At 69.4% G+C, this 52491-nt stretch carries 57 protein-coding genes (1 of these 57 running past the window's edge); 25 read left to right on the forward strand and 32 right to left on the reverse strand.

Translation table 11 applies throughout. The annotated features are described in order from the left end of the window. The 5 genes from VF106_RS36865 to mbp1 form a co-directional block, all read left to right on the forward strand. Positions 1–1119, forward strand: partial view of a GGDEF domain-containing protein gene (locus VF106_RS36865; protein ID WP_330844587.1) — the 3' portion only. It extends 75 nt beyond the left edge of the window; the window shows 1119 of its 1194 coding nt (coding positions 76–1194); its start codon lies off the left edge, out of view; it ends in the stop codon at positions 1117–1119. Between the two features lie 118 nt (positions 1120–1237). Then, positions 1238–3358: a phospholipase A2 gene (locus tag VF106_RS36870; protein ID WP_330844588.1), complete on the forward strand. Its 2121-nt coding sequence runs from the start codon at positions 1238–1240 to the stop codon at positions 3356–3358. A gap of 162 nt (positions 3359–3520) precedes the next feature. Next, complete coding sequence (locus VF106_RS36875; RefSeq protein ID WP_330844589.1) at positions 3521–5362, forward strand: LCP family protein; 1842 nt, start codon at positions 3521–3523, stop codon at positions 5360–5362. 137 nt (positions 5363–5499) lie between these two features. Further along, on the forward strand, positions 5500–5988 hold the full coding sequence (locus VF106_RS36880; RefSeq protein ID WP_330844590.1) for a helix-turn-helix domain-containing protein: 489 nt from the start codon (positions 5500–5502) through the stop codon (positions 5986–5988). A gap of 110 nt (positions 5989–6098) precedes the next feature. Further along, on the forward strand, positions 6099–6338 hold the full coding sequence (gene mbp1 / locus VF106_RS36885; RefSeq protein ID WP_330844591.1) for a microaggregate-binding protein 1: 240 nt from the start codon (positions 6099–6101) through the stop codon (positions 6336–6338). A gap of 50 nt (positions 6339–6388) precedes the next feature. On the opposite strand, the gene VF106_RS36890 is transcribed toward mbp1, so the two are convergent. Next, complete coding sequence (locus VF106_RS36890; protein ID WP_330844592.1) at positions 6389–7591, reverse strand: cysteine desulfurase-like protein; 1203 nt, start codon at positions 7589–7591, stop codon at positions 6389–6391. Between the two features lie 46 nt (positions 7592–7637). On the opposite strand from VF106_RS36890, the gene VF106_RS36895 reads away from it, so the two are divergent. Together VF106_RS36895 and VF106_RS36900 are read left to right on the forward strand one after the other, a co-directional pair. Then, positions 7638–8636, forward strand: a complete 999-nt coding sequence (locus VF106_RS36895; protein ID WP_330844593.1) for an Ldh family oxidoreductase — start codon at positions 7638–7640, stop codon at positions 8634–8636. Continuing rightward, a complete protein-coding gene (locus VF106_RS36900) occupies positions 8633–9388 on the forward strand; it encodes an SDR family NAD(P)-dependent oxidoreductase (protein ID WP_330844594.1) in 756 nt (251 codons plus the stop codon). The genes VF106_RS36895 and VF106_RS36900 overlap by 4 nt, the downstream gene beginning before the upstream one ends. Here the strand turns inward: VF106_RS36900 and VF106_RS36905 are convergent. The 4 genes from VF106_RS36905 to VF106_RS36920 all read right to left on the reverse strand — a co-directional run bounded on the left by VF106_RS36905 (position 9385) and on the right by VF106_RS36920 (position 12454). Then, the gene (locus tag VF106_RS36905) at positions 9385–10284 is read right to left on the reverse strand and encodes a sigma-70 family RNA polymerase sigma factor (RefSeq protein ID WP_330844595.1); all 900 of its coding nucleotides are present in this window, start codon (positions 10282–10284) and stop codon (positions 9385–9387) included. The genes VF106_RS36900 and VF106_RS36905 overlap by 4 nt on opposite strands. A gap of 6 nt (positions 10285–10290) precedes the next feature. Next, positions 10291–10863, reverse strand: a complete 573-nt coding sequence (locus VF106_RS36910; protein ID WP_330844596.1) for a dihydrofolate reductase family protein — start codon at positions 10861–10863, stop codon at positions 10291–10293. Positions 10864–10876: 13 nt separating this feature from the next. Beyond that, positions 10877–11230 (reverse strand): hypothetical protein, encoded by a 354-nt coding sequence (locus VF106_RS36915; RefSeq protein ID WP_330844597.1) that lies wholly within the window; start codon positions 11228–11230, stop codon positions 10877–10879. Positions 11231–11443: 213 nt separating this feature from the next. Next, positions 11444–12454: an ROK family protein gene (locus tag VF106_RS36920; protein WP_330844598.1), complete on the reverse strand. Its 1011-nt coding sequence runs from the start codon at positions 12452–12454 to the stop codon at positions 11444–11446. 261 nt (positions 12455–12715) lie between these two features. Between VF106_RS36920 and ggh the strand changes: the two genes are divergently transcribed. Both ggh and VF106_RS36930 read left to right on the forward strand, forming a co-directional pair. Next, the gene (gene ggh, locus VF106_RS36925; protein ID WP_330844599.1) at positions 12716–14050 is read left to right on the forward strand and encodes a glucosylglycerate hydrolase; all 1335 of its coding nucleotides are present in this window, start codon (positions 12716–12718) and stop codon (positions 14048–14050) included. Then, on the forward strand, positions 14047–14955 hold the full coding sequence (locus VF106_RS36930; RefSeq protein ID WP_330844600.1) for a CehA/McbA family metallohydrolase: 909 nt from the start codon (positions 14047–14049) through the stop codon (positions 14953–14955). The genes ggh and VF106_RS36930 overlap by 4 nt, the downstream gene beginning before the upstream one ends. Positions 14956–15617: 662 nt before the next feature. Here the strand turns inward: VF106_RS36930 and VF106_RS36935 are convergent. The 7 genes from VF106_RS36935 to VF106_RS36965 form a co-directional block, all read right to left on the reverse strand. Beyond that, positions 15618–16373 (reverse strand): bestrophin-like domain, encoded by a 756-nt coding sequence (locus VF106_RS36935; RefSeq protein WP_330844601.1) that lies wholly within the window; start codon positions 16371–16373, stop codon positions 15618–15620. A 29-nt stretch (positions 16374–16402) separates the two neighbouring features. Further along, positions 16403–18217: a 1-deoxy-D-xylulose-5-phosphate synthase gene (locus VF106_RS36940; protein WP_330844602.1), complete on the reverse strand. Its 1815-nt coding sequence runs from the start codon at positions 18215–18217 to the stop codon at positions 16403–16405. Further along, a complete protein-coding gene (gene ispH / locus VF106_RS36945) occupies positions 18214–19149 on the reverse strand; it encodes a 4-hydroxy-3-methylbut-2-enyl diphosphate reductase (RefSeq protein ID WP_330844604.1) in 936 nt (311 codons plus the stop codon). Before ispH ends, VF106_RS36940 begins: the two co-directional genes overlap by 4 nt. Positions 19150–19173: 24 nt before the next feature. Beyond that, positions 19174–20202, reverse strand: a complete 1029-nt coding sequence (locus VF106_RS36950; RefSeq protein ID WP_414639149.1) for a family 2 encapsulin nanocompartment cargo protein polyprenyl transferase — start codon at positions 20200–20202, stop codon at positions 19174–19176. Position 20203: 1 nt separating this feature from the next. After that, positions 20204–21598 carry a family 2B encapsulin nanocompartment shell protein gene (locus tag VF106_RS36955; RefSeq protein WP_330844606.1) on the reverse strand — a complete coding sequence of 465 codons (1395 nt, stop codon included), beginning with the start codon at positions 21596–21598 and terminating at the stop codon, positions 20204–20206. A 3-nt stretch (positions 21599–21601) separates the two neighbouring features. Next, positions 21602–23023: a family 2B encapsulin nanocompartment shell protein gene (locus VF106_RS36960; protein ID WP_330844607.1), complete on the reverse strand. Its 1422-nt coding sequence runs from the start codon at positions 23021–23023 to the stop codon at positions 21602–21604. Between the two features lie 430 nt (positions 23024–23453). Beyond that, entirely contained in the window at positions 23454–24443 is a 990-nt protein-coding gene (locus tag VF106_RS36965) for an aldo/keto reductase (protein ID WP_330844608.1), read from the reverse strand. Positions 24444–24515: 72 nt separating this feature from the next. Here VF106_RS36965 and VF106_RS36970 point away from each other — a divergent pair, with 72 nt between their 5' ends. After that, a complete protein-coding gene (locus tag VF106_RS36970) occupies positions 24516–25388 on the forward strand; it encodes a LysR family transcriptional regulator (RefSeq protein WP_330844609.1) in 873 nt (290 codons plus the stop codon). On the opposite strand, the gene VF106_RS36975 is transcribed toward VF106_RS36970, so the two are convergent. Further along, positions 25375–25791: a MarR family winged helix-turn-helix transcriptional regulator gene (locus VF106_RS36975; protein WP_330844610.1), complete on the reverse strand. Its 417-nt coding sequence runs from the start codon at positions 25789–25791 to the stop codon at positions 25375–25377. The genes VF106_RS36970 and VF106_RS36975 overlap by 14 nt on opposite strands. A 52-nt stretch (positions 25792–25843) precedes the next feature. On the opposite strand from VF106_RS36975, the gene VF106_RS36980 reads away from it, so the two are divergent. After that, positions 25844–26290, forward strand: coding sequence for a Hok/Gef family protein (locus VF106_RS36980; protein WP_330844611.1), 447 nt, complete (start codon positions 25844–25846; stop codon positions 26288–26290). 166 nt (positions 26291–26456) lie between these two features. Next, entirely contained in the window at positions 26457–26870 is a 414-nt protein-coding gene (locus VF106_RS36985) for a GNAT family N-acetyltransferase (protein ID WP_330844612.1), read from the forward strand. Here the strand turns inward: VF106_RS36985 and VF106_RS36990 are convergent. Continuing rightward, positions 26867–27406 (reverse strand): helix-turn-helix domain-containing protein, encoded by a 540-nt coding sequence (locus VF106_RS36990; protein ID WP_330844613.1) that lies wholly within the window; start codon positions 27404–27406, stop codon positions 26867–26869. The two genes, VF106_RS36985 and VF106_RS36990, sit on opposite strands and share 4 nt — an antisense overlap. 61 nt (positions 27407–27467) lie before the next feature. On the opposite strand from VF106_RS36990, the gene VF106_RS36995 reads away from it, so the two are divergent. Genes VF106_RS36995 through VF106_RS37005 form a run of 3 tightly spaced genes read left to right on the forward strand, consistent with a single transcriptional unit; the run spans position 27468 to position 31484 of the window. Continuing rightward, complete coding sequence (locus tag VF106_RS36995) at positions 27468–28337, forward strand: NAD-dependent epimerase/dehydratase family protein (RefSeq protein ID WP_330844614.1); 870 nt, start codon at positions 27468–27470, stop codon at positions 28335–28337. After that, positions 28334–31051: a glycoside hydrolase family 2 TIM barrel-domain containing protein gene (locus VF106_RS37000; protein ID WP_330844615.1), complete on the forward strand. Its 2718-nt coding sequence runs from the start codon at positions 28334–28336 to the stop codon at positions 31049–31051. The genes VF106_RS36995 and VF106_RS37000 overlap by 4 nt, the downstream gene beginning before the upstream one ends. 28 nt (positions 31052–31079) lie before the next feature. After that, positions 31080–31484, forward strand: coding sequence for a VOC family protein (locus VF106_RS37005; protein WP_330844616.1), 405 nt, complete (start codon positions 31080–31082; stop codon positions 31482–31484). 114 nt (positions 31485–31598) lie between these two features. On the opposite strand, the gene VF106_RS37010 is transcribed toward VF106_RS37005, so the two are convergent. Both VF106_RS37010 and VF106_RS37015 read right to left on the reverse strand, forming a co-directional pair. Next, on the reverse strand, positions 31599–32825 hold the full coding sequence (locus tag VF106_RS37010) for a ricin-type beta-trefoil lectin domain protein (protein ID WP_330844617.1): 1227 nt from the start codon (positions 32823–32825) through the stop codon (positions 31599–31601). A gap of 113 nt (positions 32826–32938) precedes the next feature. Then, the gene (locus VF106_RS37015) at positions 32939–33619 is read right to left on the reverse strand and encodes an SDR family oxidoreductase (RefSeq protein WP_330844618.1); all 681 of its coding nucleotides are present in this window, start codon (positions 33617–33619) and stop codon (positions 32939–32941) included. An 83-nt stretch (positions 33620–33702) separates the two neighbouring features. Between VF106_RS37015 and VF106_RS37020 the strand changes: the two genes are divergently transcribed. From VF106_RS37020 to VF106_RS37030, 3 genes are read left to right on the forward strand one after another with little or no spacing between them, the layout of a single operon-like run. Continuing rightward, positions 33703–33933 carry a hypothetical protein gene (locus tag VF106_RS37020; RefSeq protein WP_330844619.1) on the forward strand — a complete coding sequence of 77 codons (231 nt, stop codon included), beginning with the start codon at positions 33703–33705 and terminating at the stop codon, positions 33931–33933. Then, positions 33930–34775, forward strand: coding sequence for an AAA family ATPase (locus VF106_RS37025; RefSeq protein ID WP_330844620.1), 846 nt, complete (start codon positions 33930–33932; stop codon positions 34773–34775). Before VF106_RS37020 ends, VF106_RS37025 begins: the two co-directional genes overlap by 4 nt. Continuing rightward, positions 34768–35850: a vWA domain-containing protein gene (locus VF106_RS37030; protein ID WP_330844621.1), complete on the forward strand. Its 1083-nt coding sequence runs from the start codon at positions 34768–34770 to the stop codon at positions 35848–35850. Before VF106_RS37025 ends, VF106_RS37030 begins: the two co-directional genes overlap by 8 nt. Here VF106_RS37030 and VF106_RS37035 read toward each other — a convergent pair. The 13 genes from VF106_RS37035 to VF106_RS37095 all read right to left on the reverse strand — a co-directional run bounded on the left by VF106_RS37035 (position 35840) and on the right by VF106_RS37095 (position 43733). Then, positions 35840–36421: a GNAT family N-acetyltransferase gene (locus VF106_RS37035; RefSeq protein ID WP_330844622.1), complete on the reverse strand. Its 582-nt coding sequence runs from the start codon at positions 36419–36421 to the stop codon at positions 35840–35842. The genes VF106_RS37030 and VF106_RS37035 overlap by 11 nt on opposite strands. A 42-nt stretch (positions 36422–36463) precedes the next feature. Then, positions 36464–36799: a hypothetical protein gene (locus tag VF106_RS37040; protein ID WP_330844623.1), complete on the reverse strand. Its 336-nt coding sequence runs from the start codon at positions 36797–36799 to the stop codon at positions 36464–36466. Continuing rightward, the gene (locus VF106_RS37045) at positions 36796–37143 is read right to left on the reverse strand and encodes a hypothetical protein (RefSeq protein ID WP_330844625.1); all 348 of its coding nucleotides are present in this window, start codon (positions 37141–37143) and stop codon (positions 36796–36798) included. The genes VF106_RS37040 and VF106_RS37045 overlap by 4 nt, the downstream gene beginning before the upstream one ends. Next, positions 37140–37409 carry a hypothetical protein gene (locus VF106_RS37050; RefSeq protein ID WP_330844626.1) on the reverse strand — a complete coding sequence of 90 codons (270 nt, stop codon included), beginning with the start codon at positions 37407–37409 and terminating at the stop codon, positions 37140–37142. The genes VF106_RS37045 and VF106_RS37050 overlap by 4 nt, the downstream gene beginning before the upstream one ends. 1 nt (position 37410) lies before the next feature. Continuing rightward, positions 37411–37650: a hypothetical protein gene (locus tag VF106_RS37055; RefSeq protein ID WP_330844627.1), complete on the reverse strand. Its 240-nt coding sequence runs from the start codon at positions 37648–37650 to the stop codon at positions 37411–37413. Next, positions 37647–37877 carry a hypothetical protein gene (locus VF106_RS37060; protein ID WP_330844628.1) on the reverse strand — a complete coding sequence of 77 codons (231 nt, stop codon included), beginning with the start codon at positions 37875–37877 and terminating at the stop codon, positions 37647–37649. Before VF106_RS37060 ends, VF106_RS37055 begins: the two co-directional genes overlap by 4 nt. After that, positions 37877–38134, reverse strand: a complete 258-nt coding sequence (locus VF106_RS37065) for a hypothetical protein (protein ID WP_330844629.1) — start codon at positions 38132–38134, stop codon at positions 37877–37879. The genes VF106_RS37060 and VF106_RS37065 overlap by 1 nt, the downstream gene beginning before the upstream one ends. Before the next feature lies 1 nt (position 38135). Next, a complete protein-coding gene (locus VF106_RS37070) occupies positions 38136–38726 on the reverse strand; it encodes an SRPBCC family protein (protein WP_330844630.1) in 591 nt (196 codons plus the stop codon). Positions 38727–38729: 3 nt separating this feature from the next. Beyond that, the gene (locus tag VF106_RS37075; protein WP_330844631.1) at positions 38730–41111 is read right to left on the reverse strand and encodes an aerobic carbon-monoxide dehydrogenase large subunit; all 2382 of its coding nucleotides are present in this window, start codon (positions 41109–41111) and stop codon (positions 38730–38732) included. A gap of 1 nt (position 41112) precedes the next feature. Then, the gene (locus tag VF106_RS37080; RefSeq protein ID WP_330844632.1) at positions 41113–41595 is read right to left on the reverse strand and encodes a (2Fe-2S)-binding protein; all 483 of its coding nucleotides are present in this window, start codon (positions 41593–41595) and stop codon (positions 41113–41115) included. A 10-nt stretch (positions 41596–41605) separates the two neighbouring features. After that, positions 41606–42469, reverse strand: a complete 864-nt coding sequence (locus VF106_RS37085; protein ID WP_330844633.1) for an FAD binding domain-containing protein — start codon at positions 42467–42469, stop codon at positions 41606–41608. Continuing rightward, the gene (locus VF106_RS37090; RefSeq protein ID WP_330844634.1) at positions 42469–42681 is read right to left on the reverse strand and encodes a hypothetical protein; all 213 of its coding nucleotides are present in this window, start codon (positions 42679–42681) and stop codon (positions 42469–42471) included. The genes VF106_RS37085 and VF106_RS37090 overlap by 1 nt, the downstream gene beginning before the upstream one ends. Positions 42682–42788: 107 nt before the next feature. Further along, positions 42789–43733, reverse strand: a complete 945-nt coding sequence (locus VF106_RS37095; protein WP_330844635.1) for a LysR family transcriptional regulator — start codon at positions 43731–43733, stop codon at positions 42789–42791. Positions 43734–43830: 97 nt separating this feature from the next. Between VF106_RS37095 and VF106_RS37100 the strand changes: the two genes are divergently transcribed. From VF106_RS37100 to VF106_RS37115, 4 genes are read left to right on the forward strand one after another with little or no spacing between them, the layout of a single operon-like run. Further along, complete coding sequence (locus VF106_RS37100; RefSeq protein ID WP_330844636.1) at positions 43831–44688, forward strand: FAD binding domain-containing protein; 858 nt, start codon at positions 43831–43833, stop codon at positions 44686–44688. Next, entirely contained in the window at positions 44688–45152 is a 465-nt protein-coding gene (locus VF106_RS37105) for a (2Fe-2S)-binding protein (protein ID WP_330844637.1), read from the forward strand. The genes VF106_RS37100 and VF106_RS37105 overlap by 1 nt, the downstream gene beginning before the upstream one ends. Continuing rightward, positions 45149–47500, forward strand: a complete 2352-nt coding sequence (locus VF106_RS37110) for an aerobic carbon-monoxide dehydrogenase large subunit (protein ID WP_330844638.1) — start codon at positions 45149–45151, stop codon at positions 47498–47500. The genes VF106_RS37105 and VF106_RS37110 overlap by 4 nt, the downstream gene beginning before the upstream one ends. A gap of 10 nt (positions 47501–47510) precedes the next feature. Further along, positions 47511–48263, forward strand: coding sequence for an XdhC family protein (locus VF106_RS37115; RefSeq protein WP_330844639.1), 753 nt, complete (start codon positions 47511–47513; stop codon positions 48261–48263). Here the strand turns inward: VF106_RS37115 and VF106_RS37120 are convergent. From VF106_RS37120 to VF106_RS37130, 3 genes are all read right to left on the reverse strand, one after another. Next, positions 48260–48745, reverse strand: coding sequence for a YflT domain-containing protein (locus tag VF106_RS37120; RefSeq protein ID WP_330844640.1), 486 nt, complete (start codon positions 48743–48745; stop codon positions 48260–48262). The two genes, VF106_RS37115 and VF106_RS37120, sit on opposite strands and share 4 nt — an antisense overlap. Before the next feature lie 87 nt (positions 48746–48832). Beyond that, positions 48833–49045 (reverse strand): ferredoxin, encoded by a 213-nt coding sequence (locus tag VF106_RS37125; RefSeq protein WP_330844641.1) that lies wholly within the window; start codon positions 49043–49045, stop codon positions 48833–48835. A gap of 4 nt (positions 49046–49049) precedes the next feature. Beyond that, entirely contained in the window at positions 49050–50222 is a 1173-nt protein-coding gene (locus VF106_RS37130; RefSeq protein ID WP_330844642.1) for a cytochrome P450, read from the reverse strand. A 99-nt stretch (positions 50223–50321) separates the two neighbouring features. Here VF106_RS37130 and VF106_RS37135 point away from each other — a divergent pair, with 99 nt between their 5' ends. Genes VF106_RS37135 through VF106_RS37145 form a run of 3 tightly spaced genes read left to right on the forward strand, consistent with a single transcriptional unit; the run spans position 50322 to position 52368 of the window. Then, entirely contained in the window at positions 50322–50888 is a 567-nt protein-coding gene (locus VF106_RS37135) for a TetR/AcrR family transcriptional regulator (protein ID WP_330844643.1), read from the forward strand. 47 nt (positions 50889–50935) lie between these two features. Further along, positions 50936–52048 (forward strand): helix-turn-helix domain-containing protein, encoded by a 1113-nt coding sequence (locus tag VF106_RS37140; protein WP_330844644.1) that lies wholly within the window; start codon positions 50936–50938, stop codon positions 52046–52048. Positions 52049–52050: 2 nt separating this feature from the next. Continuing rightward, a complete protein-coding gene (locus VF106_RS37145) occupies positions 52051–52368 on the forward strand; it encodes a PIN domain-containing protein (RefSeq protein ID WP_330844645.1) in 318 nt (105 codons plus the stop codon). The last annotated feature ends 123 nt before the right edge of the window (positions 52369–52491 follow it).

Raw genomic sequence — 52491 nt, forward strand, 5'->3', positions numbered from 1 at the left:
GACTGGTTCCGCTTCGCCACGCTCGCCGTCTGCGCGACAGTCCACTTGCAGCTGTCACGTCGGCAGGAAGAACGGCGCCGCAGCAGAAAACGCACTGTGCAGATCGACCTCGTGGGCATCTGGTCGTTCGCCGGCGTCGTCGTGCTGCCGATCCACCTGGCGATGCTCGCGATCGTCCTATCGAGAACGCAGCGCTGGTTCGTCGCCCGCCGGCCCCTGTACCGGTACATCTTCTCGACGTCGAGCGTGCTGCTGGCCGCCGTCGCCACGCACGAGACGGTGACGGCCTTCGGGCCCCGGGTGTGGTCGCAGCTGGACGTGACCGGGTCGATCACCGCGTTCGGCATCCTGATGCTCGCGGGCCTCGTGTACTTCGCGTCGCAGGCCGTGGTCATCGGCGCGGGCGCGATCCTGCTGTCGACGACGCGGCCGACGCTGCGCGGGGTGCTGGGCACCAAGGAGGACAACGAGCTGGAGGTGCTCACCATCGCCCTCGGGACGGTGGGGGCCATCCTCCTGGTCAACGTCCCGGCGACCCTCGTGATCATGGTGGCGGTCGGCGTCATCGCCAACAACATCGCCGAGGTGCGCCAGCTGCAGGTCGACGTCCGCACCGACTCGAAGACGGGCCTGCTCAACATGCGTGGCTGGCGGGAGGTCGCGGAGCGCGAGATGAACCGCGCCAACCGCGACGACCTGCCGTGCGCGCTGCTGATGGTGGACCTCGACCACTTCAAGAACATCAACGACACGTGGGGTCACCCGGCCGGTGACGACGTGTTGGAGTACGTGGCCCACGCGCTACGCAGCGCCACCAGGCCGAGCGACGTGATCGGCCGCTTCGGCGGCGAGGAGTTCGTCCTGCTCCTCCCGGACGCCGACACGGAGGAGGCCTCCGCGGCGGGCGAGCGCATCCGTCAGAAGATCTCCGAGCTCCACGTCCCGACGACCGACAAACGCGGTGGCCCGGTCGCGATCTCCGAACGCACGACCTCGATCGGGGTGGCGGTGTACCCGGTGCACGCCAGCGCCCTCGACTCGCTGCTGCAGAAGGCCGACGCGGCGGTCTACGAGGCCAAGGAAGGCGGCCGCAACCAGGTCCGCATGGCCACCATCTGACCGACCCCGGTCACCCGTGGGGATGACGCCGCGCCCCTGAGTCACCCTGAGGTACGACACGAAACATCAGGGTTAAGCCGGATGGCCGAAGTGATCTCAGCGAGTAGCCTTCGACCCCATGGGGAAACCAGGACGGTTGCCCCGGTTCAGCGCTCTGGTGGGGATCGTGCTGGCGGCGGCGGGGTTCGCGGTGGTCGCCTCCCGGCCCGGTCCGCCGCAGTACCGACCGCCGACGGGGGACGTCGCCAAGGCGGAACGGGCGATCGAGGACCAGCTCGACCCCACGTCGGGGCGGGATCCGATCGCGGAGCTGCCGGCGGACTTCTCGAAGGTGAGTGGGCGCGAACCGGTGCACATGAAAGCCCCGGACGGCACGACCCGCGCCGTCCATCCCGACGGGGGTTGCTCGTCGCCGTGGGGGGCGACGCAGTGGGACTACAGCGTGGGCTGCAAGGCACACGATCTCGGCTACGACCTGCTGCGCTACGCCGAGGCCAAGGGGCAGCCGCTGTCCCCGGAACTGCGGGAGCGGCTCGACGACCGGCTGTCCGAGGACATGTACGCCCAGTGCCACTACAACCCGAAGGACTCGCCGGGGGCGTGCGAGCTCGTCGCCGGCATCTACACCGTGGGACTCGTGGTCAACTCGTGGCACCAGCGGTGGGGGCCGCCACGCAACGAACCCGTCGGGGTGTGGTCGGTCGCCATGGTCGTGATCATGTTGCTGATCGTGGCGCGGGCGCCCGGCCTCGTTCGGCGGCGGCCGGCGCGGGTCCGGCTGGTGGAACGGAAACCGGTGCTCGACGAGACCGAGCAGGCACAGGCGCACAGCATGAGCTACCTGCGGGTGCTCAGCCTCACCGGCATCGTGCTCGGTGAGTCACTCCTAGCCTTCACCATGCGCGACGACAGGGAGCCGGTCTGGGCCTGGCCATTCACCTGGCTGTTGCAGCTGGTCCCGCTCTTCTTCCTGGCCGGCGGCCACTCGAACCTGCTGGCGTGGCGGGCCATGCGAGGCCACTACGTCACGTTTCTCGCCACCCGGGTCGGCTGGCTGATCCGGCCCGTCCTCGCCTTCGTGATCGCCTGGCTGGTCATCCCGCTGTCGCTCGAGCTGCTCAGGGCGCCGGACAGCGCGGTGGCCGCCTTCAGCAGGCTCGTCGTGCAACCGCTGTGGCTGCTCGGCCTGTACCTGCTGGTCGTGGCCGTCACCCCGCTCATGGACCGGCTGCACCGGACGTTACCGAGGGGCACTCTCGTGGTGCTGGCGGCCGCGGTCGCCTGGCTCAGCTTCCTCGGCGGTTCCGTCGCCGCGCATGCCGGCGGGGTGCTCGTCGCGCTGCTGTTCGCCCAGCTCGCCTTCCACTACGCCGACGGCAGGCTCTGGCGGATCCCGAAGGCGGTGCTGGTCGGCACGGCCGTGGCCGCGTTCGTCGGGCTGGTCGCGCTCACGACCGTGGGCGTGCAGCCGAAGCTGCAGCTCGCCGAGCCGACCGGGTACGCGGCGTTCGCGCCGTCGCTCGCCGGCGTGCTGCTCATCGGCATCATGCAGACGGCGCTCGTGGCGCTGCCCCGTGAACGCGGCCTGCACGCGCTCGTGACCAGCGCGCCGGCCCGTGTGCTCGCCGTGGCCAGGGCCGCGCCCATGACCGCCTACCTGGTCTACGTGTGCGCGATGCTCGCGCTCGAAGGTGTCATCGGCGTGGCCCACTCCGCCACCGGGGTCGGCTGGCTCACCGAGCCACGCACGATCTTCGCCGTCGGGCTGATCGCGATGCCGACACTGCTCGGGTTCCTCTGGTTCGAACGCCGTCCGCCAGAACCCATGCCGGACGAGCTGTCCGAGTCGGAGCCGCACCGGCACTGGGCGCACACGCTGGCCGCGGTCCTCGGCGTCGTGTTCGGCGGCCTCGGGGTGATCGGCTTCGCGGTCGCCGGGCTGTCCGGGTGGAGCGAGTCGGCGCACGTGCTGGGGCTGCCCGTCGACCCGATGGCGAACCTCATCCACCTGCTGGTCGGCTGGTACCTCGTGCACTGCGTGCACCTGCACACCAGCTCGCGGCCGGGCCCGTGGATCGTGACGGCCGTCGCGTGCGTGCCGCCGATGCTGACGACCGTCAGCCCCGTGGGCACGGTGGTACACAGCGTGACGATGACTGTGGCGTTGGTCATTGCCGGGGCGTGCATGCCGGCGTTCGCCCGGGCCGCAACCCCACCACCAGTACCTGCTGGCCGTTGACATCGGGTGAAATTTCCGCGCCGCTTCGATCACGGTCAGCGACGTATGCCACCCTACGCTCAACCGAGTGGTGCTCAAGCACGTCTATGTGCTGAGTAGGAGTTTCGGGAGGAGCGGGAGGGAGCCGGGGTGAACTACCGGGCACCGAGGTCAGAAGGGCCTGTGCCAGGACGTGGTCGGCAGCAGCCGTCACGTTCCGGCGGCCGCACGCCACCTCCGGCGAACGCCGGGCGGGTGGTCGGCGGCCGGCAGAGCACCCCAGCCGACCGCAGAGGGACCCGTTCGGACCACTACCAGGACCGGCGCCGGGAAGACCGTCAGGACCGTGACCGAACCGACCGTGACCGCCGGGACCGTCCCGTCCGCTCGGCCGCTCCGGACCGTTCCGCTCGCTCGGCCTCCTCGGACCGTTCCGCTCGCTCCGACCGCGCCGCTCGGCCCGCCGGCCGGCCGCAACGCACGTCCGACGCCCGCTGGCAGCCGCTTCCCGACGACCCGAAGCCGCGGTCGAGCCGTCGGCCGAGCAGGCCCGGCCTGCTCGGCGGCAAGGTCATCGCCGGCCTCCTGTCGCTGCTGGTGCTCGTCGGCACCGGTTACTACTCGAACCGCCTCGACAACTTCAACGACAGCCTGACCACCGCGGACGTCATCGACGCGCCGCCGGTCGAGAAGCCGGCAGACGGCGCGATCGACATCCTCATGGTCGGCATGGACAGCCGCACGGACGCGCAGGGCAACCCGCTGTCCAAGGAGCAACTCGCCATGCTGAGCGCCGGTGTCGCCGACGGCGAGCAGAACACCGACACGTTGATCATGATCCGGATCCCGAACGACGGTGCGCCGGCGGTCGGGGTCTCCATGCCGCGTGACTCGTACGTCGAGATCCCCGGCTACGGCCAACACAAGATCAACTCCGCGTACGCCCGAGCCAAGATCGACGCCAGGGCCCAGCTCGAGGAGGAGGGTGTCTCCAACCCGGCCGAGCTGCAGGTCAAGTCCAACGCCGTGGGCGCGAAGAAGCTCATCGACACCGTCCAGGACCTGACCGGCGCGACCATCGACCACTACGCCGAGGTCAACCTGCTCGGCTTCTACGACATCACGAACGCCATCGGCGGCATCGACGTGTGCCTCAACGCACCGGTGAGGGACAAGTACTCCGGCGCGAACTTCCCGGCCGGTCCGCAGACGCTCGCAGGCACGCAGGCGCTCGCGTTCGTGCGGCAGCGGCACGGGCTCACGAACGGCGACCTGGACCGGATCAAACGGCAGCAGGTGTTCATGTCCGGGATGGCGAAGAAGATCATGTCGGGGAACATGCTGGCGCCGGGCTCGGAGACCCTGGACAAGCTGCAGGCCGCGATCCAGAAGTCCGTCGTGCTGGACAAGGGCTGGAACGTCCTGCAGTTCGCCACCCAGATGACGACCATCACCGGCGGCAACGTCGACTTCCAGACGATCCCGACCGGCTCGATCGACCTGAAGACCGAGAGTGACGGATCCGCGGTCGAGGTCGACCCGGACGACGTCAAGGCCTTCGTCGCCGGCCTGCTCGGCACCAAGACCGGTACCTCGGAGTCGGGCGCCCCGGACGCCGCGGCCGACAACAGCAAGATCACGGTCAACGTGTACAACGCCACGGACCGCAAGGGGCTCGCCACCGGCGTCGCCAAGGTGTTGACCGGTGAGGGCTTCGTCGAGGGCGCGGTCGACAACGCCGACGCGCGTTCGTCCACTGTGGTCCGGCACGCCACCGGCGAGCAGGACTTCGGCACCAGGGTCGGGAGCGCGCTGGGTGGAAACGTGCAGGTCGAAGAGGATGCGAACCTGCCGGCCGGCTCGGTGTCAGTCCTGCTCGGCGAGGACTACGACGGTCCTGGTGGGTCCGCTTCGGACAGTGCGGACGGGAACCGGCTGACCGGCGAGCCCATGCTGAACCTGACCGGTCCCCAGGCGGCTCGAGCCCAGCCGCTGCAGCCGGGCCAGCCCGGTTGCGTCAACTGACCGTGCCCCCGTTCACTCGAACGAGGTAATTGCTTGCGCAAATTCCGAAAATCCGCGTAATCCAACGGCACTTCCTCGCTTCCTCATATGTCGGCGTCCTGGTCGGGGGACCGGGCGTCACGAGGAGAGGGGCGATCGTGCGGCTGGACATAGCGACCTACCAGCGGGTTCTCGGCGACGAGTTGCGCAGGCTGCGCAAGCAGCGTGGGTGGACCCGTCGCGACCTCAACCACCGGTTGCAGAGCGACATCTCCCTCCAGACGCTGGCCACGTACGAGCTCGGCACGAGACAGTGCTCCGTCGTGCGGCTCGTGGAGATCTGCCTGGCCCTCGACGAGGTGCCGCACGAGGTGCTGGCCCGCGTGCACCAGCGGGTCTTCCTCGACGCTCCGGTTGGCCGGATCCGGATCGACCTGCGCAAGGTGGCCCGCGACAGCCAGCCGGAGCTGCTGCCGCTGCGCCGCTGGGCGAAAGGCAAGCTGGCGGAGTTCAACGGCCATCAGGCGGCGGAGGTGAGCCTGGACATCTCGGCACTGGAGCGGATGGCCGAGCTGTGCGGGCTGGAGACGGTCGAGCTGATCGGGCGCCTGCGGACGATCAGCGGCATGGCCGGGGTCGGCGAGTGACGAGCCACGCGCGACCCGACCGAGGGGTGGGTCGCGCGTGGCTGTGTTTCCCGACCAACCCGGTGGGTAATCGAACCGGGTACGGATGTCGCGTCGGGAGGAGGCGAACGATGCCGGACAGAAGTGGCCCGTCCGAGGGCGTCAAGGGCGTCGTCGAAGAGGTCAAGGGCCGGTTCAAGGAAGCGGTCGGCGCGGTTGTGGGGGATGACTCCAAGGTCCGCGAGGGTCAGGCGCAGCAGGACAAGGCCGCGGCGCAACGTGAAGTGGCCGACAAGGAAGCCGCTGCCGAGCGCGCCAGGGCCGAGGCGGACGTGCATGAGGTGCGCGAGAGGTCCCACCAGGACCGCTGAGCACACCATGCCCGCGGCGTCGGTGACAGAGGTCCCGGCGTCGCGGAGTCTCACCCCGTGAGGCCGGCGACCCCTTCCAGCAGACGGTCCACATCGGACTTGTCCGTGTAGGGAGCGATGCCGGCGCGGACCGCGCCCGTGTTCTCGATGCCGAGGACGCGGGCGCATTCGTGTGCGTAGAAGGTGCCGGCCGGCGCGTTCACCCCCCGCTCCGCCAGCTTTTGGTACACCTCCGCCGGTGCCACATCCGTCACCGTGAACAGTGTGGTCGCCGTGCGTGTCCGGTCCGGGTCGCCGTAGCGGACCACGCCGGGGATGCGTGCCAGCCCACCGTCCAGCTGGGACAGCAGCGCCGACTCGTGCTGTTCCAGCGCCTCGAACGACGCCGCCAGCCGGGCCCGGCGCGAACCGCTCCCCGGCACGAGGTCCGCCAGGAAGTCGATCGCGGCCGTCGTGCCCGCCAACGACTCGTACGGCAGCGTGCCGAACTCGAACCGCTCCGGCACCTCGTCCGACGACGGCAGCAGCTTGTCCGGGCGCAGCTCCGCCAGCAGCGCGGGCGAGGCGGCCAGCATCCCGAGATGCGGGCCGAGGAACTTGTACGGCGAACAGGCGTAGAAGTCCGCGCCCAGTGCGGTCATGTCCACGAAAGCGTGCGGCGTGTAGTGCACACCGTCCACATAGACGAGTGCGCCGGCCTCGTGCGCGGTCGCCGCGATCGTCGCCACGTCCGGGCGGCTGCCCAGGAGGTTGGACGCGGCCGTCACGGCCACGAGCCGGGTGCGGGTCGACAGGACACGCGCCACGTCGTCGGCGGTCAGCACTCCGGTCTTCTGGTCGAACGACGCCCACCGCACGGTCGCGCCCGCCGCCGTCGCCGCCTGCACCCACGGGCGCACGTTCGCGTCGTGGTCCAGCCGCGTCACCACGACCTCGTCGCCGGGACCCCATGTCTTGGCGAGCGTGCGGGCGAAGTCGTAGGTCAGCTGGGTCATGCTGCGGCCGAAGACGATGCCGGCCGGGTCGCCGCCCACCAGGTCGGCACCGGCGGCGCGGGCCGCGTCGACGATCTCGGTGGCCCGCCGTTCCGCCGCGGTCACGGTGCCCTTGTTGGCGACCGCGGAACGCAGCACGCCCGCGATGGCATCCGCCACCTGGTTGGGCGACTGCGAACCGCCCGGCCCGTCGAAGTGGGCGGCACCCTCGTCGAGTGCGGGGAAGTGTGCCCGCACCGCGGCGACGTTGTAGGACATGCGCAGACCTCCGGCGTTGAGCTGGCTACCCACCTACATTAGGCACATGTTGATTGCTGCTGGGGATCTGCTCGCACTCGCCACCGAGGTCCTGAAGGCCGAGGGCGCGCCGGACGCCACGGCGAGCACGGTGGCCGGGTCGCTCGTGCAATCCAACCTGCTCGGCCACGACTCGCACGGCGTGCTGCGCCTGCCGAGGTACGTCGACGAGATCCACAAAGGACGGATCGACCCCCGTGCGCTGCCGGAGGCCTCGCACGTCCGGCGCGGGTCCGTGGTGGTGCGCGGGCGGCGGGCCTTCGGGCAGCTCTCCGCGGGGCACGCGGTGCGCGAACTCCTTGCCCTGGACGGGATCGGGGTCGCGGTCGTCCAGGAGTGCAACCACATCGGCCGGGTCGGTGAGTACGTCGCCGAGCTGGCCATGCACGACCTCGTCGGCATCGCGTTCGGCAACACGGGGTCGAACGTCGCGCCCTACGGCGGCCGCGAGCGGCGGCTCGGCACCAACCCGCTCGCCTGGGCCGTGCCACGGGAGCGCGGGAAGCCGCCGATCGTCATGGACTGGGCCACCTCCGTCGTCGCCGAGGGCAAGCTCGCCGTCGCGAGGGACGCGGGAAAACCCGTGGCGGACGGGATCGTGCGGGACGCGGACGGCCGGATCTCCACGGACCCCAACGACTTCTACGCCGGCGGCATGCTGCTCCCGTTCGCCGACCACAAGGGCTACGGACTGTCGGTGCTCATCGAGCTGGTCGCCGGCCTGCTCACGGGCGCGGGCATCGCCGGTATGCCCGGCTACACCGGCGACTTCGGCACCGTGTTCATCGCGTTCCCCATCGACACCTTCCAGCCGGCGGGCGAGTTCCGCGCGAAGACGGAGGAGTTCTGCCGCCGTCTCGCCAAGACCCCGCCAGCACCGGGGTTCGAGGAGGTGCTGGTGCCCGGCGAGCCGGAGGAACGCACACGCGCCCAACGCGAACGGGACGGCATTCCCATCGCCGAGGTCACCTGGCAGGACCTGAACGCCCTGAGGGCCGCGCGATGAACCTGACGGACACGGTCGCGGTGATCACCGGCGGCGGTACGGGCATCGGCCGCGCGACCGCCTTGGCACTCGCGGCGGCAGGCGCCGGCGGTGTGGTCGTCACGTACAGCAAGTCCGCCGCCGAGGCCGAGTCCGTCGCCGCCGAGCTGCCCTGCCGGGCGCTGGCCGTGCGGTCGGACGTGTCGGACGACGCGCAGGTGCGTGCGTTGAGCTCGTTGGTGCACAGCGAGTTCGGCCGCGTGGACGTACTGGTCAACAACGCGGCCACCACCTACCGCGTGCCGCACGAGGACCTCGACGGGCTGACCGACGAGGCGTTCGGTCGGGTACTGGACGTGAACGTGCTCGGTCCGTTCCGGATGGCCCGTGCTTTCGCACCCGCACTACGGGAAAGTCGCGGCGCGGTGGTCAACATCGCGTCGATCGCCGGTTTTCGCGCGGGTGGCTCGTCGATTGCCTACGGTGTCAGCAAAGCCGCGCTGATGCAGCTGACCCGCAACCTGGCCGTGGCGCTGGCGCCGGAGGTGCGCGTCAACGCGGTCGCCCCCGGCACCGTGGCCACCCGCTGGCAAACCGACCTGCACGGCGAGGAAGGCTTCCAGCGCAGGGCAGCGGCCGAACGGGAATCGGTGCCACTGAAGCAAACGGCGGCCCCCGAGCACGTCGCGCAGGCGGTGCTCGGCCTGCTGGCCATGGACCTGGTCACCGGTGAGACGGTCATCCTCGACGGCGGCAAGCACGTCGTCTACTAGCGGCTCAGGCCGAACGTCTCGAACAGGCGGAGGTCGAAGAACGAGATCACGTGTGTGAACACCGGTCCGCGGACGGTGAACGCCTGCAGGCAGAACGGTTCGTCGCGCAGGAACATGCCGACCGCCGGCGCGCCGTTCGCCTCGGTGTGGGCGAACCGGAAGTCACCCGGCCCGCCGGGGCACTGGTGGGTCAGGTGGCGTGCCACCTGCTCAGGTCCACGAAACCAGGTGGTGTACGGGGGCATCTCCCATACGGCGTCCTCGGCGAGCAGCGCCACGATCGCTTCGACGTCCTTGCGCTCGAACGCCGCTACGTACCGTTCGAGCAGGTCACGCGTGTCCGGATCGTTCGGCTCCAGCACGTCGTTCTGGGTGAGGTCGGAGAGCTGGGCGCGGGCCCGTTGCAGTGCCGAGTTGACCGCCGCGGTCGTCGTGTCGAGCAGTTCGGCGACCTCGGCGGCCCGCCATGTCAGCACGTCCCGCAGGATCAGCACCGCACGCTGCCTCGGTGGCAGGTGCTGCAGCGCCGCGACGAACGCGAGCCGCGTGCTCTCCCGTGCCGTGACGATGGCGGCGGGGTCGTCGGCGCCCGTCGGCATCGGCTCCAGCCACGGCACGTCGTCCCGCTTCTCGAGCACCTGCCCGCCCGTGTCGGAGGGACCACCGAGCCCCGCGGGCAACGGCCGCCTGGCCCGACCTTCCAGCGCGGTCAGGCACTGGTTCGTCGCGATCTGGTACAGCCAGGTACGTAGCGTCGAACGTCCTTCGAACCGGTCGTAAGCCCGCCACGCGCGCAGCAGCGTCTCCTGCACGAGGTCTTCGGCGTCGTGCACCGAGCCGACCATGCGGTAGCAGTGCGTCAGCAGTTCGCTGCGATACGGGCTCAGGACATCCATACGGCCTTATCGCACCACACGGAACTGAAGGTGGGTGGCCGCGGGCGTGGCGACACACCGGGTGCGTTCGAGCGTGTACTGGCCGCCGAGGTGTTCGAACATCCGCGTGCCGCCGTTGAGCAGCACGGGGACGATCTGGATGTTGATCTCGTCGAGCAGGCCGAGGGCGAGTGCCTGCTGCGGGATCGTCGCACCGTGCAGTCCGACGACCTTGTCCTCGGCCAGCTTCTTGGCCTGCTCGATCGCGGTGGCCACGTCGGTGACGAAGGTGTACACGGACGGGTACGTCCTGGTGGGCGGGTTGTGGGTGACGACGAAGACGGGGGTGTCGCCGAGCGGGCCCCCGTCGCCCCACCCGCCGTCGCCCTCGTTCTTGTCGAACGACCTGCGGCCCATGATGACCGCGCCGGTCTTTTCGATCATCTCGTTGAGGATGGCGGCGTCCTCGTCGGTGGACTTGTCGAAGATCCAGTCGTGCAGGCCTTCCGCGCCCGTGCCGAAGGGGTGCTCGCGGCTGTCGTCGGGTCCGGTGACGTAACCGTCGAGCGACATCGACATGCTGGTGGAGACGATGGCCATGTGCTTGTTCCTTTCAGGCGGCATTGCGACATGCCGTGAGGCTGGCCTCGCAGGCGGCGACGAGCTGGGCGTCCGCGCGGGTGCGGGCGCCGCGGTCGCACTTCGGACAGTGCAGCGCGATGGTGCCGTTGACCTCGTCGACCGCGACCTCCAGCGCCCGCCGGCAGGACCGGCACCAGCGGTGCCCACTGACCTGACTGACGTGCAGGTCGCTGTGGCAGCACTGGTGGATCCACCGGCGGTGGGCCGGGCACGTGATCCGGTCGAGCGCGTCGAGGAAGCCGATCTCCTCGGCGTGGTCCTCGGCGATGAGCGCGTCCGCCAGTGCCTCGGCGGACCTGGTCCGGATCTGGAGGGTGGCGGTCATGGCCCTGTCCTTACTGCTCGGCATCGTGACACCGAGACGTCGAGCACCGCCGGCCCAAATCGACACCCGAGCCCGAATTTCCTCAAGCAAACGCGCGAGTCTCGCTCCCAGCCCCCGCGAGTCTCGCGTTCAGCACCCCCGAGTTACGTTTTCAGGTACACCGAGGCGGACACGAAAACGCAACTCGCGGGGGCCGAACGCGCGACTCGCGAGTCAGGTGCGGGCTGCCAGGCGGTCTATCGCGGCTGGGGCGAAGACCGCTTCCGCGGCCAGGCCCGCCATGCCGACCAGCGGGGCTCGTTCGCCGAGGACCGCCGGGCCCACGTCGAGTCCCTGAGCCGCGACCTCGTGAGCCTGCTGTGTCAGTGTCTCCGCGAGGCCGGCGCGGAACGGGGCCAGCGCGCCGATCTCCCCGCCGACACGGACAACGTTCGGGTTGAGGATGGTCACCACGGTGGCCAGGACCGTGCCGACCAGACGGCCCGCGTCCGTGGCCAGCGCCACCGCGTGCGGAGCGCCCGACTCGACGCGGCGGATCACGTCCGGCAGGGACCGGGCGCCGTCGCCGCGGAGCTGGCGGATCAGTGCCTTTCCGCTGGCCAGCGCCGCCACGCAGCCGCGCCGCCCGCAGCTGCACCGCTCGTCGTGGTCCTCGATGCGGATGTGGCCGATCTCCCCGGCGCAGCCCGTCGCGCCCCGGTGCGGCTGCCCACCGATCACCACGCCGGCACCGATGCCGGTGCCGACGGCGACGCCGAGCACCGTCGACTGCCGGCTGCCCGCGGCCAGGTACTCGCCGTACGCGAGCGCGTTCGCGTCGTTCTCCAGCAGGACCTCGACCCCGAGACCGTCGGCCAGGGCGTCACGAAGCGGCTGGTCACGCCACGCGGTCATGGTCGACGGCATGATCGAGATGCCCGTGGCCTGGTCGATCTGGCCAGGCACCGCCAGCCCGACCGCCGCCAGGTCCCCACCGCGGCCCGCCTCGGTCAGCAGCTTGCGTGCCGTGTCGACCAGCCATGGCAGCACGTCCGACGGCGTGTGTCCCAGTGGCAACCGTTCTGTGTGCTCGGTGAGCACGGCGCCGGCGAGGTCGGCGACCCCGACCGAGATGTGGCTCGCGCCCAACCACGCCACCACCGCGACCCTGCTCGTGCGGTCAGCCTCCAGTAACTGCGCGCGACGGCCTCCGCTCGACGCGTCGTGCCCGACTGTCCGAACCATCCGCAGCCTTTGGAGCGTGTCCAATCTCTCCACCAGTGTCGCGCGGGACAGTCCGAGTAGGGCTTGCAGCTGTTGACGGGTGAGCGGGCCCGCGTCGTGTAACACGGCGACAACATTTCCGGGTGACGCCGCGCCACTACTCGGGATAGTTCGGTTGACGTCGTGCATGTCACCAGCCTAAATTGGTATGATGTGACTTCTGTCTAAAGTTTAGACAGAAGTGAGCGAATTTGCCACGACGCGACTGCTGCTGGAGGTCAGGTGAGACCGAGCTTGGGCCCCGTGCAGCTGGCGGCGAGCGCGGCCTGGACGCTGTCGGGCAACGACATCGGCACCATGATCACGGCCGCGCCCCGGCTCTACCCACACATGTGGAGCTGGGACACCGCGTTCATCTCGATCGGACTGGCGCACCTCTCGGCCGCGCGGGCCGCTCAGGAGCTCGAGACGCTGCTGTCGGCGCAGTGGCGCAACGGCATGATCCCGCACATCGTCTTCTCCGAAGGCGCGGGCTACTTTCCCGGCCCGGAACGCTGGGGCGCCGCCGAACTGAACCAGGACGCCCCGGACTCGCCGCGTACGTCCGGTATCTGCCAACCACCCGTACACGCGATCGCGTTACGCCGGATCGTGGACATCGCCCGCTCCCAGGGGGAGCGGGCAACGGCGTACGAACTGCTGAAGTTCGCCTGGCCACGGCTGTACCGGTGGCACGAGTGGCTGGTGCGGCACCGCGATCCCCTCGGCACGGGCATGCTGGCCATCGTGCACGGCTGGGAGTCCGGAATGGACAACTCGCCACGCTGGGACATCCCCTACGCGGAGGTGGTTCCCGGCCTGGACCTCCCGCCCTACGTCCGGCTCGACCGCGGCCTGGTCGCCGCCGACGCGGAACGTCCCAGCGACACCGAGTACGACCGCTACCTGTGGTTGATCGAGGAGATGCGCAAGGTCCGCTACGACGCGGACGCGGTGGTGCGCACGTCGAGCTTCCTGGTCGGCGACGTGTTCGTGACGGCCTTGTTCGCGCTGGCGAGCGAGGTGCTCGCGGAGCTCGGCGAGGAGAGCGAACAGCCGCCGTGGCAGATCCGGCAGCTGCGTGGCTGGGCCCGCCGTTCCCGCGCCGCGGTCGCGGCGGCGTACGACCCGTTCACCGGCCTGGCCCGCGACCGCGACCTGCGTGGCGACCAGTGGCTGTCGACGTCGACGATCGCCGGGTTCGCGCCGCTGCTGTGCGGCGGTCTGCCCCCGGACGCCGAGAAGAAGATGATGGAGCTGCTGTGCGGACCGGACTGGGCGGGCCATCCGGCCCTGTTCGCGGCCATCCCGCCTTCGGTGTCCCCGAACGACATCGGTTTCCGGCCACGCGAGTACTGGCGCGGTCCGGTCTGGCCGGTGATCGCGTGGCTGTTCGGCTGGGCCTTCGAGCAGCGCGGCTGGCTCGCGGAGTCGATCCACCTGCGCGGGGAGTGCCTACGCCTCGCCGCGGACGGTTCCTTCGCCGAGTACTACCACCCGTTGACCGGTGAGCCACTCGGCTCGAGACAACAGTCCTGGACGGCCACCGTCGTCCTGGACTGGCTGCACACGTCATGAACCCGTTCGAGGTGCCTGGCCGGTTCTGGCGCGGCAACCTGCACACCCACTCGGCACTGTCCGATGGCGCACTGTCCCTTTCGGACACTGTGGCCGTCTACCGGGACGCCGGCTACGACTTCGTCGCGGTGACCGACCACTTCCGCGCCGAGTACGGGTTTCCGCTGGCCGACACGCGTGCACTGCGGTCGCCCGGTTTCACGACGTTGCTCGGCGCGGAACTACACGGGCCGAGGGCGTCGTTCGCGTCGGACTGGCACATCCTGGCGTTGGGACTGCCGCCGGACTTCCCGGCCGCCGATCGCGGTGAGACCGGTCCACTGCTGGCTCGCCGGGCTCGCCGAGCGGGTGCGTTCATCGGCATGGCTCACCCGTCGGCGTCGTTGCTGACGGTCGCCGACGCGGAGAGCCTGGACGCCGCCCACGCCGTGGAGGTGTACAACGCGGTGTCGGCATGGGAGGACCGGGGCGACAGCTGGCACCTGTGCGACGTGCTCCTGGCGCGCGGTCACCGCCTGTCCGCCTACGCCGCCGACGACGCCCACTTCCAACCGCAGGACCCGCCGGGCCTCGTGGCGTGGGTGCAGGTGCGTGCGCCGTCGCTGCATCCCGACCGGTTGCTCGCGGCGCTGAAGGCCGGGCACTATTACTCGAGCACCGGTCCGGAACTGCACGACATCTCGGTCCACGGCGACAAGGTGACGGTTCGCTGCTCGCCGGCGAGCCGCATTCTGGTCACCGGCGGGGTCCCTGGCAAGCAAGTCATTGCCGGTGAGGAGTTGACCGAGGGCACATTGCCGCTGACCATGTTCAAAGGCGGTTATTTCCGGGTGACCGTGGTGGATTCGACCGGCGGGCGAGCGTGGAGCAACCCGATCCGGCCGGACGACACCGCGAACAGATGACCAGCCGGGGAAAGACCCCGTCGGGGCGTGTGCGGCGCCCCGACGGGGGACCCGTACCCGCGTGTCCAACGCCCACGACCCGCGAGTTCAACAAACGCGACCGGTGAGTTCAACAAAACGCGCTGGCCGGATTGTTGAACTCACCGGTCTGTGCGGTTGGACTCGCGGGTCTGTTGTGTTGGACTCGCGTGGTTAGTGGCGGCGGGCTGCCATTTTTGCTGCTGCCGCGCCCGCGGCCAGGATCACCACCAGCATCGTCAGGCTCCAGCGACGCTTTTCCTCGGTTGCGTCCCTGGTTCCCGGCGGGGGTTCCACGGCCGCTTCCTCCAGGTGTAGGCGCCTGCTTGACGTCGGGGGTGGGGGCGTCGCAGTCGGCGGTGGCGCGGTGAGCGGGGGTGCCGGTGGTGGAGCCGCCTCCGGGGTTCGGGCCGGTGCCGGTGAGGTCGTTGTGGCCACCGGTGGGGCCGGTGCCGGTGGGGGTTGCGGCGCCGGCTGGGGCGGCGGCGCCGGTTCAGGGGGCGGTGTCGTCGTCGGAGGCGGTGGGGCCGTGGTACTCGTCGCCGGTGGTGGTGGAGGCGGGGGATGCGGTGACTCGGGGTGTTGCGGGAAAAGGCATACCGACACCGTGACCAGCAGCGACAGGTTGATGGAGATGAGGCAGTTCATCGCAGGCGGTCCAATGCTGTCTCGAACGCGGTCGGACTCACCTCGGCGCCGCCGCCGTAGGGGTTCTGGAGTTGCTGGGTCGCGAACAGCAGCAGCGCCATGGTCGCCGCGAAGATCGACACGATGAGAATGTGCGTGGCCGGCTTCGGACCACCGAACAGGATCGGCAGCACCACGGCCATGATCCCGCCGGCCACCAGGGCCAGCCACACCACCGGGTTGACGGCGCCGCTCGACGCGGCGTTGAGCCTGCTCTGCCGCGACTGGTACACCTGCCACAGACGGTCGGCCGCCTCCGTCTTGCGGTCGATCATCCACTCGTCGGTCGCCGGGGCCGCCGCGATCGTCGCGCGTAACCGCGCCAGCGTCTCCCACCCGGCGTCGTCCACGGAGGTGCCATCGCGCATGCGTGGCCACTCCCGGGTGGCCACCTCACGCGCGTACTGCCGTGCCTGCGCCGTGACGTCGGACCCCGTGGGCAGCGAGGCCGCCGCCCACGCCGCCGCCACGAGGTTGTCGGCCTCGCGGTAGGACCCGTCCTCCGCCGCGGAGATGCCGTCGAACAACGAGATCAGCACGAACGCGAGCAGCACCGCCTGCAACCCGGCGACCAACGTGAACACCTGGCCCGCGGCCTCGTTGTTCTCGACCACACCATCTCTCGCGCCGAGCCGCCGCACGAGGTAGGCGAGCCCGCCCGCGACCAGTGCCGCACCAACGACCCACAGGACGCCGGTGACATACAAGCTCATGAGTTGTTCCCCTTCCCGTCAACTCGGGGTCATGCCGCCCCCAGTCGCTTGAGGACGGTGGCGGCGATGCCGCTTCCGTCCAGGCCGTGTGCCCGCAGGATCTCGGTGCGGGACGCGTGTGGCAGGAACGCCGCCGGCAGGGCGAACGTCGCGGCACAGGCGGATTCGCCGGCGGCGGCCAGCGCCTGGGCGAGCCGGCTGCCCATGGCCCCGGTTGCCGTGGTGTCCTCGACCGTGAGGACCAGCCGGAAGCCGGCGGCGAGCTTGAGGAGGCCCGGGTGCAGTGGCGTTGTCCACAGTGGATCGACGACCGTGACCGGCACGCCGTGTCGAAGGAGTTCGTCGGCCGCGGCGAGACACGGGCCGGCGAGGGAGCCGACGGCGATCAGGAGCACGGCCGTGTCCGGGGCGTCCCGCAGTACGTCGTAGCCGCCGGTGCGCCAGAGCGCTGGGATGTCCGGTCCCACGGTCGCCTTCGGGTAACGCAGGACCGTCGGCGCGTCGGGCACGTCGACCGCCGCGTGCAGGAGTTCCACCAGGGTCGCCGCATCCCTCGGCGCGGCGAGCCGCAGCCCGGGCACGACCGGCAGCACCGACGCGTCCCACATGCCGTGGTGGCTGGCGCCGTCGGGCCCGGTCACGCCCGCCCGGTCGAGGACGAACGTGACGCCCAGTCGGTGCAGGGCAACGTCCATGAGGACCTGGTCGAACGCACGACTGATGAACGTGGAGTAGATGGCGACGACCGGGTGCAGACCGCCCATCGCCATGCCGGCTGCCGAGGTGACGGCGTGCTGCTCCGCGATGCCGACGTCGAACACCCGCTCAGGAAAGCGCTCCGCGAACGGCCCCAGCCCGGCGGGCAACGCCATCGCCGCGGTGACGCACACGACGTCCGGTCGCGCGGCCCCGATGTCCGCGACACAGTCGGCGAACACGGAGGTCCAGGAGCGATCCACAGTGGACGAGCGAGGCAAGGTTGGCGGCGTGACGGTCTGCGCCGCCACGAGCGGTGGGGCGGGCTGGCCCGGCGCCAACGCGAGGGAGGGCACGATGAGTGCTCGCGGAGCCGAGGGGGACGGGTTGATCGCGTGCATGCGGTCGGCCTCGTCCGCCTCGGCGGGTGGGTATCCTTTCCCCTTCTCGGTCACACAGTGCACGACCACCGGCCGCCCCAGCGCGGCCGCGTGCCGGAAGGCCTCCTCCAGTGCGATGACGTCGTGACCGTCGACCGGGCCCAGGTACGGGAAACCCAGTGCGGTGAACAGGTTCTGTTCCGCATCCTCGTTGCGAAGGCTCTCCAGGTGTGCGGCAAGTCCACCCACGGTGGGGGCGTACGAGCGGCCGTTGTCGTTCAGGACGATGACCACGGGGTGGTTCGTGGTCGCGCCAAGGTTGTTCAGTGCCTCCCAGGCCATGCCGCCCGTCAGTGCGCCGTCGCCGATCACCGCGACCACGTGCCGATCACGATCACCGCGCAGTGCGAACGCCTTGGCCAGACCGTCCGCATAGGACAGTGCGGTCGAGGCGTGGGAGTTCTCGATCACGTCGTGGATGGACTCGGTGCGCGACGGATAGCCCGAGAGACCGCCGCCCTGCCGCAGCCCGCTGAACCGGTGCGCCCTGCCGGTCAGCACCTTGTGTACGTAGGCCTGGTGGCCCGTGTCGAACAGCAGCACGTCCCTGGGCGAGGAGAACGTCCGGTGCAAAGCGATGGTCAGCTCCACCGCACCCAGGTTCGGACCCAGGTGGCCACCCGTCCGCCGCACGTTGTCCACCAGGAACTCGCGGACCTCCGCCGCAAGCGCCACGAGCTCCATTGTGGACAGGTCATGCAGTGTCATGGCCGTCGCACCGCCGACGGCAGGGTGAAACGGATCGACTCCGTCGCGGTCTCACGTTCCAGCACCGTGACCGGTCCCAGTGCGGCCACCACATCGTCCACCAGGCGCGGCGGCGCGGACGCCCCGGCCGTCAGGCCTACGGTTCGAACACCGACCAACCATTCCGGGCGGATGTCGCCCGCGTCGTCGATCAGGTACGCGGGTCTGCCGGCGCGGCGGGCCAACTCGACAAGCCGGACCGAGTTCGACGAGTTCACAGACCCGATCACCAGCACCAGATCCGCCTCGGCGGCCACTGTGGACAGTGCCTGCTGACGGTTCGTCGTGGCGTAGCAGATGTCGGCCGAGGCCGGGCCGCGCAGGGCCGGGAAGCGGGCACGCAGCACGGCCAGTATCTCGGCGGTCTCGTCCACGGCCAAGGTCGTCTGCGTCAGGTACGACACCCGCTCCGGGTCGGGGACCGTCACCGACCGCGCCCCAGCCACGTCCTCCACGAGGATCGTCCGCTCAGGCGCCTCACCCAGCGTGCCCTCCACCTCCTCGTGGCCCACGTGGCCGATCAGCAGCACCGTGTCGCCCCGCGCGGCGAAGCGGCGTGCCTCCGCGTGGACCTTCGTGACGAGAGGACAGGTCGCGTCGATGACCGCAAGGTTCTTCAACGACGCCTCGTCGCGCACCGCCGGGGAGACGCCGTGTGCGGAGAACACCACCGTCGCGCCCGCTGGGACCTGGGCCAGCTCGTCGACGAACACCGCGCCCCGTGACTCCAGGTCCGCCACGACGTGTGCGTTGTGGACGATCTGCTTGCGCACGTACACCGGGTGTCCGCGTTGTGCCAGCGCGTGCTCGACGATCTCGATGGCCCGCTCGACCCCGGCGCAGAACGACCGCGGCGCGGCGAGCAGGACGGTCTCGGGAACCGGAGTCGTCATGGGATCCTCCGCTCCTCAATCCACTCAGTGGTCGCGGTGGACCAGGAGGCGGGCCAGGTCCGCCAGCTCGGCCGCCGCCGTGGACGTGCCCAGCTCGTCGAGGCGGACCACCGCCCGGCCCATCAGCTCGGCCGCCTGCGCCCGGCTCCACGCGCGGCCGCCGGCCCGGTCGACCAGGTCGGCCATGTACGGCAGCTCGTTGTTCGACGGCGGCACGCTTCGCGCGTACAGCTCGGCCAGTTCCTCGCCCGCCGCGCTGCCTGAATTGAGCGCCGCGACGACCGGCAGCGACTTCTTGCGGTTGCGGAGGTCCGAGTACACCGGCTTGCCCGTCACCTTCGGCTTGCCCCAGATGCCGAGCAGGTCGTCCACGTGCTGGAATGCCAGGCCCAGCTGTTCGCCGAACGCGCACAGGTGCCCCACCTGTTCCGGTGTGCCCCGGCCGAACGTCCCGCCCAGGGCGCACGCGGCACCCATCAGCGCCGCCGTCTTGCCGGCGGCCATGCCCTCGCACTCCGCGAGGTCCACAGTGGCGCGATGCTCGAACTCCATGTCCGCGCACTGCCCGTCCACCAGGTCCTGCACGGCCGCGCTCAGCGTGCGCATCCCGGTGGCCGCGGCCGGGTCGCCGCTCGAGGCGAGCACGTCGAGCGCGAGCGTCAGCAACGCGTCGCCCGCGAGGATGGCCGAGCCGATGCCGAACACGCTCCACGCCGTCGGGCGGTGACGTCTGGTCAGGTCGCCGTCCATCACGTCGTCGTGCAGCAGCGAGAAGTTGTGCACCAGCTCCACCCCGACCGCCGCCGGCACGGCCTCGCGCGGTGAGCCGCCGATCACCGCCGACGACAGCAGCACGAGTGCCGGCCGGATCGCCTTGCCGCTGCCGGTGGACACCTGCGCGCCGTGCTGGTCCCACCAGCCGAGGTGGTAGCCGGCGATCCGGCGCATCGACGCCGGTAACGTGTCCACCGCCTTCCGCAGCGCGGGCTCGACCAGCTCTCGGCTCCACGCAAGGGTTTGCTCTGTCGAGACGACTCTCTCCGGGGCCACCATGTCAGCGTCCGATCTCCACGTTCTCCAGGACGCCGAGCGCGTCGGGGACCAGCACCGCGGCCGAGAAGTACACGCTGACCAAATAGGACAGAATGGCCTGGTCGTCGATGCCCATGAACCGCACGTTCATGCTCGGCTGTACCTCGTCGTCGATGTTGATGGTGTGCAGGCCGATCACGCCCTGGTCCTCGACGCCGGTGCGCAGCACGATGATCGAGGACACGTTGTCGCGGGTGATCGGGATCTTGTCGCACGGCAGGATCGGCACGCCGCGCCACGACTGCACGGTGGAGCCTTCGAGCGGCACGTTCGGCGGGTACAGCCCGCGTTTCGTGCACTCCCGCCGGAACGCGGCGATCGTGCGCGGATGTGCGAGGAAGAACCGGGACTTTCTGCGCCGGGACAGCAGCTCGTCCAGGTCGTCGGGGGTCGGTGGCCCGGACCTGGTGAAGATCCGCTGCGACAGGTCCGCGTTGTGCAGCAGACCGAACTCGCGGTTGTTGACCATCTCGTGTTCCTGCCGCTCACGCAGGGCCTCGGTGGTCAGCCGCAGCTGTTCCTCGGTCTGGTTCATCGGGTCGTTGTAGAGGTCCGCGACCCGGGTGTGGACCCGCAGCAGTGTCTGCGCGACGGACAGCTCGTACTCGCGCGGCGCGATCTCGTAGTCCGCGAACGTGCCGGGCAGCTCGACCTCGCCGGCGTGGCCCGAGGACAGCTTGATGGCCGCCTCGCCAGCCTTGTTCGTCGACGGGGTGGGCCGGGACAGGGCTTGCCGCAGGTGTTCCCGCAACGCGTCGGACTGGCCGTTCATCTGCTGGAACGTCTGCGCGGGCAGGACCAGGACCGTGCACGGGGTGACGGCCCGGACGGTGAAGCTCCAGGTGTCCTCGGTGCCCGTCAGCACCTCGCTGCCGAAGTGGGCGCCGTCCGCGAGCACGTCGACCACCTGGTCGTCGCCGTAGGGGCCGGTGGCGATCCGGTGTGCTTTACCGTGTGCCAGCAGGAAAAGCTCGGTGCGTGGCTGTCCGGATCGGACGATCACGTCACCGGATGACAGTTCCCGCTGCTCGAACCGGTTCGCGAGCTCGGTGAGCACCTGCTCGTCCTCGAAGTCGCGCAGCAGTGGCAGTTCTCGCAGTTCGGCGGGCACCACACGGATGCGCGCACCCTCGCTGACGAACGACAGCCTGCCGTCGCCGACGGCGTAGGTGAGCCGGCGGTTCACCCGGTACGTACCACCCGCGACGTCCACCCACGGCAGCATCTCGAGCAGCCACCGGGGCGTGATGCCGCGCATCTGCGGCTTGGACTTGGTGGTGGTGGCCAGGTTGCGGGCCGCCTCGGTGGCGAGGCTCCTGCGGGGCGTCGCATCGGCCTCGGTCTCCACTGTGGACACGGCTCAGCCTTCCCGACCCAGCTCGATGTTCTCCAGGATGCCGAGCGCGTCCGGCACCAACACCGCGCACGAGTAGTACGCACTGACCAGATAGGACATGATGGCCTGGGGGTCGATGTGCATGAACCGCACCGAGAGGCTCGGCTGGTACTCGTCGGGGATGCCGACCTGGTGCAGGCCGACGACGCCCTGCCGCTCCTCGCCGGTACGCATCAGGATCATCGAGCTGGTGCGTTGCTCGGTCACGCCGATCTTGTTGCACGGGAAGATCGGGACGCCGCGCCACGCCGGCACCCGGTGCCCCTCCACGTCGACGGCGTCCGGGTAGAGGCCGCGCCTGCTGCACTCCCGGCCGAACGCGGCGATCGTGCGTGGGTGCGCGAGGAAGAACGCCGGCTGCTTCCACACGAGCGCGAGGAGGTCGTCCAGGTCGTCGGGTGTCGGTGGGCCGGTTCGGGTGTGGATGCGTTGGGACAGCTCGGCGTTGTGCAACAGCCCGAAACCCCGGTTGTTGATCATCTCGTGTTCCTGGCGCTCACGCAGGGCCTCGATGGTCAGCCGCAGCTGTTGCTCCAGCTGGTCCATCGGCTCGTTGTAGAGGTCGGCCACCCTGGTGTGGACGCGCAGCACCGTCTGCGCGACGGACAGCTCGTACTCGCGGGGCGCCAGCTCGTAGTCCACGAACGTGCCGGGCAGCTCGATCTCGCCGGCGTGCCCCGACGACATCTGGATAAGGGCCTCACCGTGCGGGTTCTGCGCCGCCGACTTCCCAGACTGGAACGCCGCGACCTGTGCCCGCAAGGACTCCGACCCGGCCAGCAGTTCGTCGAACACGCGCTGCGGCAGCATCAGGACCGTGCACCCGGTGATCGCCCTGACCGTGTACTCCCACATGCTCCGCGGGTCGACGAGTGTGTCATCGCCGAAGTGGTCGCCGTTGGCGAGCGTGTCGAGGATTTCCTCCTCGCCGTACGGGCCGGGCCCGACCTTCTGGACCTTGCCGTGCGCGATGAGGAACGCCTCGTTGGACGCGTTGCCGAACTCGACGATCGTGTCCCCCGCGGAGTACTCCCGCTGCTCGAAACCGGCGGCGAGCGCGCCGAGCACCTCCTCGTCCGCGAAACCGCGCAGCAGCGGCAGCTCGCCCAGCTCGGCCGGGATGACCCGGATTCCGTTGCCGTCACTGGTGAACGTCACCCGGCCGTCGCCGACCGCGTAGGTCAGGCGCCGGTTGACCCGGTACGTACCGCCGGAAACCTGTACCCACGGCAGGAGTTTGAGCAGCCATCGCGACGTGATGGCCTGCATCTGGGGGACGGACTTCTTCGTCGTGGCGAGGTTCCGCGCGGCGGCGGTCGCCAGGCTCTGCTGCGGCCGCTCGCCGTCCCCCTCGACACCGGGCGCCACCGGTTCCGTCACGGTCACAACGCACACCACCAATCACGCAGTCGGGCTGTGGGAATTGCTCTGTTCGGGTGCCGATTTATTCCTACACCCTGGTAGGAAAAGTCCACAGTCGACCAAGAGGGTGACCACGTGCGTGGCTGGAAATTTGCCAAGAACTCCCGGTTATCACTCGAATATGCGGTAACCGCCGTGAGTTTAATTGCCTGAGTTGTCCTCTGCTGGGCCGAACGGGTGAGGCGCTCAGGCGAACGTGTGGGGGAGGGCCAGCCGTCTACTGGAATAGGTTGTTCCGGCAATCACCGTAACGGCCTAGTCCGTTCGGCCTGATCGTCTACTGTCCGTCAACATACGGTCGGTTGATTACTTCCAGAAATACGCCGGCACGGTCGACGGAAGTTACCGTCAACCGTGCCGGAATTCTGTTATGGACAGTTTGGAGCTGGTAAATTCAGGCGCCGGCCGTGTCCAGGCGGCGCAACTGCTCTTCCGTCAGCTTGATGGCGAGCGCGGGGATCGCGGCGTCGAGCTGTTCGAGGGTGCGCGGGCCGATCAGCGTCACCAGGGACGGATCCGTCTGGTGCAGCAGCCATGCGAGCACCAGCTGGTTCGGCTGGACGCCGAGTTCGCCGGCCATCTCGGTCAGCACGGCGAGTCGCGCCTCGGAGTCCGGGCCCGCGTAGTCGTTCATCATCGGGTGACCGTTGCGCTTGGCCGGGTCGTCGTAGATTCCCTTGAGAATCGGAGAGTAGGCCACCAGCGACACCTGTGGGTTGGCGCGCAGGTGGTCGAGCTGCTCCTGGTCCACAATGGACAACACGTTCGCGCCGCCGTTCGGGCGCAGGTAGGAGTGCTGCTGCTGCAACGCGACCGGCGCCGGCCAGCCGTTGCGCTCGCACAGGCCGAGGATGCGCTCCAGGCGCCAGGTCCGGACGTTCGACCAGCCGAGGTGGCGGACCTTGCCTGCCTGCACGAAACCCGCGAGCGCCTCGAGGGTCTCCTCCAGCGGGGTGTTGGGGTCGTCGACGTGCACGAAGTAGAGGTCGACGTGGTCGGTGCCGAGGCGGCGCAGGCTCCCGTCGAGTGCGTGCCGCAGCGTTGCCGCGCCGGCGCCGACGTACTTCGCCGGCCAGCCCTTGCCTCGCTGCTCGTCCGGGTTGTCGACCCACCCGCTGCCCTTGGTGGACAGGAAAACCCGGTCCCGGTTGCCGCCGCGGGCGAGCCAGCGACCGAGCACGGCCTCGCTGTCCCCGCCGACGTGGCCGGGTCCGTGCCACCAGGCGTAGCAGTCCGCGGTGTCCACAAAGGAGCCGCCGGCGTCGAGGTAGCGGTCGAGCATGGTGTAGGAGGTCGGCTCGTCGGTGGCCGTACCCATCAGCATCGCACCGAGGGCGAGCTGGCTGACCTGCTCGCCGGTGCGGCCAAGTTCTGTCGTCTGCACGTCTCCGACACTAGGTCGACGAGATCTGATACGTCCAATGCAAACTTCGAGCGGATTCAATACGGTAGGCGTATGGAACTACGGCTGGCACGCGCGTTCGTCGTCACCGCCGACGAGGGGCACGTCGGTCGCGCCGCGGCTCGGCTGCACGTCACGCAGCCGACGCTGTCCCGGCAGGTCGCGGCGTTGGAGAAGGCGCTCGGCGTGCCGCTGTTCGACCGGACCCGCAGGCAGCTGGCGCTCACCCCGGCGGGCGAGGTGTTCCTGGCCGGCGCGCGGGACCTGGTGCGCCGGGCCGACGAGCTCGCGGACGCCGCACGGCGCGCGCACCGAGGTGAGCTGGGTGTGCTGCGTGTCGGGTTCGTACAGTCCGCGACGTTCGACGCGCTGCCGCGGCTGCTGAGCCGGTTCCGCGAGGCCTGGCCGTCGGTGCGGGTCGCGGTCATGGCCATGACGACGCTGCGCCAGCTCACCGCCCTGGCCGACGACCGCATCGACGCCGGCCTGCTGCGCCCACCCGTCGACGCGCCGGACCTGCGGTCGCGGACCCTCTCGCACGACGAGCTGTATGCCGCGCTGCCCGGCACGCACCCGCTTGCCAGGCGTCGCCGGGTGTCGCTCGCGGACCTCGCCGGCGAGCGTTTCGTCCTGTACTCCCGACAGTCCGGTCCGTCGGTCCACGACACGATCGTCGGTCACTGCCGGGCGGCCGGCTTCAGCCCCGACATCGTGCAGGAGGCCGAAGACGTCCAGACGATCGCCGCGCTCGTGGCGGCGAACCTTGGCGTGTCACTGCTGATCTCGCCGACGCCACACACCGACGAGAAGGCCGTCGTGTACCGGCCGCTGGTGGAGGATCTCCCCCGCTGGGAGATGGCGCTGGCGTGGTCGGCGCAGAACAAGTCGCCGGTGCTGGCCCGGCTCCTGGAGATCACGCCTCGCTGAGCGCCGCCAGCAGCCGGTGGGTGTCCCTGGCGTAGTCGGCGTACGACACACCGCTGCGCTCCACGACCCGCTCGAACCGCTCCTCCAGCAGGTCCTGGCAGCGGGCGACGAGGTCCTTGCCGGCCGGGGTTAGGCGCAGCCGCCGGCGATGGCCGTCCTGGTGGATGTCGAGCAGCCCCGTCTCGACCAGGGTGTTCGTCATCCGGCTCGCCGACGGTTCGGAGATGCCCAGGTCCTCCGCCATTGCCCGCTGCGTGCTCGTGCCCTGCTCGTCGACGCTCACCCGGCCGACGCTGAGCAGCGCGCGATACCGGCGGTACGACACGCCGAACTCGCCGCGCAGGATGCGGTCCGCCGAGCGGTCGAGGCGAGCGGTCAGGACATGGAGGTCGAAACTCAGCATCACCAAACCTTAGCAAAGTAACTTAGAATGCTAAGTGCCGGAGGTGAGCGTCATGACCCACACGCTCCTGCTCGTCACCCACATCGGAGCCGGCCTCGCCGGACTTCTGCTCGGCCCCGTCGTCATGATCTGGCACCGCGCGATGACGGCCTATGTCGCCGCGGTGCTGGTCGTCTGCCTCACCGCGATCGGGCTGGTGCTCGTGGTCCGGCCCGATCTGTGGTGGCTGATCCCGGTGTCCGCGCTGACCCTCGGGCTCGCCCTGGTCGGCCGTGCGTCGGAGCGGCGGCGGTTCCGCGGCTGGACCCACGGTTACGTGCACGGCCTCGGCGGTTCGTACATCGCGCAGGTCACCGCGCTCGTCGTGGTCTGGCTCGTGGTGAACGGGCCGGTTCAGGGGCCGGCCCAGCTGATCCCGTGGCTGGCGCCAACCGCCGTCGGTACCGTGCTGATCGAAATCTGGCGCAGGGGAACGGTGGTGCGATGGCAGCCGCGATGACGGTCGTCCCGGCCAACGAGGCATCGTGGGCGGACCTGGAAGCAGTGCTCGGCACCGCGAAGTGCCACGGCGGCCAGTGCTACTGCCAGCGGTTCAAGATCCCCGCCGGTCGGTGGCGCGCCGTGGCCGACCACGAGCGGGCCGACCTGCTGCATGCGCAGACCGGTTGCGGCACCCAGGGCCCACCAGCGGGCTCGTCGCGTACCTCGACGAGGAGCCGGTCGGCTGGTGTGCCGTCGAACCACGCACGGCCTACCCGAACCTGCGCGGCAGCCGGGTGTCGTGGGCCGGGCGCGCCGAGGACAAGGACGACCCCGGGATGTGGGCCGTGACCTGCTTCGTCACGCGGCCGGGGTTTCGGCGGCGCGGTGTCATGGGTGTGCTCGCGGCCGCCGCCGTCGACTTCGCGCGGGACCGCGGTGCGAAGGCGCTCGAGGCGTACGCGATGATCGTCCTACCAGGACAGGACGTGGCGTGGGGCGAGCTGCACGTCGGCAGCCAGGGCACCTTCGCCGACGCCGGGTTCACCGAGGTGAGCCGGCCGAGCAAGCGGCGCGTCGTGATGCGGGTGGACTTCTAGTCCTTCGGGTACACCGTGATCGCGAGGTTGAACTGGTCGCCCTCCGCGCCGCCGTACCGGGTGAACATGTCCTGGAGCGTGGTGCGCAGCTCGTCGAAGAACTCCTTGCGGCGCTCCGGCGGCAGCGCGATCCGGCCCGACACGCCGAGCGTGGGCAGCTCCGTGCGGTCGAGTGCGGCGAGGTCGGTCTGCACCTCCTCGACCAGCTCGATCAGGTACCCGAGGCTCAGCTCGTCCCGCACCCGCCGCCCGCCGATCCTGCCGACGAGCTGTGGGGACAGCCAGTACGACCGCGCGGCGGCCTGGTAGATGCCCTCGACGATGCCACGCACCCGCCGCTCGGCCACCTGCGTCACCAGGCCGGCGTCGACCAGGCGTTTCACGTGGTAGTAGACCCGCTGGGGCGTCTGGTCCAGCCGGGCGCCGACCTCCGTGCAGGAACTGGGCTCGGCCAGGTGTCGCAGCACCTCGACACGCTGCGGTTTGAGCAGTGCCTCGGCCTGCTCGAAGCCCTCCAGGTACAACAGGTCTTTCACGACGACAACTTTACATAAAAGAAGTGCTTGTCAATAGTCGAGTACCTATGCTTGAGCCGCGATGAGCCACGTACCGAGCCGGGTCCTGGTAACCGGGGCGGCTGGCCGGCTCGGCAGCGAGGTGCTGCGCGTTCTCGCGGCACAGGGCGCGGCTGTGGTCGGTCTGGACCGCGTCGACCCAGGCGGCGTTGAAACGTTCTTCACCGGCAGTGCGGCCGACACCGCCCTGGTCGCCGAGGCCATGCGCGGCGTCGACGCCGTCATCCACCTCGCCGCCATCCCGCGGCCCACCCTCGGCACGCCGGAAGAGGTGTTCGTCGGCAACACCGCCGCCACGTTCGTCGTCCTCGACCAGGCGGCGCGGGCCGGGGTGCGGCAGGCGGTGATCGCGAGCAGCCTGTCGATCATCGGGCTGCCGTTCTCGCCGACGCCTGCCGTCCCCCACTACGTGCCGGTCGACGAGGCCATGCCGTTCCAGATCGCCGACCCGTACGCACTGTCCAAACAGGCCGACGAGGCGACCGCCGCGATGGTCGCCCGCCGGGACGGGATGGCGGTCGTCGCCCTGCGGTTCCCCATGCTCGGCGAACTCGACTTCCTCGCGGAGAACGCGGAACTGTTCCGTGTGGACCCGGGAGCCGGCGCCCCTTCGCTGTGGGGGTATCTCGACATGCGTGACGCGGCCACCGCGTGTTGGCTCGGTGTCACCGCGGAGGTGTCTGGCGCGCACGCGCTGTACCTGGCCGCGCCGGACACGCTGTCGCCGTACCCGACCGAGGAACTCGTCGACCGCTACCTGCCCGGCACCCCTCGCCACGCGCCGCTTCCCGGTCGGACCGTGCCGATCGACACGTCCGCGGCCCAGGCGTTGCTGGGTTTCACCGCGAGGCATATTTTCGAGGTCACACCGGCCGAGCTTGGAGAATCGTGACTTACTACGACGATTTCGCGCCACACCAAGGTCTTCGCGCTCCCCGCGCGTACCTGCACACCGACGCGCCGAGGCTGTCGCTCGACGGCGAATGGCGGTTCCGGTTGTCCCCGGTCGCCGACCTGCCGACCGAGTTCGCGGACCCGGCGTTCGACGACGGCGGCTGGGACACCCTCGCCGTGCCGTGCCACTGGCCGCTGCGTGGGTACGGGAATCCCTGGTACACCAACGTGGTCTACCCGTTCCCGGTCGACCCGCCGCACCCGCCGGAGCAGAACCCCACCGGCGACTACCGGGTGGCCTTCGACGTGCCGGAGGAGTGGGCCGGCCGCCGGGTCGTGCTGCGCTTCGAGGGAGTCGAGTCCTGTGCGAAGGTCTGGCTCAACGGGGAGGCGCTGGGGTTCTTCACCGGCTCCCGCCTGCCGGCGGAGTTCGACGTCACGCCGGCGCGTGGCCGGAACGTGCTCGCCGTCCGGGTCCACCAGTGGTCGGCCGCGAGCTACCTGGAGGACCAGGACCAGTGGTGGCTGCCCGGCATCTTCCGGTCGGTGACACTGGAAGCCCGGGGTGACCTGGACGACGTGTTCGTCCACGCGTCCTATCAGGACGGTCAGGGCACCCTGCGGATCGACGCTTCCGTGGCGGCCACGGTGTCGGTGCCGGAGCTGGGGATCTCCTCGGCCACCGGTGCGGAGGTCACGGTCCCGGTCGAGCCATGGAGTGCCGAGCGACCCCGGCTGTACGACGCCACGGTGTCCACCGACGCCGAGACCGTCCGGCTGCGCATCGGGTTCCGCACGGTGTCCATCGTGGACGGCGTGCTGCTCGTGAACGGTGAGCCGGTCCGGTTCCGCGGCGTGAACCGGCACGAGTTCCACCCGGACCACGGACGCGCGGTGCCCGACGAGACGATGCTGGAAGACGTGCTGCTGATGAAGCGGCACAACATCAACGCGGTGCGCACCAGCCACTACCCACCGCACCCGGCGTTCCTCGACCTGTGCGACGAGTACGGCCTCTGGGTGATCGACGAGTGTGACCTCGAGACGCACGGGTTCACCTTCTTCGAGTGGGAGAAGAACCCGTCCGACGTGCCGGCGTGGCGCGAGGCCTATGTGGACCGCATGCGCCGCACCGTCGAGCGGGACAAGAACCACCCCAGCATCGTGCTGTGGTCGCTCGGCAACGAGAGCCACACGGGTGCGAACCTCGCGGCGATGGCCGAGTGGGCCCGCACGCGCGACCCGTCCCGCCCGATCCACTACGAGGGCGACGCCGACTGCGCGTACGTCGACGTGTTCAGCCGGATGTACGCCTCGCACGCCGAGGTCGAGAAGATCGGGCAGGAGCCAGGCATCCCGTTCATGCAGTGCGAGTACGCGCACGCCATGGGGAACGGGCCCGGCGGGCTCGCCGAGTACGTCGCGCTGTTCGACCGCTACCCGCGCATTGCCGGCGGGTTCGTGTGGGAGTGGATCGACCACGGGCTGCGGCACCCGGAGTACGAGTACGCGTACGGCGGTGACTACGGCGAGCCGATCCACGACGGGAACTTCGTCGTCGACGGGCTGCTGTTCCCGGACCGCACGCCCTCACCGGGCCTGCTGGACGTGAAGAAGGCCTACGAGCCGGTGCGTCTCTCCTTCGTGGACGGACGGCTGGTGGTGGAGGAGCTGCGGCCGACGCCGCCGTTGCGGTTCGAGTGGACCGCCGGTGACGAGTCGGGCGTGATCGCATCGGGAGACCCGTTGCCGTCGGTTCCGGTGTCGGACGGTGAGGCATGGTTGACCGTGCGTGCCGTGCTGGCCGAGGACCAGCCGTGGGCGCCGGCCGGGCACGAGATCGCGTGGGGCCAGCACCAGCTGACCGCACCCGTCCCCGTGACCGTTCCGGGCACGGAACGTCCACTGAAGACGGACGGCGGGTTCTCCTTCGGCCCGGGGGAGTTCGACCGCACCGGCCGGCTGGTCGCCTTCGGTGGGCTGCCCGTGGGCGCGCCCCACCTCGCGCTGTACCGGGCGCCGACGGACAACGACAAGGGCGAGTACGTCAACCTGCACGTGACGTGGGAGGCGATCGGCCTGCACCGGCTGACGCACCGACTGGACGGTGTCTCCGCCGCCGACACGCTCGTCGTGCGGGAACGGACGGCCGCGCCCGCGTTGGCGCGTGGCGTCCGGGTCACCTACGAGTGGGCGTCGGCCGGCGACGGCCTTGCCCTCACCGTCGGCGTCGAACCGGACGGCGAGTGGCCGGAGCCGATCCCCAAGCTGGGGATCACCCTGCCGCTGCCGGCATCGCTCGACCACGTGACCTGGTTCGGTCGGGGCCCCGGCGAGGCGTACCCGGACACCGGGCTGGCCACCCGCTTCGGCCGGTGGGAGTCCCGTGTGGACGAGATGCAGACGCCGTACATCCGGCCACAGGAGAACGGTCGCCGAGGCGACGTGCGCTGGGCGACGCTGACCGACGCGTCCGGTCGCGGGCTGCGGATCGACGGCGAGTTCGGCCTGACCGTTCGCAAGTGGACGGACGCCGATCTGGCCGCCGCGGCACACCGGAACGAGCTGGTCCCTGGTGACTCTGTGTGGCTGACCATCGACGTCGGGCAGCAGGGCATCGGCACCGGATCGTGTGGCCCCGGCGTGCTTCCGTCCTATGAGCTCACCCTCCGGAAAACGGAGTTCACCATAGTGTTGTCGCCGTTGTCGTGACCCCTCTGATCTGCGAGGATCGTCGGCTATGGCAACGAGGCTAAACCCGTACATCAGCTTTGACGGCAACGCCCGCCAGGCGATGGAGTTCTACGAGCAGGTGTTCGGCGGCGACCTGAAGCTGAATACGTTCAGTGAGTTCGGCGGCGAGTCCGACAAGATCATGCACGGCATGCTCGACACGCGGGCCGGTTACACGATCATGGGTGCCGACAACCCGCCCGACCAGCCGCACCAGCCGGGCAACAACTACTCGGTGTCCCTGAGCGGGGACGACACCAAGGAACTGCGCGGCTACTGGGACAAGCTGAACGACGGCGCGACGGTCACGGTGCCGTTGGAGAAGCAGATGTGGGGCGACGAGTTCGGCATGCTGATCGACAAGTTCGGCGTCGCCTGGATGGTCAACATCACGGCTCCGACCGCCGGCTGACGCGATGAGGGAACCCTCGTCACCCGAGCACGACGAGGGCTTCCGCCGCTGGGCCGGAGCTGTGGACGGTGGCGACGGTGCCGTCATGCCGGTACGGCACCGCCGCCATGTTTTTCAACCGACCGTCCACTTCTGGTTGGTCGCACCCGTGCACGTCCAGATCTGCAACCTGGTTCCGTTCGCGGAGCCACCTCCGGACGCGTCCAGACACCTGTTGGCGCCGACGTTGACGATGTCGCGCGCCGCCTCGACACGCCATCGCTGTGCGGCGGAGCCGTTGCAGTCGTAGAGCTGCACGACCGTGCCGTCCGCCGTGCCGCCGCCGTTCACGTCAAGGCACTTGCCCAGTGCGCGGATCGTGCCGTCCGTTGCGACCGTCCACTGTTGAGCGGCCGTGCCGTTGCAGTCGTACAGCTGCACGGCTGTGCCGTTCGTGGTGCTCGCCCCGGCCACGTCGACGCACTTGCCGCCGACGCCGGTGATGCGGTTGCCGCCGCCGCCCACGTCGTTGGTGACGCGGACGTAGTCGATGGTCAACGTGTTCGGGAACGGCGTGCTGGCGTTCGGGTCACCCGGCCAGTAGCCGCCGACCGCGAGGTTCAGTATCAGGAAGAACGGGTGGTCGAACACCCACCTGCGGCCGCCGAGATCGGCCGGAGTCCTTGTCTGGTAAGTGTTTCCGTCCACCTTCCAGACGAGCAGGTTCGGCGACCACTCCACTCGGAACGTGTGGAACCCGTCCGCGAACGCGTTGCCGATCGAGTAACCGGCGCCGATGCCGCCGCTGCCCGAGTAACCCGGGCCGTGAATCGTGCCGTGCACGGTGTTCGGCTCGAAACCGACGTTCTCCATCACGTCGATCTCGCCGGCGTCCGGCCAGCCGCCGCCCGTGCCGAGCATCCAGAACGCCGGCCACATGCCCTGCCCGCGGGACATCTTGATGCGGGCCTCGAACGTTCCGTAGGTCTGGGTGAACTTGCCGGAGGTGTTGAGCCGTGCCGAGGTGTACTCGCACCGGCCGTACCAGCACTGGTAGTTCCCCGGGTTCTCACGCCGCGCGGTGATCACCAGGTTGCCCTGGCCGTCGTGCACGGCGTTGCTGGTGCTGTTCGTGTAGTACTGCCGCTCGTGGTTGTTCACGTTGTCGCCGGTCTCGAGGTTCCACTTGGAACCGTCGACCGGCGTGCCGGCTGGCGCGTTGAACTCGTCGGCGAACGTGGTCGCCGCGATCGCGACATCGCCGGCTGCCTGCACGGACGGGCTCACCACGGCTGCCAGCGTGGCGATCCCGGTCGCGAGGGCCAGGAGGAGGGGTGATCGTCGAGAGGGGTGCGTGGACATCATTGTCACCGCCGACGGTCGTGTTTAGTTGTCTTCCGCAACAAAGGGTGCCATGGTCCAGACCACGCTGGCAAGCGTTTTCCGGAACCGGTTCCGGCCAGCTCACGGGTGGGTCACCACGGCACCGGTCGGCCGTCGCGGAAGAAGCCGCCGGTGGGCCCGTCGTCGGCCAGCGTCACCGCCCACACGACGCTGGCCGCCCCCTCGGCGACCGGCCGGCCACCGGGACCACCCATGTCGGTGGCGACCCAGCCAGGGCAGATGGCGTTGACCAGGATCCCGTCCGCGCGCAGCTCGGCGGCCAGCATCCTGGTCAGGGCGTTGAGCGCGACCTTGGTGGTGCCGTAGGCGGGTGTGCCGCTGCCCATGCTGGCCAGCGAGCCGGCCTCGCTGGAGACGTTGACCACGCGGGGATGCTCGCCGCGACGCAACAGCGGGAGCAGCACCTGCGTCAGGCGCCACGGCCCGTAGAGATTGGTCTCGGCCGCCGTGCGGACCACGTCCAGATCGGCCGTGCTGGCGCGCTGCCACGTGTCGTAGGTGATGGCGGCGTTGTTGACCAGCGCGTCGAGGTGGCCGTACCGGTCGGCGATCGTCGTGGCCGCCCGCGTGATGTCGTCCTCCGACGTGACGTCCAGCCGCATCGGATGGGCGTTCGGGCCGATCTCCGTGGCCGCCCTGGTCGCTGCCTCCTCGGACCGGGCGGTGACCAGCACGGTGTGGCCCAGTTCGGCCAGCTGGCGGCACACTTCCCGGCCGATGCCCCGGTTTCCTCCGGTGACCAGTGAAATCATGGCGTCCACGATGCCAGACCGGGGTTTAAGTGTTCGGTTAACACAGGTACTCCGTGCCGTCGCCGGCCGCCTAGCCTGGGCACATGACTGGAGCACGGGATCAGGCGCGCTCGGTCCTGCGGGACATCTGGCACGCACGCGAGCAGACCGAGCTGCCGGCCGGCCATGGCAAGGCGTGCAAGGCAATGCGGCATGTCGGGTTCGACGAGGTCGACGATGACCTGCGCGCCGCGTGGCGGGACAAGCTCGAACGTGAGGGCAAACTGGGCGCCCGGTCGGTCGCCGACCTGCTGGCCGAGCGCCGCACGCGGTGACCGGCCCGGTCGCCGAGCTGGCGGAAACGCTGCGGCAGGGCGGTTATCTGGCCGACCGCGGGTTGACGACGGCCGTGCACGTCGCGCTGTCGTTGCGGCGGCCTCTGCTGCTGGAGGGTGAGGTCGGCGTCGGCAAGACCGAGATCGCGAAGGTGCTCGCGGCCGTGCTCGGACGCGAACTGATCAGGTTGCAGTGCTACGAAGGCATCGACACCAACCAGGCGCTGTACGAGTGGGACTACTCGCGGCAGCTGTTGCACATTCGGGCTTCCGCCCAGGCCGCCGACCTGTTCGGCCCGGAGTTCCTGCTGGAGCGGCCGTTGCTGCGCGCGGTCCGCGCCGGCGACCGGGCGGTGCTGCTGATCGACGAGATCGACCGGGCGGACGACGAGTTCGAGGCGTTCCTGCTGGAGGTGTTGTCGGACTTCCAGATCACCATCCCGGAGGTCGGCACCGTCTCATGTGAACGGCCGCCACTGGTGGTGCTCACGTCGAACCGCACCCGCGAGCTGCACGACGCGTTGAAGCGGCGCTGCATGTACCACTGGATCGACTACCCGTCGTTCGAACGTGAGGTCGAGATCGTGCTGCTGCGGTCCCCTTCGGTGCGGGAGGCCCTGGCGCGGTCGGTCGTCGCGGCGGTGACCCGGCTGCGGGAGATCGACCTCGCGAAGCCGCCTGGCGTGGCGGAAACCATCGACTGGGCACAGACTCTGGACTTCCTCGGCGCGGCGGCGCTCACGCGCCCGCTCGCCGAGGACACGCTCGGCGCGGTGGTGAAGGAACGCGACGATCTCGCACTGGTGCGGGACTCGTTGGGCGAGATCCTGACCGATGACTGACGTCGGGCACCTTGTCGGGTTCGCGCGGGCGTTGCGCGCGGCGGGTTTGAGGACCGGCACGGGGGACGCGGAGGCGTTCTGTGCCGCGGTGGCCTGCCTGAACCCCGCCGATCTCGTCGATCTGTACTGGGGTGGACGGTGCACGCTCGTGACGCGGCACGCGGACATCCCGGTGTACGACGAGGTGTTCCGGCGGTACTTCCTCGGGACCGAGGCACCGGCGGCCGCGGTGGCCGAGCTGCGGGCGGTGTCGACGGCCGGCACGTTCGTGGTGCCGTCGGTGGAACCGGGCACGGCCGAGAGCGAACAGGAGGCGCTGGGACTGGCCGCCTCTACTGTGGACATCCAACGCCGCCGCTCGTTCGCCGAGTGCACACCGGAAGAGTTGCTGGCACTGCGTCGAATCCTCGCCCGGATCCGGTTGACCCCACCGAGACGGCGTACCCGCCGGCTCGGGCCGGCGCCGGCGGGTCGAGTGCTGGACCTGCGGCGAATGGTACGTGCCTCGTTGCGTACGCAGGGCGAGCCGGTGACGTTGCGGTGGCGGCAGCGGCGGGTGCGGCCGAGGAGACTCGTGCTGCTGCTGGACGTGTCGGGCTCGATGGCGGAGTACTCGCGGGCGCTGCTGCAGTTCGCGCACGCGACCGGTCGTGCGGCGCCGAGGGTGGAGGTGTTCTGCTTCGGCACCCGGCTGACCTACCTGACGCGGGTGTTGCGTACCCGTTCGGTGGACGATGCCCTGCGGTCAGCGGGAAAGCTTGCCACCGACTGGGACGGTGGCACGAGGATCGGCGACTGCCTCGACGCGTTCGTCCGCGGCTGGGCGCGACGCGGCATGTCCCGTGGCGCGACGGTGGTCATCTGCTCGGACGGCCTGGACCGCGGCGAACCGGCGCTTCTCGCGTCCAGTGTGGACCGTCTGGCGCGCCTGAGCCACCGCGTGGTGTGGTTGAACCCGCACGGCAAGGCCCGCTCGGTTGGCATGATGGCGGCGGCCGACTTCATCGACGTGTTGCTACCGGCCGCGAACCTCGCCGACCTCGAGGCGTTCGCCCGCCTGCTGCCTACGTTGTGAGCCATTCCCGCCGCAGGATGGCGAAGACGAGCTCTTCGCGCCATTCACCGTCGACCCGGCGGCAGTCGACGAAATGGGCCTCCTGCCGCATGCCCAGCCGCGTCATCAGCTTGGCGGACGCGGTGTTCTGCGCCGAGCATCGCCCGGTGATGCGGTGCAGTCCCATCTCCTCGAAGCCGAGCCGCAGCATCTGACGTGTCGCCTCGGTGGCGAACCCCTTGCCGTGGCTGTCCGGATGGAACACGTAGCCGATCTCGCCCTGGAGGTTCTCGAGGCTCACCAGTCCCAACTCGACGTGCCCGATGACCGTGCTGGTCCCGGTGACCGACACGGCGAGGGTGAGGTAGTCCCCGTCATCGGTCAGCCCGTTCTCGGACACCATCTGCTCCAACGAGACGCGGCTTTCCTCCCGGTCGCGGGCAGCCCACAGCATGTACTGCGCGACCTGGGGTAAGCGCTGGTACGCCCACACGTCGTCGAGATCGTCCATGGTGAAGGGCCGCAACAGGAGTCTCTCGGTCGCGATGGGGCGGGCGGTCAGCGACATGGCGCAGACCTTAGCCCTGTGCACCGGTGATCCTTCGCTCGGTTGGGAGGTGGGGCCTGGCGTGCCTCACCTCCCGTTGCACGGTGGGTGGTAGACGGTGATCAGCTCCGCCGTGATGTGGTCGCGGTGGGCGGGAGTGTCGCCGGGGACCACGAACCACGCCACGTGCAGCTTCCACTTGTCGCCGGCGCGTTTCGTCCAGCACGGGGTACGCCGGTGGCGGAACGGGAAGCCCACAGCGGACACGTCGTCCGCGTGGTCGGCGTAGAGCACGGCGTAGCGGGACGGCTCGACGAGCCGGTACATGATCACGTACACCGCCGGCCCGGCCGGTGGGAGCCAGCCGCCGAGCAGGCGTGGGCCGTCGAACAGGTAGCCGGCGGCGCGACCCAGTCTGATCACTTCGGGTGGAAGCCGACGGTCTCATGTAGACGTGAGCGCCGGGTGCCAGACGCCGGGCGCGCGGGTTCCCTGGTGGGTACGGCCGAGGCACGGGCCACGATCCGCTCCGCGAACCCGTACAGCAGCGGCAACGCGCTCGCCACCACCTTGCCCGTCCGGTTGATGTGCGCCACGCCAGGCACGATGTCGGCCGCCTGCCCACGGATCTTCTTCACCAGCGCGGCGCACTCCTCCAGGTTGGTCGCGATCCTCGTGAGGAGCGTGCCGATCCAGAACAGGAAGAACGCGAGTCCCGCGATGAGCACGACGATCTCCACGACCGTCAACACCACCAGCGTGGTCATGACTTGCCTCCCGAGGCGACGCGGCCGAGGAACAGGTGATGCCGCAGGCCTTCCGCGAGCACGGCGTCGACCCGTTCCGCGGTTTGCGGGACCAGCGTGGCGTGTTCGGTGTTCTCCGCGACCGACTCGAGGGTGTACCGGACCTCGGCGACCCGGTTGTCGATCAGCTTGACGAAGTACACCAGCAGGCTCAGCAACGCCACGACGGCCACGATCACGACCAGGCCCAGCACCAGTACGAGGGTCCAGTACTCGGTGTCCGTCATGTCACCCTCCCAGCCTTGCCCGGCCGCGCGCGAGACCGGCGGTGATGGTCTCGGCGTGCTCGATCGTCTTCGCCAACGCGCCCAGTGGCGCCGTGTTCGTCTCGGCCTTGATCAGAGCGGCGTTGATCAGCGGCGCCTGCCGCGAGATCCGCCGCGCCAGCAGGATGATCGGTGTCACGAGCGCGACGACCACGGCCACGACGACGAGCCCGATGACCAGGCCGACAATCCACCCGGTCATTGCACGCCCTCACACCAGTCGCGTACCGGTTTCAGGTTGGCGTTCACGGAGATGAGCCGGGCCGGCACGGTCCTGGTGCGTTCGGCGATCGAGTCCACGCCGGCGACCACGCCGTCCAGCGTGGTGGCCACGTTGCGGAGGTGGACGATGACGCGGACGAGTGCCACGGCGGTCAACCCGATGATCAGTGCCGCGGCCACCAGCGTGACCCACGCTACGGCAGGCATTACCCCTCCAACAGCTTCTGGACGCTGCCGGCGTAGCGCACCGCGCCGACCTGGACTTCCTTGATCGTCTCGTCGGTCTCCGCCAGCATCGCCGGTACCGGTTCGAGGTCGTCGTTCAACCCGCCGCCGTCGGCGAGGACGTCCTCCGCGGCGTCCCGGATCCGTTCGACGGCCGCGAGGATCCGGTTGAGCAACGCGATCACGACCGGCAGCACGACGAGCAGCAGCGCCAGCGCGCCCACCCACCACAGGCCCATGTCATGCCCTCCTCGTCGAACGGCGACGCGCGTTGGACCCGAAGAACCGCCAGAACACGCGTCTCGACGCGGTCATGGCCGCGGCGAACCCGATCGAGAGACCGCTTGCCGGGGTGGTGCCGCCGGTTCGCTCCTCTCCGCGTGCCCATCGCGGGATGTCGGCGGCCACGTTCGTCGCGAAGTGCCCGAACAGGACGTTCGTGACGTCGGTCATCATGCCGCGCCCGTACTGCGCGGCCGCGCCCGTGATCGTCAGGTCCTGGGCCACCGCCACGAGGGTCCCGCCCGCGGACTTCGTGAGCGTCGCCGTCAGCGTCATCGACGCCTGGCCCTTGCCACGTTCCTCGGCCCCGACCGCCTCCATGACGACCTGGCGACTCGCCTCGTCCCGCGACACGATGTTCGCCGTGCCCGTGAACCGCAGGGTCACCGGTCCCATTCGGACGGTCACGCGACCCTTGTAGGTGTCGGAGTCCACGACCTCGGTCAGCTCGGTGCCCGGCAGGTTCGGGGCCATGCGAGGCACGTCGAGCAGGTAGTCCCACACCCGCTCGACCGGCTGCGGCACCTCGAAATCACTGGTGATCAGCATGTGTCAGTCCAATTTCACCGGCGGCGCGCCCGAGACGTCCCGCCTCGTCGTGATGGCCTCCCACACCCGGTCCGGCAGCAACGGCATGTCGATGTTGCGGACGCCGGTGTCGGCCAGCGCGTCCATGACCGCGTTCACGAACGCGGCAGGCCCGCCGACCGCCGCGCACTCGCCGACGCCCTTCGCGCCGAGCGGGTGGTGCGGGCAGGGTGTGACGACCTCGTGCAGTTCGAAACCCGGTGTCTCCCACGCGGTCGGCAGCAGGTAGTCCATGTAGTTCGAGCCGACGCAGTTGCCGTCGGCGTCGAACGTGATGAACTGCATGTTGGACATCGCGTACGCCTCGGTGAGACCGCCCATGATCTGCCCTTCGACGATCATCGGGTTGATCCGGACACCGCAGTCGTCGACCGCGACCGTCCGCAGCACGTCCCACACCCCGGTCTCCGGATCCACCTCGACCGTCACGAGGTAGCAGGCGAACGGCCAGGTCAGGTTCGGTGGGTCGTAGTAGGCGTTGTTCTCAAGGCCGGGCTCCATGCCGTCGGGCATGTTGCCGTACGCGGCCGCCGCACACTCCTGGATGGACACACCGCGGGACGGCGCGCTGCGGACGTAGAACCGGCCAAGCTCCCACTCGATGTCCTCTTCGGACACTTCGAGCAGGTGTGCGGCCAGCTTCCTCGCTTTGGCGCGGATCTTGCGGGCCACCATCGCCACCGCGGCGCCCGCGACCGGCGTCGACCGGGACGCGTACGTGCCCATGCCGAACGGCGCCGTGTCGGTGTCGCCCTCCTCGACGATCACGTCCGCGGCCGGGATGCCCAGCTCGTGGGCGACGATCTGCGCCCACGTCGTCTCGTGGCCCTGACCCTGGGTCTTCGCGCCCGTCCGAAGGATGGCCGTGCCGGTCGGGTGCACCCGCAGCTCGGCCGAGTCGAACATCTTGATGCCGAGGATGTCGTACTCGCGGCTGTTCCCGGCGCCGAGCGGCTCGGTCATCGTCGAGATCCCGATGCCCAGCCGTCGCCCACGCTTCGCGGCCTCCTCCTTGTCGAGGAGGAACTGTTCGTAGCCAATGGCTTCCAGACCGATGTCCAGACACCGTTGGTACTGCCCGGAGTCGGTGAGGAACCCGAACGGCGTGCGGTACGGGAACTGGTCGTCGCGCACCAGGTTGACCCGGCGGAACTCGGCCGCGTCCATACCGAGGTCGGCCGCGGCCGTGGCGACCATCCGTTCCTGGAAGAACATCGCTTCGGTGACACGGAACGAGCACCGGTAAGCCACGCCGCCGGGTGCCTTGTTCGTGTACGTGCCACGGGCCGTGATGTGTCCTGTTGGGACGTCGTAGCAGGCGAACGCCGAGTGCACGAGCCCGATCTTGAACTTGCTCGGCTGCGCGTCGGAGAAGAACGCGCCCTGGTCGGTGTCCGCGTGGAACCGGACACCCAGGATCTTCCCGTCCGCGCGCAACGCCAGCTCGCCGTCGAAGTACATGTCCCGCGCGAACCCGGTGGAGATCAGGTTCCCCGACTTGTCCTCGATCCACTTGACCGGCTTGCCGAGCAGGATCGAGCACAGGATGGCGCAGACGTAGCCGGGATAGACGGGCACCTTGTTGCCGAACCCGCCGCCGAGGTCCGGCGAAACGATCCGGATCATGTGCTCGGGCAGCTCGGCCACCAGCGCCACCGCGGCCCGGATGATGTGCGGCGCCTGCGTTGTCATGTAGACGGTCAGCTTCTCGGTCGCCTGGTCGAAACTCGCCACCGCACCACAGTTCTCGATGGGCGATGGATGCGAGCGCGGGTAGTGCAGCGACAGTTGGGACACCACGTCGGCCTGCTCGAACGCGCGGTCGGTCGCCTCCTTGTCACCGACCTCCCACTGGTAGCAGACGTTGTCGGTCTGGCCTTCCTTGTCGTCGCGAATGATCGGCGCGTCGGATGCCATCGCCTGCTTCGGGTTCACGATGGCCGGGAGTGGCTCGTACTCGACCTCGATGGCCTCGCAGCCGTCCTTGGCGATGTACGGGTCGTCGGCGACGACGCACGCGACTTCCTGCCCCTGGAAGCGAACCTTGTCCGTGGCGAGCACGGCCTGCGTGTCGTAGGACAGCGTCGGCATCCACGCCAGGTTGCGCTGCGCGGCCATCTCACCGGTCAGTACCAACCGGACACCGGGAATCTCCCATGCCTTGCTGGCGTCGATGGACTTGATGCGGGCGTGCGCCACCGGACTGCGCAGGATCTCCATGTGCAGCATGCCCGGCAGCGTGATGTCGTCGACGTAGTTGCCTCGGCCGCGGATGAACCGCGCGTCCTCGACCCGTTTGCGGCTCGCGCCAAGCCCACCGATGCGAACTTCGTCGAGTTGGGTCACGTCAGACCTCCGCGGGACGCATCTTGGCGGCCGCCCACAGCACGGCCTTGACGATGTTCTGGTAACCGGTGCAGCGACAGAGGTTGCCGGACAGGGCCCAGCGGACCTCTTCCTCGGTGGGGTCGGGATTCCGTTGCAGCAGCGCCATCGCACTCATCATCATGCCGGGAGTGCAGTAACCGCACTGGAGTCCGTGCTCCTCGCGGAAGCCTTCCTGAATGGGGTGCAGCTCGCTGGCCTGAGCCATGCCCTCCACCGTGCGGACCTCGTGCCCGTCGGTCTGGACGGCGAGCATGGTGCACGACTTGACCGCGGTGCCGTCGAAGAGGACGGTGCACGCCCCACAGTTCGTCGTGTCGCAACCGATGTGCGTGCCGGTCAGGCCGAGTCCCTGCCGCAGCAGGTGCGCGAGCAGGAGCCGTGGCTCGACCTCGACCACGTGGTCCTCGCCGTTGACGGCGACCGTCACCCGTCGTTTCTCCATGGACAACCCCTTATGCCGCAACGGCGACGGCCGACTCGAGCGTGCGGGTGACGAACGTCGTGATGACGTGTCGCTTGTAGTCCGCGCTGCCACGGTGGTCGGACGTCGGCCGCGCGGCCTCGGCGGCGAGCCGCGCGGCCTCGGTGACGACGTCCGGTTCCAACGCGCTACCGGCGAGCACCTGCTCGGCCGCGATCACCTTGATGTTGTTGGCGCCGACGCCGGTCAGCGCGACCCCCGCCGTGATGACCGTGGCCCCGACGGTCTCGAGCGCGACCGCGACACCGACGGTGGCGAAGTCACCGACCCGGCGCTCCAGCTTCAGGTACCGGCCGTACGGTGTGCCGGTTGGCACCGGCAGGCGGGCCGCGACGGCGATCTCCCCTGGTGCCAAGGCGTTCTGGAAGGGACCGGTGACGAACTCGGTCATCGGGATCACCCGTCGGCCACCACCGGGCGAGGCGGCGACGATCGAACCGTCGAGCGCTAGCAGCACCGACGCCCAGTCGCCCTGGGGATCGGCGTGGCACACCGAACCGACGATCGTGCCCCGGTTGCGCACGATCGGATCCGCGATGAGTGGGGCCGCCGACGCCATGAGCGGCCACGATCCGAGACCGGGTGAGAACTCGACATCGACATGTCGACACAGCGCGCCGACCTCCAGCGCGCCGTCGCGTACCTCGTGGTAGCCGAGATCGGGCACGCCGTTGATGTCGACGAGCAGCTCCGGCGTCGCGAACCGCAGCTTCATCATGGGGATCAGGCTCTGCCCGCCGGCGAGGACCTTGGCGTCGTCGCCGTAGGAGCGCAGCAGGTCGAGCGCCGCGTCGAGGGTTCTCGGCGCCTCGTAACGGAAGTGGGCGGGGTACATCAGGGTTGTTCCGGCTCGCGCACGGCGACGGGCAACGACTCGTCGCCCGGATCCGGTCGTGCCTCCTGATGCGGTGGCCACGGCCCCGGAACCGGTTGCGCGGCAACCTTGAGCCAGTTCACGACGGCGGGGAACGCCCAGATCGTCGGGCTCTTCCCGGTCTTCGGCGCGTTCTCGATCAGCTCGTACATGCGTGGGTTCCCGCCGTCCATTGTGCGATCGTCGTGACCGGACTGACCACCGGGCAAGCGGCGGGTAACCGAATGCTTATTGCGGGAGCGCAGCGGGCGGAGGAGCGGAGCGACCCATCAACACAGGCTCAGCTCCACAGGGTTACGTACACCGGGGGGCGGAACTTCGACGGTGGCACCCCGGACCCCGGCTCACGCATCACCCGCAACGCGGCCGCCGTCGACAGGTAGTGGCGGAACGTCTCGGCCGCGATCGAGCGGCGCTCGGGGCACAGCGTGGTCAGGTACCAGGTCGAGTCGGCGGGGGTGCAGGCCGTGTTGACCACACGTAGCTCGCCGCGGCGGAGGCGGGCCGTCACCAGGTGGGCCGGGGCGATCGCGACGCCGGTGCCGTCCGCCGCGGCCGCCCATGCCGCGGTCTGACTGCCGAACACCCGGATCCGCGACTCAGGCACGTGCAGGCGGGCGAGCAGGCGGCCGCTGTCGCTTGCCGGGTCCGTGCCCGTCTGGTCCACCAGCCATGACCAGCCGCGCGGGTTGCCCGGGAGCCGAGTCGCGCCGGCCACCACGACCAGGTGGGTGCGGAACACGGGTTCGCTCACCATCTCGTCGTCCGGTCGGGGGATCAGGTTCGGGCCCAGTGCGGCGTCGGCGAACCGGTTGGCCAGCAGCACCGGCATCTCGTCGGCCGCCGCCATGCCGACGCTCGTGTCGATGCGCTCGCCCTTGCCCTCCGCGAACGCGTTGACCAGCGGCGTCGCGACGAACTCCATCACCGTGCCCGACGCGACCAGCCGCAGCTGGCCAGGAGCGCCCTTCCCGACCCGGACCGCGGCCTCGGCGTCCGCGCCCAAGGCCACCATCTGCGACGCGATGGGCAGCAGCCGCATGCCCGCCGGGGTGAGCCGCATGCTCGCCCCCGACCGCGTCACCAGCTGGTCGCCGAGCTGCTGGCGCAACGCCGCAAGCGCTTGCGACACCGCCGGTTCGCTGACCCCGAGCGCCGAGGCCGCCGCCTTCACCGAACCCAGCCTGGCGACCAGCACAAACGTGCTCAGCTGCGTGAGCGTCATGCACGAACATTGTGGTCGCGCTCACGCTTAAGGGAATACTTATCCGCCGATTGCCCCCGGATGGCCCACGCCAGAACCTTGCCCACAGGGAGGGCTGATGCAGGTACCCGCCGCGTTCCAGTACCGCAAGGCGACGACCGTCGAGCACGCGTTGACGCTGCTCGCCGAGTACGGCCCCGACTCCATGATCGTCGCCGGCGGGCACAGCCTGCTGCCCATGATGAAGCTGCGGCTCGCGCATCCCGAGGCGCTGGTCGACATCAACGACCTCGACGAGCTGGCCGGGGTACGCGTCGACGGCGACTGGCTCGCGGTCGGCGCGATGACGCGGCACGCCGAACTGCTCGCGTCGGCGGAGGCCGGCCGGCTCTTCCCGATCCTGCACGACGCCGAGCGGGTCATCGCCGACCCCATCGTGCGTAACCGGGGCACGGTCGGCGGGTCGCTGTGCCAGGCCGATCCGTCCGAGGACCTGTCGGCGGTGTTCGCCGCGCTCCGTGCCGTGCTGGTGATCCGTGGGCCCTCCGGCACCAGAAGCGTTGCGGCGCGGGACTTCTTCGTCGGTCCCTATCAGACGGTCGTGGCGCCGGGGGAGCTACTGGCCGAGATCCGCGTGCCGCTGCGGTCGTCGGTGAGCGCCTACGTGAAGGTCGACCGGCGTGCGGGGGACTGGGCCGTCGGTGCGGCCGGGGCGGTGCTGGTCGTCGAGGGTGACGTGATCACCGAGGCCGGGATCGGTCTCACCGCACTGGGGGCGCCGGGGTTCGTCGCGGCGGAGGCGGAGGCGTTCCTGGCCGGTGGGTCGCCGTCCGAGGAACGACTGGTCGAGGCCGGGCGCATCGCCTCCCGGCTTTGCCGGCCTGCCGCGGACCAGCGCGGACCCGTTGAGTACAAACGCCATCTCGCCGGTGAGCTGGTCACCAGGGCGCTCCGCCGTGCCATGGAGCGGATCTGATGCGGATCATGGTGTTGGTCAACGGGAAGGAGTACGTGCGCGACGTCGAGCCGCGTCTGCTGCTGGTGCATTTCCTCCGTGACGAGTTGGCGTTGACCGGCACGCACTGGGGTTGCGACACCTCCAACTGCGGGGTGTGCGTCGTGCATCTGGACGGTGTGCCGGTCAAGTCCTGCACCGTGCTCGCGGTCATGGCGGACGGCCGTGAGGTCCGGACGGTCGAAGGGCTCGCGCACGGCCCCGACCTGGATCCCGTGCAGGAGGGGTTCATCGCGTGCCACGGCCTGCAGTGCGGGTTCTGCACGCCCGGGATGATGATGACCGCCCGCTGGTTGCTTGACGAGCAACCCGATCCCTCCGAAGAGGACATTCGGGAGGCGTTGTCTGGGCAGCTGTGCCGGTGCACCGGCTACGAGAACATCGTGCGCTCGATCCGGTGGGCCGCCGAGAGGGAGTCCTTGTGATCGGGTTCGGGCGTTTGCCGAGGAAGGAGGACGTCCGGTTCGTGCGGGGCCGGGGGACCTTTGTGGACGATGTGCGGCTGCCCGGCATGCTGCACTCGGCCGTGTTGCGCAGTCCGTACGCGCACGCGCGCATCGTGTCCATCGACACGTCAGCCGCCGAGGCGCACCCGAAGGTCCGCGCCGTGCTGACCGGCGCCGATCTCGTGGCCCGTGGGCTCGAATGGATGCCGACGCTGTCCCACGACCGGCAGGCCGTGCTCGCCACCGACAAGGTGCGGTTCCAGGGCCAGGAGGTCGCGTTCGTCGTCGCCGAGGACCGGTACTCGGCACGGGACGCCCTCGCGTTGATCGACGTGGAGTACGAGCCGCTCGCCCCGGTTGTTGACGCGCGAACCGCGCTCGACGATGGCGCGCCGGTCATCCGGGACGACCTGGAAGGCAAGCGGGACAACCACATCTTCGACTGGGAGGCCGGCGACGCGGCCGAGACCGACCGGGTCTTCGCGGCAGCGGACGTCGTGGTGGCGCAGGACATGCTGTACCCGAGGGTGCACCCGGCCCCGCTGGAGACGTGCGGGATCGTGGCCGACCACGATCCCGTCACCGGCAAGCTCACCGTGTGGGCCACGAGCCAGGCGCCGCACGCGCACCGGACGTTGCTCGCGCTCGTGACCGGCATCGCAGAACACCGGATCCGCGTCATCTCGCCGGATGTCGGCGGAGGGTTCGGCAACAAGGTGCCGATCTACCCGGCGTACGTGTGCGCGGTGGTCGGCGCGATGGTGACCGGCGCGCCGGTGAAGTGGGTCGAGGACCGGTCGGAGAACCTGATGGCGACCGCGTTCGCGCGGGACTACCACATGCACGGCGAGATCGCGTCCACATCGGACGGGCGGATCCTGGGGCTGCGGGTGCGGGTGCTCGCCGACCACGGCGCGTTCAACTGCACCGCGCAGCCGTCGAAGTACCCGGCCGGCTTCTTCCACGTGGTCACCGGGTCATACGACCTGCGGGCCGCGCACTGCGCGGTGACCGGCGTCTACACCAACAAAGCCCCGGGCGGGGTGGCGTACGCGTGCTCGTTCCGCATCGCGGAGGCGTCCTATCTGGTCGAGCGCCTCGTCGACCTGTTGGCGCTCGAGCTGGCGCTCGACCCCGCCGAACTGCGGTTCCGGAACCTGTTGCGGCCGGAGCAGTTCCCGTACGTGTGCGCGACCGGGTGGGAGTACGACTCCGGAGACTACCCGAAGGCACTCCAGTTGGCGCTGGACACCGTCGGGTACGAGAAGCTGCGGGCCGAGCAGGAACGGGGTCGTGCTCGCGGTGAGTACCTCGGCATCGGGATCAGCTTCTTCACCGAGGCCGTCGGCGCGGGGCCGCGCAAGCACATGGACATCGTCGGGTTCGGCATGGCCGACGGCGCCGACCTGCGGGTGCACCCGACGGGCAAGGCGAGCCTGCGGATCTCCGTGCAGACGCAGGGGCAGGGACACGAGACGACGTTCGCGCAGATCGTCGCGCACGAGTTGGGCATCGACCCGGACGACGTCGATGTCGTCCACGGCGACACCGACCTGACCCCGTTCGGCCTCGGCACGTACGGGTCACGCTCGACACCCGTGTCCGGCGCGGCCACGTCCGTTGCCGCGCAACGGGTCCGCGCGAAGGCCCGGTTGATCGCCTCGGCGCTGCTGGAGGTCGACCCCGACGATCTCGAGTGGACGCCCGGCCGCTGGGCGGTGCGGGGCGATCCGGTGTCGGGCGCGTCGCTGCGGGAGATCGCACTGGCCGCGCACGGCGCCGTGGACCTGCCGGACGGCCTCGACGGGCATCTCGACGGGTCCTGTGTGTACAACCCGCCGAACCTGACCTTTCCGTACGGCGCCTACGTGTGCGTGGTCGAGGTGGATCCCGGCACCGGGCAGGTGGCGGTCCGCCGGTTCGTCGCCGTGGACGACTGCGGTGTCCGCATCAACCCGACCATTGTGGAGGGTCAGATCCACGGTGGGCTCGCCGACGGGATCGGGGTCGCGCTGATGGAGCTGATGCCGTTCGACACCAGCGGAAACTGCCTCGGCGGGTCCTTCATGGACTACCTGGTGCCGACGGCGGTGGACTGCCCGTCATGGGAGCTGGCGTCGCTCGTGACGCCGTCACCGCATCATCCGTTGGGGGCCAAGGGAGTCGGCGAGTGCGCGACGGTGGGCTCCCCGGCGGCGGTGGTGAACGCGGTGATGGACGCGTTGCGGCCGTTCGGTGTCCGGCACGCCGACATGCCACTCACCCCGGCTGCGGTGTGGTGCGCCGTCCAGGGCCGGCCACTGCGGCCCGACCTGGCCATAGAGTAGGGAGACTGTCATGTCCGTGCTGACGAAGGTGGACTCGTTGCGGTCCGGCCGGACACCGTTCGTGCTGGCCACGGTCGTCCGTGCGGAACGACCGACGAGCGCCAAGCCGGGCGACCGTGCCGTGGTGATGCCGGACGGCACGATGGAGGGCTTCGTCGGCGGCTCGTGCGCGGAGTCCACGGTCCGGTCACAGGGCATGCGTCTGCTGGCGACCGGCGAGTCCACTTTGTTGCGTATCACGCCGACCGAGACGTCGGAAACCGTGACGGAAGGCCTGGTGACGGTGGGCAACCCGTGCCTGTCTGGCGGCACCCTGGAGATCTTCCTGGAGGCGATGTTCCCGCCGAAGCTGGTGTGCGTGCACGGTGACGGCCCGGTCGCCCGCGCGCTGCTGGACGTGGGCCGGGCACTCGGCCACGACCTGTGCGCCCCGGCCGACCCGCTGCCCGACGACCTGGCCGCACTGGTGGTCGCGTCCCACGGCCACGGCGAGGAACCGTTGCTGGAGAACGCGCTGCGTGCCGGTGTCCCGTACATCGGCCTGGTGGCGAGCCGCCGCCGAGGCGCCGCGGTAGTGGCGTCACTGAACGTCGACGACGAACAACGGACCCGCGTACACACCCCCGCGGGCCTGGACATCGGGGCCAGAACCCCCGCGGAGATAGCACTGTCGATCTACGCGCAGCTGGTGGCCGAACGCGCCGGTGCGGGGACCTCACGGTCCGCCGCACCGGCCGAGACAACCGGCCACTGCTGCGCCTAGAGAGCCGGAGCCAGGTTGGTCAGTAGTGTGCGGCCCAGTTCGGCGTTACGCGGCTTGCAGAGCACGTCGTAGCGGCGGGCGACCAGCTGGCTGTGCGAGACGAAGTCCCGCTGTCCCCTGGTGGCTCCATACTGGACGGCCGACCAGGCGAGCCCGAACACCACACCGGACACCACGCCGATCAGGATCGGTGCGAAGCCGGCCGTGCTCGAGAACAGGCTGAGCAGAAGGCCGACGAACAGGCCGAACCAGGCACCGGACGCGGCGCCGGTCGTCAGGACTCGGCCCCATGTCAGCCGTGCCGCGACGCGCTCGACGACCATCGGCTCCACGCCGACGATCGTGACGTCCTGGACCGGGAACTCGTTGTCCGCCAAGTGGTCGACGGCTCGCTGGGCCTCTTTGTACGTGACATATGAACCGATCGGCCAGCCTTCCGGCATAGTCGGCAGGCCGTTGGTCGGTGCGAACGCTGCCGTCATCGAGGGTCACCTCCGTTAGTAGGTCTACCCGTACCAACGCGGCGGAAATCCGCCATGTGCCCGGTCGGCAGAGTTCACAGAAGGTTCTCAGGGTCGCGGACCTATTTCCTTACCGTCCGCCAACACCGTGATCGCCTGCATGGGGCACTGGTCCGCCGCGTCGAGCGCGATCTCGTCCGGTTCGATCTCCGGCTTGACCGGCTCAGCCCAGTCGTCCAGCACGAACAGCTCGGGCGCCAGCGCGGCGCACATCCCCGTCGCACCGCAGACGCTCTTGTCCACCCTCAGCTGCCACGTCATGGGCTCACCATCCGATCGGCATCGTCACCGGTCCGCGTACCAGCATCTCGGTCTTCCAGACGATATCGCCGGCCAGGTGGAGGTTCGGCATTTCGGACAGCAGCACCTGCAGCGCCTCCTGCAGCTCCATCCTGGCCAGGGCGGCGCCGAGGCAGTGGTGCACGCCGTGCCCGAAGCCCAGGTGCTGCTCCGGTGGCTGGTCGATCTGGAGCTTGTCCGGGGCGGTGAAGCGCACCGCGTCCCGGTTGGCCGCGCCGATCGCCACGATCACGGGCTCACCAGCGTGCACCAGCACGTCCCCGACCCGCACGTCCTCGGTCGCGTACCGGGCGAAACCGGCGCCGGCGCCCAGCGGGACGAACCGCAGCAGCTCCTCGACCGCGCCGGGGATGAGCGACGGGTCCGACTTCAGCTTGTCCATGGCCTCGGGGTGGTCCAGCAGGGTGAGGATGAAGTTCGGGATCTGGCTGGCCGTGGTCTCGTGCCCGGCGACGAGGATGCCGGCGCACAGGTCGACCAGCTCCAGCTCCGACAGCCGGTCCCCCTCGTCGTGCGCCTCGATCAGCGCCGTCATGAGGTCGTCCTGCTTGTTGACCCGGTGGTCCGTGATCAGCCCACGGATGTAGTCACGCAGCTCGGTGCGGTTGTCCATGTACTCCTCGGCGGTCAGCCGGCTCGTGGACAGCACGTTGTCGCTCCACACGCGGAACTTCGGGCGGTCCTCGACCGGCACGCCCAGCAGCTCGCAGATCACCGCGACCGGCAACGGCAGCGCGAACCGGTCCACCAGGTCGACCGGCGCCCCCGCCGCGATCATGTCCTTGACCAGGCCGACCGCGATGTCCCGGGCCCTCGGCCGCAGCTCCTCCACCCGCCGCACGGTGAACGCCTTGGCCACGAGCGTGCGGAGACGGGTGTGGTCCGGCGGGTCCATCGAGAGAATGCCACCCTCGAGCCGGCCGGCCTGCAGCCTCGGTTCGTCGTTCGCGGCGGCCATGGCCCGGCTGAACCGCCGGTCGCCGAGCACCAGGCGGGCGTCGGCGTACCGGGTGGCCAGCCACGCCGGCTCGCCGTGTGGCATCTGGATCCGCAGCATCCCGGGCGTGCGCAGTGCGTCGTAGTACGACTCGTGCAGCGCCAGACTTCCGGTTTCGTTGAATGGGTACGCGACAGTCATGAGGCCTCCCCAAGCTTGTAAGCGCCTGCTTACAAGCTACGCTCGGTGTCAAGATGATTACTTCCGGAGCGCGGTTACCCTGTCCGCTCTGGAGGTTCAGTGACCGAAGAGATCCGCCGCCGCGACGCGGCGGCCACGAGGCAGACGCTCCTCACCGCCGCGACCGAACTGTTCGCCGAACGCGGCTACGACAGAACGACCGTGCGTGACATCGCCACCAGAGCGGGCGTCAACCAGGCGCTGCTGTTCCGGTATTTCGGCTCCAAAGAGGCACTGTTCGTGGAGGCCACGTCCGACACCAGCCTCCGCGAAACCGAACCCAGCCTCCTGCTCGCCGAGATGCTCGAACACCTGCTGACCCCGGTCTCCTCCGGACACCGCGACCAGGTGCTGACCACGCTCCTGCGCACCCTCGGCACCGACGAGGAGGCAGCCGCCGTCCGCCGCCGCCTGACCACCAGGTACATGGCCGCACTGGCCACCCTCACCGACGAGCCAGACGCCGACCTACGCGCCGAACTGGTGCTCGCCTGGGTGTTCGGCATCAGCTTCATGCGCGGCGTGAGCGCGACCCCACCATTCGCGAACGCCGACCCGGACACAGTGCGCGAACTGGTCCTCCCCGCCGCCCGCCAACTACTGGAGAAGATCGCGGACGCCACCTGAGTGGTGAACCATGGGAAGTCGCTGGTGGTTGTTCTATTATCGCACACATGGTGGTGGACGCAGGGGGGATAGGTCAGCGAATCGCTGACGCTCGCGGCCGGGCGGGTTATACGCAGGCCCAACTCGCATCCGCGATCTCCCTCGATCGGTCGGCACTGGCGAAGATCGAGGCTGGGCAGCGCCGCGTGTCGGCTCTCGAGCTCGCGCGGTTGGCTGATGCGCTGGACGTGCGCGTTGAGTGGTTCCTGCAGGACGCGCCACCTGCGATCATCTCGCGCAGGAGCGCCCAGGAGCCGGGGACGCCCAGTCCGCGTATCGATTCGCTCGTCGAGCGGATCACGCGCTCGGTCGAGTTCGTGGCCGAACACGATGATCGATTTGCGATACCGACCGTGGAAACGCAGCCCGTGCCCACAACCAACGTTGAAGCCGACGCTCTGGCGGAAACAGCTCGTGCGTTGCTTGGCATGGATCGTGATGAGCCATGCGTTCATCTGGATCAGAAGGTCGCTGGCATCGGGCTGTATGCCTTCTCCTTCGGTCTGGGGTTCGAGTCTGCCGACGCTGCCACGATCGCTCTCGATCGTGGCGGGGTAGCGGTGATCAACGGAGAGCAGCGAGTCGGGCGTCGCCGCCTTGCCCTTGCGCATGAGCTCTGCCACTATCTGGTCGCTGATGACTACACAGTGGATTGGCGAGTGGCCGAGCATCAGGCGTCGGAACGTCGTGAGGGCTTGTTCGACAGGTTTGCCCGTGCGTTGTTGCTTCCGGAGTCGGGTGTTCGGGATACGTGGGAGTCTTACGCAAGCGATGGCGATCGGCGTGGCGCTGCGGTTCGTATCGCCAGTGAATACCGAGTGGACATGGCAACCCTGGCGTACCGTTTGCACGAAATAGGCGTCCTCGGTCAGGCTGACTCCGTGAAGGTTCGATCAATCAGAACCACGCGCGCTGACATTGTCGAGATGAACCTTGTCGTGGGCGAGGAGTTGAACCCGCCGACGTTGCCCCGCGAGTACGTCCTTGCTGTGCTACGGCTGTACCGAACGGAGACAGTTTCGTTGGAACGAGCGCTGGATCTCCTGCTCGACGCCTGGGACAGGGATGCGATGCCAACGCTTCCCAAGCGTGGTGAAAACGAGATCTGGCAGTTCGTCTAACCATGGCCGAGCAATCGTCGACTCTCGTGTTCGACACGGGGCCGCTGAGTCATTTCACCCAGGCAGGCTGGTTGGGAGCGCTGCGTGTCATTCTTGGTGACCGTCGTGCGGTCATACCTGACACTGTGGTCGCGGAACTTCGTTCGGGGGCACCGAGTAGGCCGAATCTCGGTCTGGTGCTCGAAGCTTCGTGGATCGAGCAACACGAACTCGTGAGTGATGAGGAGTTGCGCGAGTTCGCTCGGTTCTCTTCACTGCTGGTCGCGAAGGATCGCAACATTGGCGAAGCGGGCGTGCTCGCATACCAACACGCGCGTTAGTTAGTCGACTTTGATCTCGATGTTTGCGAGAATCAGGTATGCGCGAAGACGATGGCCGCAAGCTTGATCATCAGACGCTGGAAGCGATGCGGTTGCGGGCTGTCGCGGCGGTGGAAGCCGGGC

The organism is Actinophytocola sp. (assembly GCF_036378875.1).
In the GTDB taxonomy this organism is placed as follows: domain Bacteria; phylum Actinomycetota; class Actinomycetes; order Mycobacteriales; family Pseudonocardiaceae; genus Actinophytocola.

Bases quoted from the DNA above. Each gene is read 5' to 3' on its own strand.
- VF106_RS37140 (WP_330844644.1), top strand. From the start codon at position 50,936: ATGGTGGTGGACGCAGGGGGGATAGGTCAGCGAATCGCTGACGCTCGC.
- VF106_RS37065 (WP_330844629.1), bottom strand. From the start codon at position 38,134: ATGGGCCTGTGGTGGGTGGGCGCGCTGGCGCTGCTGCTCGTCGTGCTG.
- VF106_RS37145 (WP_330844645.1), top strand. From the start codon at position 52,051: ATGGCCGAGCAATCGTCGACTCTCGTGTTCGACACGGGGCCGCTGAGT.
- VF106_RS37125 (WP_330844641.1), bottom strand. From the start codon at position 49,045: ATGACGTGGCAGCTGAGGGTGGACAAGAGCGTCTGCGGTGCGACGGGG.
- VF106_RS37010 (WP_330844617.1), bottom strand. From the start codon at position 32,825: ATGTCCACGCACCCCTCTCGACGATCACCCCTCCTCCTGGCCCTCGCG.
- VF106_RS36890 (WP_330844592.1), bottom strand. From the start codon at position 7,591: ATGTCCTACAACGTCGCCGCGGTGCGGGCACACTTCCCCGCACTCGAC.
- VF106_RS36980 (WP_330844611.1), top strand. From the start codon at position 25,844: ATGACCCACACGCTCCTGCTCGTCACCCACATCGGAGCCGGCCTCGCC.
- VF106_RS37050 (WP_330844626.1), bottom strand. From the start codon at position 37,409: ATGACGGACACCGAGTACTGGACCCTCGTACTGGTGCTGGGCCTGGTC.
- VF106_RS36995 (WP_330844614.1), top strand. From the start codon at position 27,468: ATGAGCCACGTACCGAGCCGGGTCCTGGTAACCGGGGCGGCTGGCCGG.
- VF106_RS36895 (WP_330844593.1), top strand. From the start codon at position 7,638: ATGTTGATTGCTGCTGGGGATCTGCTCGCACTCGCCACCGAGGTCCTG.
- VF106_RS36930 (WP_330844600.1), top strand. From the start codon at position 14,047: ATGAACCCGTTCGAGGTGCCTGGCCGGTTCTGGCGCGGCAACCTGCAC.
- VF106_RS36920 (WP_330844598.1), bottom strand. From the start codon at position 12,454: ATGGTTCGGACAGTCGGGCACGACGCGTCGAGCGGAGGCCGTCGCGCG.
- VF106_RS37070 (WP_330844630.1), bottom strand. From the start codon at position 38,726: ATGCTGATCACCAGTGATTTCGAGGTGCCGCAGCCGGTCGAGCGGGTG.
- VF106_RS37090 (WP_330844634.1), bottom strand. From the start codon at position 42,681: ATGGACGGCGGGAACCCACGCATGTACGAGCTGATCGAGAACGCGCCG.
- VF106_RS36950 (WP_414639149.1), bottom strand. From the start codon at position 20,202: ATGGTGGCCCCGGAGAGAGTCGTCTCGACAGAGCAAACCCTTGCGTGG.
- mbp1 (WP_330844591.1), top strand. From the start codon at position 6,099: ATGCCGGACAGAAGTGGCCCGTCCGAGGGCGTCAAGGGCGTCGTCGAA.
- VF106_RS36975 (WP_330844610.1), bottom strand. From the start codon at position 25,791: ATGCTGAGTTTCGACCTCCATGTCCTGACCGCTCGCCTCGACCGCTCG.
- VF106_RS37015 (WP_330844618.1), bottom strand. From the start codon at position 33,619: ATGATTTCACTGGTCACCGGAGGAAACCGGGGCATCGGCCGGGAAGTG.
- VF106_RS37130 (WP_330844642.1), bottom strand. From the start codon at position 50,222: ATGACTGTCGCGTACCCATTCAACGAAACCGGAAGTCTGGCGCTGCAC.
- VF106_RS36910 (WP_330844596.1), bottom strand. From the start codon at position 10,863: ATGGCCATCGTCTCCACCAGCATGTCGATGTCGCTCGACGGTTACGTC.
- VF106_RS36915 (WP_330844597.1), bottom strand. From the start codon at position 11,230: ATGACCGCCACCCTCCAGATCCGGACCAGGTCCGCCGAGGCACTGGCG.
- VF106_RS37030 (WP_330844621.1), top strand. From the start codon at position 34,768: ATGACTGACGTCGGGCACCTTGTCGGGTTCGCGCGGGCGTTGCGCGCG.
- VF106_RS37055 (WP_330844627.1), bottom strand. From the start codon at position 37,650: ATGACCGGGTGGATTGTCGGCCTGGTCATCGGGCTCGTCGTCGTGGCC.
- ispH (WP_330844604.1), bottom strand. From the start codon at position 19,149: ATGACGACTCCGGTTCCCGAGACCGTCCTGCTCGCCGCGCCGCGGTCG.
- VF106_RS36935 (WP_330844601.1), bottom strand. From the start codon at position 16,373: ATGAGCTTGTATGTCACCGGCGTCCTGTGGGTCGTTGGTGCGGCACTG.
- VF106_RS37045 (WP_330844625.1), bottom strand. From the start codon at position 37,143: ATGACCACGCTGGTGGTGTTGACGGTCGTGGAGATCGTCGTGCTCATC.
- VF106_RS37120 (WP_330844640.1), bottom strand. From the start codon at position 48,745: ATGACGGCAGCGTTCGCACCGACCAACGGCCTGCCGACTATGCCGGAA.
- VF106_RS36870 (WP_330844588.1), top strand. From the start codon at position 1,238: ATGGGGAAACCAGGACGGTTGCCCCGGTTCAGCGCTCTGGTGGGGATC.
- VF106_RS37080 (WP_330844632.1), bottom strand. From the start codon at position 41,595: ATGGAGAAACGACGGGTGACGGTCGCCGTCAACGGCGAGGACCACGTG.
- VF106_RS37105 (WP_330844637.1), top strand. From the start codon at position 44,688: ATGCGGATCATGGTGTTGGTCAACGGGAAGGAGTACGTGCGCGACGTC.
- VF106_RS36900 (WP_330844594.1), top strand. From the start codon at position 8,633: ATGAACCTGACGGACACGGTCGCGGTGATCACCGGCGGCGGTACGGGC.
- VF106_RS36970 (WP_330844609.1), top strand. From the start codon at position 24,516: ATGGAACTACGGCTGGCACGCGCGTTCGTCGTCACCGCCGACGAGGGG.
- VF106_RS36940 (WP_330844602.1), bottom strand. From the start codon at position 18,217: ATGACACTGCATGACCTGTCCACAATGGAGCTCGTGGCGCTTGCGGCG.
- VF106_RS37095 (WP_330844635.1), bottom strand. From the start codon at position 43,733: ATGACGCTCACGCAGCTGAGCACGTTTGTGCTGGTCGCCAGGCTGGGT.
- VF106_RS36905 (WP_330844595.1), bottom strand. From the start codon at position 10,284: ATGGATGTCCTGAGCCCGTATCGCAGCGAACTGCTGACGCACTGCTAC.
- VF106_RS37020 (WP_330844619.1), top strand. From the start codon at position 33,703: ATGACTGGAGCACGGGATCAGGCGCGCTCGGTCCTGCGGGACATCTGG.
- VF106_RS37060 (WP_330844628.1), bottom strand. From the start codon at position 37,877: ATGCCTGCCGTAGCGTGGGTCACGCTGGTGGCCGCGGCACTGATCATC.
- VF106_RS37005 (WP_330844616.1), top strand. From the start codon at position 31,080: ATGGCAACGAGGCTAAACCCGTACATCAGCTTTGACGGCAACGCCCGC.
- VF106_RS37115 (WP_330844639.1), top strand. From the start codon at position 47,511: ATGTCCGTGCTGACGAAGGTGGACTCGTTGCGGTCCGGCCGGACACCG.
- VF106_RS37100 (WP_330844636.1), top strand. From the start codon at position 43,831: ATGCAGGTACCCGCCGCGTTCCAGTACCGCAAGGCGACGACCGTCGAG.
- VF106_RS37085 (WP_330844633.1), bottom strand. From the start codon at position 42,469: ATGTACCCCGCCCACTTCCGTTACGAGGCGCCGAGAACCCTCGACGCG.